This is a genomic window from Paenibacillus sp. BK720, assembly GCF_011761545.1.
Lineage (GTDB): Bacteria > Bacillota > Bacilli > Paenibacillales > Paenibacillaceae > Pristimantibacillus.
In genome coordinates, this window is sequence record NZ_JAASRQ010000001.1 from 1,289,942 (window position 1) to 1,347,612 (window position 57,671).

Consider the following 57,671-nt stretch of genomic DNA (forward strand, 5'->3'; position numbering starts at 1 on the left):
AGTATGGCCGCAAGCCTCCGAGAAAAATCCGGGCCGCCATCATGTGAAGGCCGAGCGTCAGAAATGGTTTGGCTGCTCCTGCTGCCCTCCAAACGTGGCGCGTCTGCTCAGCTCCTTGAATGACTATATTTACACGGTATCTGCCGCAAGCAATACGATCTACACCCATCTGTTTATCGGCAGCGAAGCGCGGTTCGAGCTTGCCGCAGGCTCCGTTTCCTTAAAGCAGCAGTCGCAGCTGCCATGGAAAGGATATGCGCGATTCGAAATGGCCGATGTTCCAGGCACGCCGTTTACGTTGGCTCTTCGCATCCCGTCCTGGAGCAAAGGGAAAGCTGTACTGAATATTAACGGCCGGACAGCGGAATACGCGGTGGAGAATGGATACGCGCTCGTTAGCCGTAATTGGCAGCAAGGAGACGTTGCGGAATGGGAGCCGGCGCTTGAGGCTCAACTGACGGCCGCACATCCGCAAATCCGCGCAAATGCCGGCAAGGTGGCGATTGAGCGCGGACCACTTGTCTACTGCTTGGAGGAAGCGGACAACGGAAGCCCGCTAGCGGCGGTGTCGCTTGTTACCTCCGGAGTGCTTCATTCTTATTATGACGATCAATTGCTGGGCGGAGCGGTTGTCATCGAAGCCGAAGGGCAGCTGGACGAACAGGATTCCTGGCAGGAAGACACGCCGTATCGCCCGTACGCGAAGCTTCGCGCTTCAAAGCGGGTCCGGCTGACGGCCGTCCCGTATTATCTTTGGGGCAATCGGGAGAAAGGCGAGATGACCGTCTGGATACGGGCTTTGGGATAAGAACGGGTACGGAGAGCATGCGAATGCCGCATGCTTTCTTTTTTTTATTGGGAAATAATTGGATGGTAGTGGTATGATAGGAGAGAGCTTTATTATCGTTCAGGAGGGATTAGGTTGAGGAGCAACCACGAAATCGATTATTACATTCATGGCGACGATATGCAATTTGTAGAAATTGAGCTGGATCCTTCCGAGACGGTTATTGCCGAAGCGGGAAGCCTTATGATGATGGATGACGGCATAAACATGGAAGCGATTTTCGGAGACGGCAGCGGTCAATCCTCCGGCGGGTTTATGGGTAAGCTGATGAGCGCGGGCAAACGGATTCTGACGGGCGAGAGCTTGTTTATGACAGCCTTCACGAATGAAGGAATGGGCAAGAAAAAGGCCAGCTTCGCCGCACCGTACCCGGGCAAAATCATCCCGATCGACCTCCATGCCGCAGGCGGTAAAATGATCTGCCAGAAGGATGCGTTCCTTGCGGCCGCAAAGGGCGTGTCGGTGGGGATCGAGTTCCAGCGCAAGATCGGAACGGGCTTCTTCGGCGGAGAGGGCTTTATCATGCAGAAGCTTGAAGGCGACGGTCTTGCCTTTATGCATGCGGGGGGAACGATTATCCGCAAGGACCTGAATCCGGGGGAGAAGCTTCGCGTCGATACGGGCTGCCTCGTGGCTTTTACGCCAAGCGTGAATTACAGCATTGAGATGGTAAAAGGGGTGAAAACCTTCCTGTTTGGCGGTGAAGGTCTATTCTTCGCGACGCTCGAAGGACCGGGCACCGTCTACATTCAATCTCTGCCGTTCAGCAGACTTGCGAGCCGCGTATTCGCCGCAGCGCCCCGCGGATTCGGCACGGGCGGCAAGGACGAAGGAAGCGCGGCAGGCGCTATCTTCAATATGCTGAAGGGTGACTAGCAGTCTATTCTACTATACTCCGTCCCGGTGGGATGGAGTTTTTTTGGCGGAGGTCATGAACAATGAACAAAGAATTTAATCGAATGTGGTTGATCAGGAAGTTCGAAGAGATCATGCAGAGAATCTTGAAAGCGCTTAATCAATTGGATGACGTGCAGGTGAACTGGAGCCCGGGACCTAACAGCCACTCCATTTCGACGTTAATCAGGCATATGGAAGGCAATATTTTGGAGCGGGTTAATAAGGGAATTCTTTTTCAGGATATGGTAAGAGACCGGGATGCGGAGTTAAAGCCGGCTTTCCTAACATGTGAAGTACTGACAAGAACGATACAGGAACGCTTTCAATTTGTGATAGATACCGTTCGCACCTTGTCGGATGAGCAGCTGGAGCAGACGCAGCCTGTCCGCGGCAAGGAACGCAGCAATCTGGATATGCTGCATCAATGCGCGACGCATTACTCGGAGCACATGGGCCAGATTTTTTACGTCGCAAAGCAATTATTGAAGGATGATTATCAATCGACTTCGATTTAAAAAATTCTCTTTAGCCGCATAGACAATTCCTTTAAGATTTGCTAAACTTTCAAACGGCGTATGTTTAGGGGAATTCACTTTTTAGGAAGAAGGGGACTGTAGATGAACAAAACAGAGCTTGCAAGAGAAATTATGCAAACGTCACGACTGACGGGAGAATTCAAGCTTCGCTCAGGTAAAACCTCGAATCATTACTTCGATAAATACTTGTTCGAATCCAATCCCGTGCTATTAGCTGCGATCGCAGAACAGCTTGCACCCCTTGTTCCGGAAGGAACGGAAGTTTTAGCCGGGCTTGAAATGGGCGGTATTCCGATTGCCACTGCGCTTTCCCTCAAAACAGGCATTCCGGTCGTCTTCGTCCGCAAGAGAGCGAAGGAATACGGAACAAGCAAATTGGCGGAAGGAATCGATATTACGGGCAAGAAGGTCTGTATTATCGAGGATGTCATCACGACGGGCGGACAGGTGCTCTTAAGCGCAGCGGATTTGTTGAACCACGATGCGGAGCTGAAAGAGGTGCTCTGCGTCATCGAGAACGAAAAGGCTGGCAGAGCCAATCTGGAAGAGGCGGAATTCGAAGTCCGCTCCTTGTTCAAGATGGAAGAGTTAATGGCTGCAGTCGAAGAGAGCGTATAACAAAACCCGGAATTATTAATTGCATAGCGGTAAATGAAAAAGCTGGCCAATCTCGTATCCAACGAGTTGACCAGCTTTTTCGCTTTAACAGTTTAGAAAATATAGCTTTTCAACCTGAAAACTCACTTTCTGATCATTTGCGGCCGTTCAGCATTTCCCAGCGATAAACGTATTCGAACAGGAACTCAAACGCTTCGATATGGCGCTTCGCTTCGAAGGCGTTCGCCCCCCAGGCGTAAATGCCATGCTTGCGAAGAATAATGCCCGGAATCCTCTTGTCGAGGCGTTCCGTCACTTCCGGCACAATGCGCGGAATCTCGGCGAAGTTGGAGACGATCGGAATATCGATATGCGCTTCCTCTTCCCAGATGTTCAGGCCTTTAATCAGCTCTACCCCGTCTACGGGAACCGCTCTGCGCTCCCAGAACCATTCGGACATAACGGCGCTGTACACGGAGTGAACGTGGAAAATAGCGCCTGCACCCGTTAAACGGTAGATTTCGTTGTGAATAAGCGTTTCGGCGGAAGGCTTCAGGCTTGTAGCTTCGCAAGCTTTGCCATTCTTGTCGACGAACAGGTAATCCTCCGGCGTATGTACCGTTTTATCCTTGCCGCTTGCCGTAATGGCGAAATAGAATTCGTCAGGGTTGAAATCCCCTACGCGAACCGAGAGGTTGCCGCTTGTTCCGGCAAACCAGCCGCGGGAGGCGAACAGTTCCTTAACACTGCGCAGCTCGGCGAGCGCCTGCTGCTTTTGTTCCAGCTTAATATCGGTAAAAGCCATATTAAACGATCCTTTCTTTCTTCAGCTCATGCACAATGTCATGGAAGGTTGTAAATTCGGTATGGGGGAGACCAAGCTCCTTGCATTTATCGGTCAGATGATGGCGGGAGAAGACCGTATCGGCCAGCTTGGCGCCTTCAAAGTCGGTTACGCTGTCGCCGATAATAATCCGCTCGTAAACGCTTGCCGGGAATCGGCGCATAATCGTTGTTTTGCACATGCCGCAGTCATTGCTGCAATGCTCATCGCATGGATGCGGCCATGTAATTTCGATCTGCTCGCCGCTGAAGTCGCTGCCGTTGCAGTAAATATGATCCTCCGGAATACCAAAGCGGGCCAGCACCGGATACACAAAGAAGTCGATGCCGCCGCTTGTCACGTAAAATTCGATCTGCTCTTCCTTGCAATATTGGAGCAGCTCGGCAAAGCCGTCACGGATTTGCACGTTATGAATGCCATACTCCACAACTTCCTTCCGAATGGAAGTCGGGAGGAGGCGGAACATTTGGCCAACGCCGTCGCGGATCGAGATTTTCTGGGATAGAACCGCATTTGCAATGTCTTCCCAGCCCGGCGGGTTGAAATGCTTGATGATAGCTACAATGTTATCGTTGACGGTGATGGTTCCGTCAAAGTCGCAGAAGATGATGCGTTTCTTGGCTGTTGTCATTCCTTAATCCCCCATGCGTCTATAGCCGCCTGAAGCGGCTCGTTACCCGGCTGCGCCGCTGCCTCGCGAAGCGGTACGCCGTTCATTGCTGCCGTAATCGCGCTGCGGAAGGCTTTGCCGCCGGCCGCCGTGCCCATCGGATGGCCGTGGATGCCGCCGCCGGCATTAACGACCACGTCCGTGCCGAAGTCGCGCAGTATAAGAGGAACAAGTCCGGGATGGATGCCGGCCGAAGGTACAGGGAAGCTCGTCCGGAGCGTATCCGAAGGCGCTAGAAGCGCTTCTTTTACCGCCAGGTTCTCAGCCTTCGGCATAACGACTGAACCGTAAGGGGAAGGGAAGAGTACAAGATCCGCGCCTGCCAGGCGCATCAGCTTGCCAAGCAGGACGGAAGCGCTGATCCCGTAATGCGGAGAAGGATAAAAGGCGCCCGCCATTGCCGGGTGCGCCGCAATGGGCACATTAATCTCCGGATCCTTGCTTAGCTCGTGCAGCACATCGTAGCCGTAAGACAATACGTTAAACAGCAGAGCATTCGCGCCCGCTGCGATAGCTTTGCGGGCTTGGCTTGCGAGCTGCGAGGTAGGTCCTGTCAGGTTAACCGCGTACAGCAGCTTTTGACCGGTTTCCTGCTGGGCTTTGCGTGCCGCCTCCATGCATACTTCCACGCGCTTTTCCAGAGGCGTAAGCGGGTTTTCGAACAAAATCTCGTCATCCTTGATAAGGTCGACGCCGCCAAGCGCCTGCTTATAGAATTGCTCCTGCAGGTTCGGAAGATCATGGCCAACAACCGATTTGAAAATACTCATCAGAAGCGGGCGGTCGTGAACGCCAAGAAGCTGGCGTACGCCTTCCAGGCCGTACTTGGGACCAGGGAAGGCGGATTGGAATTGCTCCGAGACATCCAGATCAATCAGCTTGATTTTGCCGTCCATGGACAGCTTGCCGAAAATCGTAACGAGCAGAGCGGGGATATCGCGGCTGAAATTGATGTCCGGATACGCAATCTGGATATCGGCGTAACGCTCGCCGCCTGCTTCTTCATGCACGTTAACCGACAATACCTTGCCTAGATGCTTTTCCATCTCGGCTTTGCGTGCCTCCGGGAGCTCCGTCCAGCTGCCAACCGTCAAGCCAACGGCGATGGACAATGCTTTTTTATCGAAATCCGCTTTCTCGTCAAAGCAGCGGTAAGTTGCAACACACATTTGATTCATTAGGACAACGTGCTCCTTTCAATATCTGCTCCGATTTCGCCGGCGCGCTCTGCCGAACGCAGCATGCCGCGCACGACGGCTTCCGTTAATCCGCTAGCCGCCATCGATTCGATTGCAGCCTGAGTCGTGCCGTTAGGGGAAGTAACCTTGCGGCGGAGCTCAGCCGGCTCCTCGCCGGTTGTTCTGACCATCTCGGCAGCGCCAAGCACGGTCTGAACGATCAGCTCCTTGGCTTGTTCAGCAGGGAGGCCAAGCTTCTCCGCGGCTTCCATCATCGCTTCCATGAAGAAATAGACATAAGCCGGGCCGCTGCCCGACACGCCAACGATCGAATCCTGCAGCGATTCCTCGACAACCGCGTTAATGCCGATTGAAGCGAACATCGTTTCCGCAAGCTTGCGCTGCTCTTCCGTCACGCTGCCCGAATAACTCATTCCCGTTACGCCAAGGCCAATTGTGCTCGAGGTATTGGGCATCGTCCGAACGATAGGGGCGGATCTGCCAAGCACCCGCTCAATGGAAGAGATCGACAGACCGGCAATAACCGAGACGATCAGCTGCTTATCCGAAAGGAGGTGCTTGATGGACGAAATCGCGCTGACCGCGTCCTTAGGCTTCATCGCCAGGAAAACAATATCCGCATCCTGAATAAACTGCTCGTTTGTCGTACCGTTCAATACCGTCTGTACGCCGTATTTCTCGCTTAGTTCATTCAGCCGGTCCGCGTTTTGGCGGTTCAGCATCGAGATTTGCTCCGGTTTTGTCAGGTTTTGATTAATAAGTCCGCGTACGATAGCTTCCGCCATCGAGCCTGCGCCATAGAAGCTGATTTTCAAAGCTTCGATATTAACGCCGGCATTTGTTTGTTCCATCGATAACATTTCGTTCACCCTCCAAACTCTATCTTAACCGCGGATTTGGCCGTTGCCGTAAACCCGGAATTTCGTTGACGTAAGAGCCGGCAGTCCCATAGGGCCACGCGCGTGCAGCTTTTGCGTGCTAATGCCGATTTCCGCTCCGAAGCCGAATTCGAAGCCGTCCGTGAAGCGGGTGGAAGCGTTGTGATAGACTGCCGCAGCGTCTACTTCGTTCAAGAATCGCTCGGCATTCCATGCATTCTCCGTTACGATGCATTCGGAATGCTTCGTGCTGTATTTGCGAATGTGCTCAAGCGCCTCATCTAAGTTTGCTACAATACGAATATTTAGAACATAATCGTTATATTCCGTCGCAAAATCCTGTTCGGTCGCAAGCTTGGCCTGCGGTACGCGCTCAGCCGTATGGCTGTCGCCGCGCAGCTCGACATTAGCCGCAAGAAAGCGATCGGCGATTTGCCGCAGATGGCGCTCCGCAAAGGCTTGGTGCAAAATCAAAGTTTCCATCGAGTTGCAGACGGAAGGGCGCTGAACCTTCGCGTTGAAGGCGATTTGTTCCGCCATGTCGTAATCCGCGCTCTCATCCACGAAGGTATGGCAGATGCCGGCACCTGTCTCGATAACGGGCACTGTCGCGTTTTCGACTACGTTGCGGATCAGCGCCGCGCCGCCGCGCGGGATAACTACATCAAGCAATCCGTTTAATTTAAGCATTTCGTTGACGGAAGCGCGGTCGGAATCTTCTATCAGTTGAATCGCATCCTGCGGCAATGCCGTTGAGGCCAGCGCTTCGCGGAGCACCTCCACGATCCGGCGGTTGGAATCCAGGGCGGCGGAGCCCCCGCGGAGCACCACGCAGTTGCCGGTTTTGAGGCAAAGGCCAACAGCGTCCACGGTAACGTTAGGACGGGCTTCGTAAATCATGCCGATAACGCCGAGCGGCACGCGTTTTTTATCAACCCGAAGGCCGTTTGGACGGTCGAATTGCTCCAGCAGCTCGCCAACCGGATCCGGCAGCTCCACAACCTGGCGCAGTCCTTCCGCGATGTCCGCAACACGGCTTTCATTCAAGGCGAGGCGATCCAGCAGGGAAGGGCTCGTGCCGTTTTTCCGGCCTCGTTCCAGATCCTTTTTATTGGCTTCGATAATAGATGCCTGATTCTCAATTAAGGCATTAGCCATGGCCGTTAGGGCGGCATTTTTCTGCTCGGTCGTCATTTTGTTCATGATGCTGGCAGCGGCTTGGGCAAGCGTTGCTTTTTGTTTAACTTCACTAACCATCTCGATTCCTCCTAAAATGAATTGCGAAGCCATTCATGCTTCGAAAGCATAGACTTAATGAAAGATTACCGCAAGGAAACCCACTCGTCGCGGTGGATGACTTCGATTCTGCCTACATCCACCCGGCGTTTTACTTCTTCCGTGCTGAGACCGGCCACGGCTTGAACCTGCCAAGCTTCGTAGTTTACTACGCCGCGTCCGATCGTGTCTCCCGTCAGATTTGTTACTTCTACAACATCCCCCGAATGAAAATCGCCTTGAATTTCGCGGATGCCGGCCGGCAGCAGGCTTTTGCCGCGTACGAGCAAGGCATGCTCGGCGCCGTCGTCAACGATAATGCGGCCATGGGGGTTGGAGTGGAAGCCGAGCCATTGCTTCTTCATCGGAAGGCTGTGCAACCGGGTATCGAAATAAGTGCCTTTGCCTGTACCGTCAACCGCCAGCTGCAAATCGCCAGGCTGTTGAACCTTTCCGATAAAAGCTCTTACGCCCCCGCGCATGGAGATGCGCGCTGCTTCTATCTTGGAACGCATGCCGCCAGTGCCAACCGCAGAGCCTGCTCCGCCCGCCAGCTGCATAATCTCCTCCGAGATTTGATCCACTCGTTCGATCTTGACGGCTTCCGGATTTTTTCGCGGATCCTCCGTATACAAGCCGTCCATATCGGTAATCATGATCAGGCTGCTTGCTTTCGTCATCGCCGCAACCAGCGCGGACAGCTTATCGTTATCGCCAAACTTCAGCTCAAGCTCGTCGGTAGCTACCGTGTCGTTTTCATTAATGATAGGAAGAATGCGGAGACGAAGCAATTCCTCTATCGTCTTGAGCGCATTTTGGATTCGCTTGCGGTTGGAGAAGTCCGCCCGGGTCAACAGGATCTGGGCAACCCCGATGCCAAACTCTCCGAACGCTTCCTGATAAGCCTGCATGAGCAGCGCCTGGCCAACCGCGGCAGCTGCTTGCTTCTCGTGTACCGCTTTTGGCCGTGCAGCGTAACCGATCTGGCGGAAGCCCGCAGCCACCGCGCCGGAGGTTACCAGAATAAGTGGGCAGCCTTGCTTGTGCAAAGCGGCGAGTTCAGAAGCAAAATAGGCGATACGTTCACGGTTTAAGCCGCCTTCCTCCGAGGTTAAGGAGCTGCTACCGATTTTGACAACAATTCTCTCCGACATCTTCTCATCCCATTTCCTGACAAAATAAAAAGACCTTCGTCCATAAAGGACGAAAGTCTATAGCTTCCGCGGTACCACCTTTGTTGACCGAATGGCAAATACGCGCATACAGGTCCATCTCAAGCCTCATAACAGGAGGCGCTGTCCGGCTCTCGCCGGCCGCTCGGGGGTTGGATTCAGCAAGGAACCGAGGCAAATCTTGCAGCCTGACGAATTTGCTCTCTGGGCACGGCCATCTCACTTACTAGTCCCGTCATCACGTTACATGTTCAGTTAATGCTAGCATATCATGATCATACCTTACTGTAAAGCAAGGCAAGCGCCATAAAAACAGCCGGCAGACCGGGGGATGCCGGTCTGCCGAGCAGGTTAAAAAATGCCTAGCTTGCCAATCCGCTCGATGGCTTCAACGAGCCGTTCCTCGCCGGTCAATAGACCAAGGCGCACATAGCCTTCGCCATGGGTGCCAAAACCGTTGCCCGGCGCAACGACAACGTCGGCTTGCTCGAGAAGAAGATCTGCGAAGGATTCCGACGTATAGCCCTCGGGTACCGGAAGCCAGCAGAAGAAAGAACCGCCGGGACGGTCGGCTTTCCAGCCGATCTTCGCAAGCGCGCCGAATACCGCCTCGCGCCGGCTTTCGTAACGGGCGGTAAGCTCCGTCACGCAATCCTGCGGACCCGTAAGGGCAAGCGCCGCCGCTTCCTGAATGCCGCCAAACAGGCTGCAGTAGTAATGATCCTGAATCAGATTGATCAGGGATACGATTTGGGCGTTGCCAATGGCAAAGCCAACCCGCCAACCGGCCATGTTGTACGTTTTGGAGAGCGTATAAAACTCTACGCCAACATCCTTGGCGCCGGGCGTTTGAAGGAAGCTGACCGGCTTTTTGCCGTCAAAGCCGATGGCTCCGTAAGCAAAGTCGCTTGCAACCACGACACCCGTACGGCGGGCAAAGGCGACGGTCTCTTCATAAAATTCGGGATCCGCTACGGCGCCTGTCGGATTGTTCGGGTAATTGATGAACATCAGCTTGGCGCGCTCCAAAGCTTCCGGATCAATAGCGCTATAGTCAGGCAGGAAGCGGTTATCCGCCGTCAGCGGCATAAAGCTCATCTCCGCGCCGGAAAGCGCGACGCCAGACCAATAGTCCGGATAACCGGGATCCGGAACAAGACATACGTCGCCGGGATTAAGCAGGCACTGGCTGATTTCGACAAGACCCGTTTTGCCTCCAAACAAAATAGCAACCTCGGCAGCCGGATCAACCTCAACGCCGTAATCTTCTTTATAGCGCTTGGCTACCGCTTCCTTCAGGAACGAATAACCGCTGAAAGGCGGGTAACGGTGGTACATCGGATTCGCAGACGCTTCCTGCATCTTTGCTACGATATGGGGAGGGGTAGGCTGGTCGGGATTGCCTTGCCCCAGATTGATCACATCCCGGCCTTTGGCCGCTTGGGCATTTGCTTTGCCGACAAGCTTGGCGAAAAACTGCGTTGGCAGCGCCGTCATGCGGTCTGCCGGTTTTATAACATGCTCACTCACTCGAGTTTCCATTTGCTCACACTCCACCATAAATGCTCTCTAATCGCCTGAACGACATTAGCTTTAATGTAGCATGTCAAAACCGTTTATGTCGAGTCAAGGTGAAACGGCAAATGCCGTAATTATAATGCAGAGAGCGTTTCACTCCAAAGAATTCCAAGCGAGATTAATAAGCAAAAACTTATAAATCCTTAGAATGAAATTAGTCGGCATGGAGCGGGCATTGATGCTGATTTACTCAGCCGGAATCCCGATTTTCTTAATAAACGGTTTAATGTCTTCTTTGAAGAGCAGCAGGTAGGGTCTGCGTTGCTCATCGAATACGAGAAGAAGCGGAGGCTTGCCATCGCAATAAAATAAGAACACGTCGTCAGCCAGCAGCTTGGTGCCGTTCACGGATATCGTTACGGGCTTCTCAAGCGGCACGCGGTAAACGTAATTGCAGCTGTCGTCATTCGTGAGCTGAGGGGCAAGTCCCGTAATGGATGAGATCCATTTGTTCGCAAATTCCTGGTATTCCTTATCGTTTGGCGTTGTAAACACGACTTTTCCGGCTTTCACGTCAAATACCTGAACAGGCTTAAAAGGCTGATCCTCCGGTGCTGAAGCAAAGGCGGAGGCAGAGGCGAACGTCAACATGAAGCATAAGGCGAGCAGCAGGGACGCTAATCGTTTCTGGCGCATTTTTATTTCTCTCCTTTTCCGGGAATGAATAACTCTTCTCCATTAATCTGTCCATCTTGACACAGAACCATGAGAAGGTATCATTAGGGAAAAGTAATTGATGAAGGGAACAAGACCTATGACACAGCCAATGCGCATTGCACTTTTGCAAATGAATATAGAGGTCGGACAGCCGGAAGCGAATTTCGCCAAGCTGTCCGGCATGCTCGAGGAGGCGGCATCCCAGCCTAATAAGCCGGATGTCATCGTATTTCCGGAGATGTGGAATACGGGCTATGCGTTAACGGAAATTACGAAGCTTGCGGACCCGCATGGAGAACGCACGAAAGCTTACCTGTCGGCATTCAGCCGCAAGCATGGCATTCATATCATCGCCGGATCGATCGCGGAAGGCCGGGAAGACGGCGTGTACAATACGATTTTCGCTTTTGACCGGGAAGGAAACCAAATCGCGGATTACTCGAAAATCCACTTGTTCCGCCTGATGGACGAAGAGAAGTACCTCGCAGCGGGAGATAAGCTTGGCAAGCTTGAGATTGAAGGCGCGGGGGCAGGCATGATGATCTGCTATGATATCCGCTTCCCGGAACTGGCCAGAAAGCTTGCGCTGGGTGGAGCGAAGCTGCTCTTTGTGCCGGCCGAATGGCCGCATCCAAGGCTGCATCACTGGCGCACGCTTCTGACCGCCCGCGCAATCGAAAACCAAATGTTCGTGATTGCCTGCAACCGCGTAGGCATTAGCGGAGAGACGCATTTCTTCGGCCATTCGATGGTTCTTGATCCTTGGGGCGAGACAATCGCCGAAGCCGGGGAAGAAGAGACTATTCTTTACGCCGAAATCGATCTATCTCTCGTTGATACCGTACGCGGCAAAATTCCGGTATTCGAGGACCGCAGACCATCCTTATATTAAGGAACTACTTATATTGGCTGATCGTTTTGTTCATCGTTTCAATAAACGCCACGGCCGCCTTGGACAAATACCGTCCTTTGCGGCTGGCGATAATCAAGGTGCGCGAAGGACGGCCCTTGAGCGTTAAGTAAGCGGGGACAAAATCGCCGCCCGCGGCCCGGGTGAGCATTTTCGGAACAAACGTAATGCCCATCCCGCCCGCAATAAGCGACTGAACCGTCTCAATATTACTGCTCTCAAACACGATGTTAGGCGTAAAACCGGCCTGTTGGCATAGATGCACGAGAATCTGGCGGAAGCCCTGTCCTTTCTTCAGGCCGACAAAAGGCTCGTCCCGCAGCTCCTCGATCGAAATCTCGTCGGTGCGTCCGGCCAGGCGATGGCTGGGTGGAACGGCCAGGCAAATTTCTTCCTCCATAAGCGGTTCCCATTCCAGCGTCTGATCGACGAGAGGGAGAGTAAGCAGGCTTAAATCCGTCCCCCCGTTAGCCGTAAGCTGCTCCAGCTTGACGGTTGTGTCTTCCACTAATATAACCTCGATCTGCGGATAGAGCTCTCCGAATACCGGAAGAACAAGCGGCAGGATATGCGATCCTGTAATTGGCAGCGTTCCTACGACAAGACGGCCTCGCTTCATCTGAGCCATATCGTCCATCTCTTGCTTTAACTGCTCGATGGCATCCAGAATCGACTGCGATTTATCCACGAAGACCTGACCGGCTTGCGTCAGCTCAACGGAATTCGTCGTGCGGCGGAACAGCAGGACGCCTAGCTCCTGCTCCAGCTTGGATAGCTGCTGGCTGAGGGAAGGCTGCGCAATATGCAGCTTCTCGGCAGCGCGCGAAAAATTTTTCTCGATTGCGATTTGAATCACGTACTGAAGTTGTCTAAGTTCCATTCCAGCATTCCCCTTATAGTCCAAATGAGAATAGTTATCGATCTTTTATAGCTATTGCCTATAACCATTATAGATATTATATCTTTGTTGAATCAAGAAGGAGGTGCTATGCTAGTAACATCTAATAGAGCAAAGCGATTATTCGCTTGAACGATGGGGTGAACATAATGACGAAAAGAACACTGTTTGAGAAAATCTGGGATAAGCACGTCATTCATCAAGAAGAGGGCAAACCAAGCATCATTTACATCGACCTTCATCTGGTACACGAGGTAACTTCGCCGCAAGCCTTCGAAGGACTCCGCATGTCGAACCGCAAAGTTCGCCGTCCCGACCTGACTTTCGCGACAATGGACCACAACGTTCCTACCAAGGACCGCTTCAATATTAAAGACCCGATCTCCAAACAACAGATCGATACGCTGACGCAAAACTGCGCGGACTTCGGCGTAAAGCTGTTCGACCTGCACAACCTCGACCAAGGCGTCGTGCACGTTATGGGTCCTGAAATCGGCTTGACTTACCCAGGCAAGACAATTGTTTGCGGCGACAGCCACACTTCGACTCACGGCGCGTTTGGCGCTCTGGCGTTCGGTATCGGTACTTCCGAGGTTGAGCACGTTATGGCGACGCAATGCTTGCAGCAAGCAAAGCCAAAAACAATGGAAGTTCGCTTCATCGGTTCCCGCAAACCAGGCGTAACCGCGAAGGACTTGATCCTCGGCGTTATCGCCAAATACGGCACGGACTTCGCTACCGGCTATGTTATCGAGTACACGGGCGAAGCTATCCGCTCCCTGACTATGGAAGAGCGCATGACCGTCTGCAACATGTCGATCGAAGGCGGCGCGCGCGCAGGTCTGATCGCACCTGACGAAACGACGTTCAACTACCTGAGAGGCCGCGAGTACGCTCCTGCCAACTACGACGAAGCCGTAGAAGACTGGAAGCAGCTCACAACGGACGAAGGCGCGGCTTACGATACCGTGGTTGAATTCGACGTTGATTCGCTGATCCCGCAAGTCACTTGGGGCACTTCCCCGGGCATGGGCACGGACATCACTTCTTCCGTACCGTTCCCGAAAGATCTGCCAACGGAAAACGAACGCAAAGCAGCGGAAAAAGCGCTTGAATATATGGACCTGAAGCCGGGTACGCCAATGTCCGAAATCGAAATCGACTACGTCTTTATCGGTTCCTGCACAAACGGCCGTATCGAAGACCTTCGCGCTGCGGCGGAAATCGCACGCGGGTACAAAGTAAGCGAGAAAGTAACGGCTATCGTCGTTCCGGGCTCCGGACGCGTTAAGCTGCAAGCCGAAAAAGAAGGCCTCGACAAAGTATTTACGGAAGCCGGTTTTGAATGGCGCGAAGCAGGCTGCTCGATGTGCCTTGCGATGAACCCTGACGTCCTGCAGCCGGGCCAACGCTGCGCATCGACATCCAACCGTAACTTTGAAGGCCGTCAAGGCCGGGGCGGACGTACGCATCTCGTATCGCCGGCAATGGCTGCGGCTGCCGCAATCAACGGACGCTTTACGGACGTGCGCGACTGGAAAATCAAATCCGAAGTGTTGAACTAATTGAACGTGTGAGAGAGGGGTATTACCGACATGGAAGCTTTTAAACAACTTACGGGCATCGTTGCCCCGGTCGACCGCGTGAATGTCGACACGGACGCTATTATTCCTAAACAATTCCTGAAACGCATCGAGCGCAGCGGCTTTGGCCAATTCCTGTTCTTCGAATGGCGCTTTCACGAAAACGGTGAAATCAACGCCGATTTCGAACCAAACAAACCGCGCTATCAAGGCGCTTCCGTTCTGATCTCCCGCGCGAATTTTGGCTGCGGCTCCTCCCGTGAGCATGCTCCTTGGGCGATTTTGGACTACGGCTTCAAGGTTGTTATCGCGCCTTCGTATGCGGACATTTTCTACAACAACTGCTTCAAGAACGGCATTCTGCCGATCAAGCTGAGCGAAGAGCAAGTCGAAGACCTGTTCCAACGCACCGCGAAGCATGAGGGCTACAAGCTGTCCGTTGATCTTGAGAACAAAAAGCTGACTGACGAATACGGACTTGATCTTTCTTTCGATCTTGACGAGCACCGCCGCCAGTTCCTGCTGCTTGGTCTGGACGATATCGGCCTGACGCTTCAGCACGAAGACAAAATTACGGCTTACGAACAAAAGCGTCCTGCCTACTTGGGTTAATAGATAGCTTTGAAAAGAGGGCAGCTCTTCGGATAAAGAAGAGTTGTCCTCTTTTTTCCTCTATACGCAACTTTTTCTGACAAAATGCGTCTATTTAATCGTCTAGCAAAGTCGAATGATCTCCCATTCGATGCAGGCAATTTCAGTCATCGAGGTGGAAAATGAAGAAGAAGTTTGTACCTATTTTGTTGTTTATGGCGGTTCTGTTTACTTTGTTCACCGGAGTGGGACAAGCTGCAACAACGCCAGTCGTCCCAAAGCTTTATCTGAACGACCAATTGCTTAAGCCTTTTGACGATCCGCAGATCGTCAACAATTTTACGCTCGTCCCAATCAGGGTCGTGTCCGAGAACATGGGCTATGAAGTGAATTGGGCGGCAGCTACAAAGACAGTCACCATACATAACGATCAGAACGAAATTGTACTTACCATTGACAACAACATTGCACTCGTCAACAACAACAAGGTGCAAATGGACATGTCTGCCAAGCTGCAGAAGGGCAGAACAACGATGATTCCAATCCGTTTCGTCAGCGAACAGCTTGGATTAACGGTGAAATGGGATCAACCGTCGCAGTCCGTCTATTTGTACAAAGCAGCGGACCCCGAAGAACCTTCGAATACGCCGGATCCCGGCCAGACAGGTTCAATCACTTCCGTTCAATACGACAGCAGCTTCGGCATTATCATCAACTATGACGGTAAAGTAACGGCGAATAAACCGTTTAAGCTGGACAACCCGGGTCGTATCGTTATCGATTTCCCGAACACGACTTACTCGGATGTCATGTCCTCTCAATTCAACGGTGCGGAAACAAGGATTCCCGTAGCGGATAATCCGTACATCTCCATGTTCCGTTATTCGCTATTCTCTACGAATCCGGCTACCGCTAGACTAGTGCTGGATTTGAATACGGATGCGGACGCATTGGTTCAAGATAACGGAGCCGGGGTATTAACGGTTAGCCTTACGGATCCGGCAACTACGCCGCCGCCCGTGGAAACGACTCCTCCTCCCGTTACAACGGATCCCGGCAATAAAGTCTATAACGTTGTTATCGATGCCGGTCACGGCGGAACCGATCCGGGCGCGCAAAGCATCAACGGGCGTTGGGAGAAGGAAGTGAATCTTGCCATCTCGCTCAAAGTCAAAGCTTTGCTGGACAAAGAAAAAAATATCAAGCCGCTGCTCAGCAGACCGGAGGATAAATTCGTAACGCTTGCAGACCGCGTAACGTTCGCCAAGAACAACAAGGCGGATATTTTCATTTCGATTCATGGGAACAGCAACCCCACTTCGAGCGTAACCGGAACGGAAACCTACTACACGCGCGACAGCAGTAAAGCGCTTGCGAATGTGATTCACAAACATCTCGTGAAGGCTACCGGCCTTAAGGACCGCGGCGTAAAATACGGAAACCTGCATGTAACGAGAGAAACGACGATGCCTGCTATTTTGCTCGAAACCGGATTTTTATCCAATAAAGGCGACTCCGACATCCTCTACAGCGATGCAGCGCAAAATAAAATGGCAGCGGAAATCGTAGCTGGAATTAAGGAGTACCTGAAACTTTCCTAGATTCTAAGAATTTATTCGTCTCTCTTAGATAAGGGCTTAGAACTCACCGGAATGAAACAAGCTTGCCGTCTAAGTGCGGCGAAGGCAGTTTCACCTTGAGAAAGCGAGGAATTCGATCGTGCGCAAACCGGCAATTATTCTATTATTATTTGCGGTCATTCTGACTGCAGCAGCATGCGGAAATACGAACAAACCACTCGGGCAGTCCGGAAATGAAGTAAGCGGCAATGCGCCTTCTCCAAGCCCAACGATAGAAGCGCCCGCAACAACGGAGCCGACGGCGACTCCTGACCCGTCCGTGGAACCGACCGTACAGGCGGAACAAGAAACAACGGTTAAAATCTATTATTCCGATACAGAGCTAGAGAAGATGGTATCAAAGGACGTTCAAGTGAAATCGAGCTCGAATGAAGATCTGATTAAGCAGGCATTAACTGCTTTGCAGCAGGACGGTCCTGAAGGCACGGTGAATTTATGGAAGCCTATCCCGATCAAATCCGTGACGCTTAAGGATAATGCGGTAACAATCGATATTGAGCTGCCGGATACCGCGCGTCTTGGCGCACCGGGAGAGCAAATGCTGCTGGATTCCCTTGGTCAGACATTGTTCCAGTTAGATTTTGTGCAATCTTATGATCTTCTGGTTGACGGCAAAGCGCTGGAGAGCCTAATGGGTCACTTTGACCTCGACCATCCAACGGTTCGTCATTCCTAGTATCAAACAATTGAATTGAGGAGGATTATTCAATCATGCCAATGCATTCGTCCCGTTCCAAACTTATTGCCGGCGCTCTAGCGTTCTCCTTGCTTGCCGGTGGCACCTCCATCTCAGTGCCGGCTCCATCTGCATTTGCAGCAGTATCGACCAGCATTTTTGCTGACACGATCCCTGCATGGGCGCAGAAACATGTTTCGAAGCTGGCGCTTCAAGGCATTATTAACGGATATAAAACGTCGAGCGGTTCCACGGAATTCCGCCCTCTAAAAAGCGTTTCCCAAGAAGAGGCCGTCGTTATGGCGCTGCGCTTCGCCGGACTAGAAGATGAAGTAAATCCGGATGATATTGTGGCCTACCCCGATTCCTTTAAAGTGAGCAACTATGCAAAGCCTTATGTTATTGTAGCTTTCAAACACGGATTGCTGGATCAGAACGAGGAGTATGCCAACGCGGCCGCAAATCCTAAAGCGACATGGGGGACAACTCCGGCAACTCGCGAATGGGTAACCAAGCTCATGGTGAGAGCTATCGATAAAAAAGCTTTGGCGGATGATCTAAGCAAGACTGCTTCTACATTCGCTGACGGCAATCAGATCACGGCAAAATATTTAGGCTACGTCAACGCGGCCGTATCGCTTGATCTGGTAAAGGGAGTATCCGCGACGAAGTTTGATCCGAAAGCTCCGGTTAACCGGGCGAGCCTTGCAACCTTGTTCAGCCGGGCGGAGAAGCAGTACCAAGTGGCGTATGAAGGGCAAGTAAACGGCATTGTTACAGCGCAGACGGCCACATCGATCACGCTGTACAGCGAAGGGAAAGAAACGACTTACGCGCTTGATTCCAATACCTTGTACTATTCGGCAGACAGCGATAACGCCGTTGCGGCGGGGGATATCAAGCTGTATACGGACGTTACGCTGATCGGCGGCTCCGGCAAAGCGCTGTATGTGGAAACGCAAGGCACGGAGCAGCATGTCAAAACGACAATCGCCAAGCTGGACCGCATCAATACGACGGACCGTTATTTCTACGCTTGGGTGAACGACGAGCCTGTGAAGTTCACGTATAGCAGCGCGGTTACCGTAAAAGACAGCAACGGCAAAACGCTCCAAATTTCCGATCTAAAGCGCGATACGAATCTGACCATCGTACAGGATACTTTCCGCACGGCTCCCCAGGTTGTATCCATCACGGCAGAAGTACAGACTGGCGCTAATACCGTAACCGGACAATTTTATTCCGCAGGCAGCGGCCTGATCAATTATTTGGCAGACGGTACTCTGCAATCCAAATTTCTGGCCGATAACGTGACTGTTGTAATAAACGGTATCGATGCGCCTACGGTGAGCGATTTGTTCAAGGAAGTTGATAATATCAAGCTTACTTTGAACGATGAACAGCAGGTGACTCGCATTGAAGTCGTAAACCGGAACGTCTCGACGATGGATTCCGCTACGGTTGTCAATTACAGCGGCGACAATAAGCTGCTTACGTTATACGATCCTGCCACATCGAACGCGAATGCCTTGTTCCTTACGGATTCCACCAAGATTGATTACAATGGATCGTCCATTACAGTGAGCCAGGCGAGATCTTACTTGGTTGCGAACCGCAAAGTGAAAATTACGTATTCCGGCAAAAACATTATCTCGCTTAGCTTTATTTACAAACAGACGGGCAGCCTGGTATCGGTAAATACCACGGATAAATTACTGTCCGTTAAACTCGATTCAGGCGAAAAGGTAACCATTCCTTACGTATCGCCGCTGCTCCAAATTCCCGGCGTAGCCGTGCCGACAATCGGAAGCCTGCAGGCAGGAGATACCGTAACCGTGCTGCTGGATGCCAACCAGGAGAAGGCAGCTACGATTCAGGTCCATAAAACCTTGCAGTACCAGGTTGTGTCCGCAAACGCTTCTACAAAGCTTGTTACGGTGAAAGCGGCGGATAACTCGCAAAAAGACATCTCCCTGGTCAATGTTCCGATCACGGACGAGAATGGGAATGCTTTAACGGTGGGCGCTCTGACTAGCGGCACCATCATTAATGTCCCTTACATCGGCAGCAACATCCAGTCGGTGAAGACGATTACGATGAAATACGGCACCGTTTCCTCCGTCGGGGCAAGCAGCCTGACCGTTACCGAACCTAACGGCACATCGTCAACGGTAACGTTCTCGAAAGGCATAAAAGTCATCAAAGGGACTCAGACCACCTATTCGTCTTCCGCGGTAGCCGCGGGAGATATCATTCAAGTTTACAAGGACGAGAACGAGCAGACGATTGTTACGGTAGCAGTCGGCGACAAACGTACTTACTGGAAGTACGATGCTCCTAACGCAACCCTGTGGACCTACAAAAATACGTCGGAGGATAACGGCAACTTTGCCTATATTAATTCGAACACCAAAATCATGTATAACAATGCGTCCATCCAAGTGAGCGCATTAAAAGACGGAGATACGATTACGGTTTATGCCTTCAATAATACGGCACTCAAAATCGTAAAATCGTAGGCTTCTGTTAAAAATTAACGGGATTTAAAAAAGATCTCGGCCTAAATTCTTATATTTTGTGAAAATACCGTCCAAAAGGGCGGTTTTTTCTTTATTTACGGCCGAATAAGGTTGCTTCTCGTGACAAATTTCGCTACACTTTGAACGATAGTGTTTGGGATTAGGAGAGAGACGATGAATGCGAAGCAGAAGATGCGACATATATTGGATACGTTGGCGGAGATGTTCCCGGATGCGCATTGTGAATTGCATCACAGCAACCCGTTCGAACTGACCATTGCCGTCCTGCTGTCGGCGCAATGTACGGATGAGACGGTGAACAAAGTCACTGTCAATCTGTTTCAGAAATACAAACGGCCGGAGGATTATTTGGCTGTGCCGTTGGAAGAGCTGGAGCAGGATATTCGCCGTATCGGACTATTCCGCAGTAAGGCATCTAATATTCAAAAGCTATGCCGCATCCTAATCGATAAATACGAAGGGGAAGTTCCCGAGAGGCATGAGCAGCTGACGGAACTGCCCGGCGTTGGGCGAAAGACAGCCAATGTTGTTGTCTCGAACGCGTTTGGCGTACCCGCAATCGCCGTAGATACGCATGTGGAGCGGGTATCGAAACGGCTTGGCGTGGCTAAGCTGGATGATACCGTGCTGGAAGTTGAAAAGAAGCTGATGAAGCTTGTGCCCCGCGAGGAATGGACGCTCACCCATCACCGGCTTATTTTTTTCGGCCGCTATCATTGCAAAGCACAAAACCCGCAATGTCCGATATGCCCGCTGCTGGATCTGTGCAAGGAAGGCAAACAGCGCATGAAGCCGGGTGGACAAACGAAAACTAAAATCAAGGCAACTAAACCGAAAAAAGCCAGTGAAGGATGATGACGATGAAATGCATTTCCGTGTATACAAACAATTTTGAACTGTTCTCCGATATTTTTGAACAGGTCCTCGAAGCACCTCCGCAAGAGAACGAGGATATTCTGGTAGAAGGCGTTACCGTAAGCGGCTCAGGCGATGTGCCGGATCAGTACATCGAGCGTATGCGCCAAAAGCCTGAAGTCGTTGTTATGAAGGAAAAAGAGCGCAACATTATGATTTTGCAGCACGGCAACGTATTCGAAATCTGCCTGCCTGCGGAAGAGGAAGCTGTATAGACCATGATGGAAACGACAGTACGAAGCATGACAGAAGCACTGTCCCTTGCCGCTGAGGAAATGCAGTCGGCGGGCGACAGTCTGCACGCAAAGCAAGTACTGGAGTTGAACAGTAAGCTGGCCGAAGGCCGGCTTACTGTTGCATTTTGCGGACATTTTTCGGCCGGCAAATCAACTCTGGTCAACCGATTATGCGGAGCACAGCTGCTTCCGTCCAGCCCGATACCTACGAGCGCGAACGTCGTAGCCATTCGCGGCGGCGAGACGGCAAAGGCAAGCGTCGTAAGCGTGAAGAACGGAGAGCGCGTCAGCGTGGATATTCCGCTCGAGCAGCTGGACGCGTATTGCAAAGACGGCGAGAACATCGAATCCGTATCCATTTATTATCCTACCGGCCGCCTTGGCGACCATACGGTGCTTCTTGATACTCCCGGTATTGATTCCACGGATGACGCTCACAGAATGTCGACCGAATCTGCCCTTCATTTGGCGGATGTCGTTTTTTATGTCATGGATTATAACCATGTCCAATCCGAGATTAACTTTGCGTTTGCGAAGCAATTGAAGGACTGGGGCAAGCCCTTATACTTTATCGTAAATCAAATTGATAAGCACCGTGACCGTGAATTATCATTCGAGCAATACCGGAAGAGCGTGGAAGAAGCGTTTCAAGCTTGGCACCTGGAGCCGGCGGGAATCGTTTATTTGTCGTTGCGGCAGCCGGATCATCCTCATCAGGAATGGGAGCAGCTCGAGCTTTTGCTGTCCCAGTTGGCAGCGGAGAGAGTGCCCCTTGCGGCTTACAGCGTAGATGCGTCCTTGCATCATCTGGTGGCCGAGCACAAAAAATGGTGGGACCTGCGGGATGAACCGGAGCGTGAACGCCTGATTGCCGAAGCTGGAGGCGAGGAAGCGGCAGCCAAGGTAAAGGCGGAGATGGCTCAGCTTGAAGCCGAGAAGAACCGTCTTGCGGAGGAGCCGGAGCGCCTTCGCGTTGAGCTCCGCCGCAGCGTCCAGTCGCTTCTGGATAACGCGATCATTACTCCGGCGCCATTGCGGGATAAAGCGCATGTCTTCCTGGAAAGCCGGAAGCCAGGGTTCAAGACCGGCCTGCTGTTTGCCGGCGCGAAAACGGCTGCCGAGCAGGAACGCAGACTGGAGACATTCCGGACGGAATTTGCCTCCCAGGTGAATGCGGCCATTGACTGGCATGTGAAGGACCTGCTGCGCCGTGCGGCTGAGAAGGCCGGCTATCCGGCTGACCGGATGGAGCAGGAGCTGACCTCCGGTTTGTCCTGGCAGCCTGAGCCGAATTGGCTTATCGAGAAAGTAAATACCGGGGCGACCTTCGGCAATGAATATACGATGGTCTACAGCCGCGAGCTTGCCGCGGAAGTGAAGCTCATCTACCGCAAGCACGCGTTCGATATCATCGACGTGCTTGCGCAGCATGTTGCCGCCGCGAGCACAGCCGCGGCGAATGAAGCAGCCGCGCAGCTAGAGGCGCTTGGCGAGCAAGCCGGCGCGCTCGCGCAGCTAGCGGCGCTGGCGCAGCGCGCGTCCGCGCATGCGGCGCAGCTCGCCGCGGCGCTGCCGCCGCGCGCGCCGCGCCCGGCGCTGCCGGCGCCAAGCGCAGCGCACGCGGCTGCGCCGGCGGCAAGCGCCGCTGCTGCGCCAAGCGCCGGCGCGCCAGCGCAGCAGCGCGCGGCCGCTCGCGCAGCGGCGCCGCAGCCGCACGCCGCGCTCGCCGGCGGCGCGGCGCTCGCGCAGCAGCATAGCGCCGCGGCGCGCCTCGAGCGCGCTGCTGCGCTGCTCGCGCCTTACGCGCCGCTGACCGCCAGCGCGGACGCTATGCGCGATAAAGCCAACCGGCTGCGGGACAGCCGGTTCACCATCGCGCTGTTCGGAGCCTTCAGCGCGGGCAAATCCTCGCTCGCGAACGCTTTGCTTGGCGAGCCGGTGCTGCCGGTGTCGCCAAACCCGACAACCGCGGCGATCAACCGCCTCGTGCCGCCAACGGCGGAGCACGAGCATGGCACTGCCCTTGTCGTCATGAAGTCCCATGACGCCATTATCGAAGATTTGCGCTATTCGCTGGCGCTGCTTGGCGAGGACGCATCCGAATCCGCCTTGCCGAATGCATCGGCTATCATGCTTGCCATTGACATGTTGACGCCGGATGCGATCCATGCCGGAGGACGTCCGCATTACAGCTTCCTTCGCGCAGCCCGCAAAGGCTGGGAGGCGCATGAAGCGCTGCTTGGCACCCAAATCTCGGTTTCGCAGGACGAATACGAGAAGTTTGTAGCCGAGGAGTCCCGTTCCTGCTTCGTCAGCGAGATCGAGCTTCATTACGATTGCCCGCTGACGCGTCAAGGGATCGTTCTTGTGGATACGCCGGGAGCAGATTCCGTGAATGCCCGGCATACGGGCGTAGCCTTCAATTACATCAAGAACGCGGACGCAGTCCTGTTCGTCACTTACTATAACCATGCCTTCTCGCAAGCCGACCGTCAGTTCCTGATGCAGCTTGGACGCGTGAAGGATCAATTCGAGCTTGATAAAATGTTCTTCCTCGTCAACGCGGCCGATCTAGCAGCCGATGCGGAGGAGCTTGAAGGCGTGCTTAGCCACGTCGAGACCAACCTGCTTCAGCATGGCATCCGTAATCCGCGCTTATTCCCGGTGTCCAGTCTGCAAGGGCTGGATGCCAAGATGGACGGCAATACGGAGCTGCTTTCCCAATCGGGTATCGGCGCTTTCGAGCAGTCTTTCCTTGGCTTCGTGCAGAACGACCTTGGCAAGCTGGCCGTTGATGCGGCAGAGCAGGAGATTGCAAGAGCCGCTTCCACGGTGGCAGGCTGGCTGAAGAGCGCAGCGGGCGATGCCGCATCCCGCCAGGCGGAGAGCGAACGCCTTGGCAAGCTGTTGATCGAAGCGAACGCATCGATCCGGACCTTCCAGGAAAACGATCCTCCGGCGCAAATGCTTCAAGAGCTGAACGAGCTGCTGTATTACGTCGTGCAGCGTATCCAGCTCCGCTTCGGGGAGTTTTACAATTACGCGTTTAACCCTTCAACGCTGCAGGATGACGGCCGGGATTTGCGCAAAATGATCTGGACCGCATGGCTCGAGCTCCAGCGTCAGGTGCAGACCGAGCTGTCCCAGGAGCTTCAGGCGACAACGCTTCGCTTGGATCGCAAGGTGAACAGCCTGCTCAAGAAGCTGTACGCGAACTTGACCGAGCAGCTGGAATCGCTGATTGCCGGTTACAGCAGCGCAGCTTATACGGCAAAGGATCTTCCTACTCCGGACGCCGTAGCGGAATGGAGAATGTCCGGCGTGGATGCCAAGTGGCTGTGGAGCCGCTTCAAATCTCCTCGTCAATTCTTTGAAGGCGACGGTAAAGCACAGCTTCGCAAAGAGCTGGAAGAGGCCGCTTCTCCCGCCCTGCATGCATGGATGAACGAGCATATCGACAGCTGGTCCGGCTTGTATACCGGCCTGTGGAGACAATGCGCGGAGGAGACTGGCGCTGCCTTAGCCGACGATTTATCCCGTTACGTGCAAGGCATGCAGACTTCCTTGTCTGACGAAGCGGATACCGAGCAGCTTGGCAGACTTCATCAGCAGATTGCGGACCTTCAATCCTCCGCGGACGCTTAACCTTTTCTTGCAATTATCGCGTTTATGCCCGCAACGGCTTTCTGAGCCGTTGCGGGCTTTTTTTTGCATCCAAGTGGTAGTCCAGTGCGGTGAATCTTACGGACTACATCTTCGGAAAGCAATCCTCCGGATGCAGGATACCAGTATGATCATTGCCGGGCTAGTCAAAGAATGCTGCCCATAAAGTCGGTTTTTTGAAAGAAATACACTGTTTTTTGGATGGGAAATGTTCGACCCTCAACTATAATGAAGGGGTGATTTCCAGTATTTATCTGTAATAGGAAGAAAGGAGGGTTATCGAGGCAGCTTCTTTTGTAAGCGCATCCAAAATCTATTTTTTTCGGGAGGAACTAGTAATGGCAAAGCGTGCAACTAGCAAGAAAGCAATTCGAACAATGATGGCTGGCGTTCTCGCCTTATCCCTTACGATGACGGGTTCCGCATGGGCAGCTTCTGCGGAGCAAGGCACGGTCAGCCAACAAGGGGGCAAAGAACGCGTGCAATTAGAATATTTGGACCGGGGACTTGCGGCGGCCACAACTTCGGAAGGGGTGTTTATCAGCTGGAGGCTATTATCCTACGAGGTAACGGGCAGCACGGATAAAGGTTTAACGGGACCGGCATTTAACGTTTACCGGGACGGAGTTCAGATTGCTACCGTTACGGACAGCACCAATTATCTGGATCCGCGGGGAACATCAGCTTCCAAGTATTACGTTTCGGCGGTAACCGGCGGGAAAGAGACCGATCAAAGCGCCGCCGTTCAGCCTTGGGCACAGGCTTATTATGACCTGAAGCTGAACAAGCCCGCGGACGGGGTTACGCCAAAAGGCGAGGCTTACACGTATTCCGCCAACGATATGAGCGTGGGGGACGTAGACGGCGACGGGCGGTACGAGTTTTTCGTCAAGTGGGAGCCTTCCAATTCCAAGGATGTCTCGCAGCGGGGCTATACGGGCAAAACCTATATCGATTGCTACACGTTCGAAGGCAAGCTGCTGTACCGGGTAGACCTTGGCGTTAACATTCGTTCCGGGGCGCATTACACGCAGTTTCTGGTTTACGATTTTGACGGGGACGGCAAGTCGGAAATGATGTTCAAGACCGCCCCGGGAACGAAAGTGCTGAAATACGGAGCAGACGGCAAGGTCGAATCCGAGAAATATATTACCATGCCGAAAGCGGATCTGGATGCCGGCTACAGCAATGAAGACGATTACCGACTCAGCGCGCAAGGCTATTACGATCATGTGGTGAACCTGTTTATGGGCTGGAGCGACCGGGAAGAGGTGAAGAACGGCAGCTGGCCCAAAACGCTGGAGGAAGCTTTCGGCATTGCGCCGAAATACAGCTATCCGCTGTCCCTCGAGGATGCGCGCAGCCTGACGGATTATTTCATGGATGTCTACGCGCCAAGCCGGAGCGTAAACAACAAGCTGCGCGAATTCGAGGGCTTTATCGTGGACGGGCCGGAATACTTGACGGTATTCGAAGGGGAGACCGGCAAAGAGCTGGAGACCATTCCGTTCAAGACGCTTCGTGAGGATGACGGGCTGTTATGGGGCGACTATGCGATGAGCCGGATCGAGCCGGCTAACCGGGTAGACCGGTTCCTCGCTGGCGTTGCTTACCTGGACGGTCAAAATCCGTATGCCGTTTTTGCCAGAGGTTATTACACACGATCGACTCTCGTCTCGTATGGTTGGGACGGCCATCATCTGAAGGAGAACTGGTATGTGGACAGCGGCTGGACACCGATGACGAACCCGTTCAATGACGGGCCGCATGGCCGCGACGGTACGGATCCAGAGTTTGGCACGCTTACTACCCAAGGCGCGCACTCGTTAAGCGCGGCTGACGTAGACGGCGACGGCAAGCAGGAGATCGTATACGGCTCCGCAACGATTGACCACGACGGCAGTCTGCTCTACAGCTCGATGGATGTTATGCCTCCTCAAAGCGCAACGCCCGGCGCGGTGGCAAGACTGGGTCACGGTGATGCCTTGCATGTGACGGACATCGATCCGAACCGTCCGGGTCTTGAAATCTTTATGGTTCACGAAGGCGGAGCTTATGCCCCTTACGGCTATTCGCTGCGTGATGCGAAGACCGGGAAAGTGTTGTATGGCGGATATACCGGCAAGGATACGGGACGAGGCATGATTGGGGATGTGGATGCAGCAAGGCCTGGACTGGAAACATGGGCGGTTGGGCTCTGGAGCGCGGACGGTCAGAAGCTGGGGAATTCAGCGCCGGGAACGAATATGAGCATCAAATGGGCGGGGGACATGACGACGCAAATCGTTAATGGCGCTATCGACGTAACGCCAACCATCGATGACTGGAAGCGGGGAAAACTGCTGACGGCAACCGGTACCTTGACCAACAACTATACGAAGGGCAATCCTTCGCTTGTGGCTGATATTTTCGGAGACTGGCGAGAGGAGCTGCTTGTACGTACAACGGACAGCAGTGCCATCCGAATTTATATGAGTACCGAGCTGACCGACCGGAAGCTGTATACCTTGATGCATGATCCGCAGTACAGAGCCGAGGTTGCCCGTCAAAATACGGCGTATAACCAGCCATCGTATACAAGCTTCTATTTTGCATCGGATACGAACTTTAACAATGTTTCGGTTCCGAATGCATCGCTTCCAGGTCTGTTAAGCAGCCTGCAAACCAAGCTGGAAGGCTATATCGCCGACGGCAGCGTAAAAGGGGCCATTGCCAGCCAGCTGGCCAATTCCCTGGAGCAGGCACAGCAGCAATACGGGAAGGGAGCCCGGGACAAAGCCGCTGATTTTGTAGGCAAATTCCTGTCTCAGCTGGACAAGCGTTCCGGCAAGGATCAAGTATCCGATGCCGCTGTCAAAAATCTGACCTCGCAAGCCAAGCTGCTGCTCTCGCAGTGGTCTAAATAATCGGAATAGAAAAACGGCATCCCGCAAGGGATGCCGTTTAATCATATCCGCCTTCAGCAGCGGGCAAGGCTTTATAGGCGTCTTTTCCCTCCACAAGCTTCTGGATGTAACTCCTCAGCTCAAGCAGATCCTGCGCATCCTTCGTCATGTCGCAATACTCGTTTGTCCATGACAAGGTCTTCGTCTCGCCGTTAACGGTCATTTTCCAGCTGTCGGTGCTGCTTGGCGTCTGCGAGCAGTTACCCTTTTGCGGGAACTGTTTCTCGTCTAGGACGGCAATGTCTTTCATTTTGGCATAAATGGATTGAAGCTCATCGTCGCTGAAAGACAAAGCTGCCGTGGCCGTCCCTTTCGTGACGAGATCCTTTGTGACGGTTCCCGCGTACGTGTTGATTTCGTTTTTATTTACCTCGCCGTATCCGTAGCTGACGGAGAATCGGAAATCCTCCGGCATTTTCTCGGGCATTTGAGTCTTCAGCGTCTCTTTGCCGCATCCCGCGAGAAACGCAAAGGCAACGCTTAAGATGACAAGAATTCGGATCATGCTCTCCCCCCTTAGCAAGGTTAACGCTTGAAGGCGGGAAATTGTTGCTATTGTTTCTCTTCAAAATATCATGACCGTTTTTCTTGTTGCTTTTTCTGTTATAAGTCAAGAAAAAAACGTTTAATATGCTCTGCGACTTTTACCGGTTCGTAACGGTTCCCGGGCGACAGGTGTTCCGATTCGGGAATTTCAAGCTTACTGGAATTCGGAATCGCATCGCTTCAGTTCCTTGCTGCTTATGTTCGGCGATGCCTGTTACTGCGGGTACCTGTATAACCGCCAACTGGCTGACTTCCTTTGTTTTTTTCATAATGGAAGAGAACTCAAGCACAAGGAGGCGCTAATATGCGTGCATTAATGATTCCGCGGTTTGGCGATGCTGAAGTATTGACCATGACCCATTTGAAGGCTCCCGTGCCGGGACCTGAAGAAGTGACGATAGATGTAGCTTATGCAGGGGTTAACTATGCGGAGGTGCTGTTCCGAAAAGGCGGCGTGCCGAATTTGCCTCTTCCATTCGTACCGGGAATCGAAGTCTCGGGCACGATTCGGGAGATAGGGGAGAAGGTAACGGGCTTCCGTCCCGGTCAGCAGGTTGCAGCCTTAACGATTGTTGGCGGCGGCGGTTACGCGGAGGTTGTCAAAGTGCCGGCAGAGCTGGTATTCCCGCTTGGTGAAGCGGGTGGCCAAGTCAGCATGGAGAGCGCGGCTGCTTTCCCGTCGAATGTAACGACGGCATACATGATCCTTACCCAGGTGGCCCGCGTGCGGCATGGCGAGACGGTGCTTGTCCACGCGGCTGCGGGAGGCGTTGGCAGCGCAATCGGGCAGGTCGCAAAGGCGCTTGGGGCCGGATTTGTTATCGGAACGGTGGGAAGCGCCGATAAGTTGGATTATGCGAAAGGCCTAGGTTATGACGAGGTTTATCTGAGGGAGAATTTCGAGGCGTTGGTGTCGGAGAGGACGGGCGGACAGGGTGTAGACGTTGTGGTTGATCCGGTTGGCGGGCTGATGAGGGAAGCTTCGATGCGACTGCTTAAGCCGCTCGGAAAATTAATCGCAATGGGGAATGCCAGCGACGCGGAAGATGTAAGGCAATCCCTGAACGAATTATGGTTTGCAAGCAAAACCGTATCCGGCTTTAACCTGCAGCTGTTGAGTATGACGGCGCCGCAGCTGGTTGCCGAATCCGCGCGGAAGGCCCTGGCTTTGGTGGCGGGCGGGAAGGTGAAAGTAGATGTAACAGGCGTTCTGCCGCTGCACGAAGCCGGAGAAGCCCATAGACTAATCGAAGATAGAAAATCTACGGGCAAATTGGTTTTGGAAGTGGGATCCCGGCAATCGAATCGCTAGCCGTCTAGCAGCAGCTGCATTTTTTCTTGCGTACCGGTTCCTTCCGTTGGCATGTATACGCAGCAATGCGTGCTGCTGTCCCCGTTGATTTGGGAGAAGGTATTGATATTGAAGGTGAGCAGCCCGGCTTCCGGATGAAGCAGACGAATGGTCTTAATGGTCTTATCCATAATGTCGTGCGTTGACCATAGCTCGAGAAATTCCGGGCTTGCCGCCGTCAGCCGGTCAATCAGCTTGCGGAAGGTCAGGTCGTTTAAGTTTTTTTCGTAGCGTCCGCGAAGCACGCCGGCCGTATATTGGGCGTATTCCTCCCAATCCGGCATGGAACGGCGCAAGTTCTGATCCGTGAACGTCAGCCAGGCCATGCAGCGTTCGTCGGCGGGAACCGAAGGGAAGTCGAAAATGATCCGGCAGGCGGCATTGTTCCAGCTTAGAACCTCCGTGCGTTCAGTCGCGACGAAAGCAGGGTAGGGCAGCTGAGCGATGAGCTTTTCGATATCCGGAGACAGCTGTTTCATGGCTGTAATAGCATTCGGAAGCTCCAGGTTTGCCAGGTGAAGCATATGCAGATGCTCATTCTTGCTTAGCTTCAGTGCCTGGGCGACGTTGTCCAGCACTTGTCTCGACGGGGTGGAAGCCCGCCCTTGCTCGAGCCAGGTATACCAGGTTGTGCTGACATGGGCAAGCTGAGCGACCTCTTCGCGGCGGAGACCGGGCGTTCTTCGTTTGCCGTAACCCGAAGGGAGACCGGCTTCGGAAGGCTTCATTTTCTCCCTGCGCGATTTCAGAAATTGTCCGAGCAGAACGGCTTTTTGTTTATCCATTTGGCATGCTCCTCGTTCCTTTATATCCCTCATTATACTCGGGGATGCAGCTGGAACAAGAGTTAACTATCGGTCTGTTGCACCCTTAACGATGCCGCGTCCTTTCCTTGGGAAGGGCGCTTCTTCCGTTTTAAAAAAATCTTTTCTTTGGCCCTTTTACATATCTCTGTGTGCTTCTGTGCAAAAATGGAGGAATTGCCACACATCCGGGATGATTATGGATTATTTAGGAGGATACCCCGTTAATCTTTCCCGATTCGCCATAATCGGCTGTTTCAGCTAAATATACGTGATTATCTACTGTTTGCGCGGGTCTCGCCGTTACTGCTAATATTCATTGCATAATTATACAAATAAAGAACGGGGAGATGGATTTACTTGGACGTCTTTAGGCAATTGAAACGGTTTTATTGGGTTGAGCGAAGGTACCTGCTGTCATCCATTATTTGTTTGATGTTTGCGACCGCCCTTGGCCTGGTGTACCCGAATTTGCTGCGCTACTTGATTGACGATGTGATCAAGCCGAAAGACTTCGACAAAGTGCCGATGCTAGCTCTTTCCGTCGTAGGGGTCGTTACCTTGAAGGGCTTCATGCAGTTCCTGCACGGATTTTTTGGCGGGAGGCTTGGCAACCGGGTGGTCTTCCGCATGCGCAACGCCTGTTACGACAAACTTCAAACGCTTTCATTCCAATATTACGATAAAGCGAAAACAGGCGATTTGATGTCCAGATTAACGGCCGACCTTGAAGCAATCCGCCAGTTTATCGGCTTTGGCTTCGCGCAGATTCTGAACGTGGCGCTGATGATTTTGTTCGGCGGGGCGATGATGATGTCGATTGACTGGAAGCTGACGCTGATCACGCTTGTCACGATTCCGTTTCTTGCCTTCACGGCGATCCGCTTCGAGAGCCGGATTCATCCGGCCTTCCGCGAGATGCGTAAAGCGATGAGCAATCTGACTACGGCGGTGCAGGAGAACATTACGGGCGTGCGGACGGTCAAATCCTTTGCCCGCGAGCCTCATGAGGTAGATAAATTTTCGAAGCGCAACGAGCAATACCAGGCAAACCAGATTGGAGCCTCTTCGATTTGGGCGAAGTTTTTCCCGTCGATGGAGCTTCTCGCCAACTTGAGCGTCGTCATCCTGCTCTTGGCGGGCGGCACGATGGTGATCCGCGGTACCTTAACGCTCGGCGAGCTTGTTGCCTTTTTCAGCTTGATTTGGTACATCATCGGTCCAATGTGGGGGATCGGCTTCCATATCAATAACTATACCCAGTCCAAAGCTTCCGGCGAGCGGATTATGGAGCTGCTTAATACGCATGTCCATGTCCAAAGCATCGAAAACGCCGTTGAAGTGGATAAAGAGGTGGTAAGAGGCCATGTCCGCTTTGAGAACGTGACCTTCAATTATCCGGACAAAACGCCTGCGGTCACGAACATTAACATTGACGCGCCGGCGGGCAAGGTGGTTGGTCTGCTTGGGGCGACGGGCTCGGGCAAATCCACCATTATTCAGCTCATGATGAGAGCATATAACGTGAAAACGGGCCGGGTTACCCTTGATGGTATCGATATTCAGAATCTCGATGTCCAAAGCCTGCGCAGCCAGATAGCGCCGGTATTCCAGGAGACCTTCCTGTTCTCGGCATCGATCCGCACCAACATTGCCTACGGGGAAAAAAATGTAACCGACGAACAAATTATCCGCGCAGCCAAGCTTGCGAAAGCCCATGATTTCATTATGGAGCTCCCGCTTGGTTATGAAACAATCGTAGGGGAGAGAGGGATGGGCTTATCCGGCGGCCAGAAGCAGCGTATCGCCATAGCCCGCGCACTGATCCGCAATCCCCGCATTCTTATTCTCGACGATGCGACCAGCGCCGTCGATATGGAGACGGAACACGAGATCCAGGCCGGCTTCAAAGAGCTGATGGCCGGTCGGACTACGTTTATTATTGCGCACCGGATCTCGTCGCTCCGACATGCCGACGAAATTATCGTATTGGACAAAGGACATATCGTGCAGCGCGGTACGCATGACGAGCTGGTTGCCCAGCATGGCCCGTACCGCGAGACTTATAATATTCAATATGCCGATCGGCCGCTTGCGAACCTCGATTCTTCGGTACCGGAGCGGAAAAGGAGCGTTGTTCAATGAGCAGTTCGAATAAGGAACTGAAGGATAGGATCAAGAATGCAAGCGAGAAGAAGGAACGGTTTATTTACCAGGATGACGATGCGATCGAAAAACCGTTCAACTGGGCGCAGATGCGGCGCTTGTTCATCTATATGAAGCCGTATACGCGCCAGCTGATTCCGGTTATCGTCGCCATGATTATCGGCACGGCCACCAGGCTCACCGTTCCGGCCTTAACCATTGTGGCGATTGACCAGGCTATTCAGCCGGAAAACGGCCATACGAGCTACGGCAAGCTTTATCTGGTTGCAGGCATTATGGTGGCTCTGTTTATTATCCAGTGGGCCTCGAACCAGTATCGGATCAAGTATACGAACATTATCGGGCAGAAGGTTATTTACGACCTCCGCCATCACCTATTCCAGCATATTCAGAAGCTGTCGTTCCGTTTCTACGACAAGCGTCCCGCGGGCTCCGTGCTTGTGCGGGTAACCAACGACGTTAACGCCCTGCAGGATTTGTTCACGAACGGCGTCGTCAACTCGCTCATGGACTGCGTGCAGCTCCTGGGTATCGTAATCATTCTGCTGATCTGGAACTTTAAGCTTGGTCTTGCCGTGATGATTACGGTTCCGATCATGTTCCTTGTTTCGTCCACGCTCCGCAAGCGGATCCGTTTCGCTTGGCAGGACGTGCGCAAGAAGCAGTCGCGGATCAACTCCCACTTGAACGAAAGCATTCAAGGGATGAAGATTACGCAGGCTTACGTGCAGGAAAAAGAAAACATGCGCTTCTTCGATAATATGAATGCCGTTAACGTAAGGGCTTGGAATAAGGCATCCGCGCTTAACCAGACGTTCGGCCCGGTTATTGAAGTAACTTCGGCGATCGGCACGTTTATTTTGTTCTGGTACGGCGCTTATCTGATTGAGCATCAGGAAATTACCGTTGGTCTGCTCGTTGGCTTTGCCAACTATGTCGGCAACTTCTGGGATCCGATTAACCGTCTCGGCCAGGTGTATAACCAGCTGCTTGTCGCGATGGCTTCGTCCGAGCGCATCTTCGAGTTTATCGACGAAGAGCCTACGGTTGGCGAGCTGGAATACGCAAAGCCGCTTGCCAGCATCCGGGGCGACGTGCATTTCGACAATATCGTGTTCGAATACGAGAAAGGGCGGCCCGCGCTGCATGGGATCAGCATTAACGTTAAAGCCGGGCAGTCCATAGCGCTTGTTGGCCATACCGGCTCCGGCAAAAGCACGATCATTAACCTGCTCTGCCGCTTCTACGATCCGGTTTCCGGCGTTGTGCGGATTGACGGACAAGACATTCGCGACATTACGCTTGACAGCCTTCGTTCCCAAGTAGGCCTCGTCATGCAGGATACCTTTATCTTCTCGGGCACGATCCGCGACAATATCCGTTACGGACGCCTGGACGCTACGGACAACGAGATTGTAGAGGCAGCCAAAGCCGTTAACGCGCATGATTTCATCATGTCTCTGCCCGACGGCTACGATACGGAGGTCGAGGAGCGGGGGAACGTACTGTCGATGGGGCAGCGCCAGCTGCTTTCCTTCGCGCGCGCTTTGCTGGCCGATCCGCGCGTGCTTATTCTGGACGAAGCGACGGCAAGCATCGATACCGAGACGGAGCTGAAGATTCAGGAGGCGCTGAAGACGCTGCTGAAGGGACGTACGTCGTTTATGATTGCCCACCGTCTGTCTACGATCCGCAATGCGGACGAAATTATCGTTCTGGACCATGGCAGGATCGTGGAGCAGGGCAACCATGATGCCCTAATCGGGAAAAACGGCGTTTATAACGGACTTATCGAGGCCCAATATCGATTCTTGTCGGCCTAGTATTGATTTTTAGTTAAAGAACCTCCACAATGGAAGAAAATAAACCAGACTTCGGGGAATACAAGGATATTCCGTTCGCTCGTCGCTGGGTTCTTCCGGGAGGTTCTTTTTTATTATGTATGGATCACCATTGACAACGAATGCACGCAAGCTTCTTCTGCTCGGCTCGGGCGAGCTTGGCAAGGAAGTTGCGCTTGAGGCACAGCGCCTTGGCGTAGAGACGATTGCGGTTGACCGCTATGTGAACGCGCCGGCGATGCAGGTTGCCCATCGTTGCCATGTAACGGATATGCTTGACGGTGCCGCAATCAGACGGATTATCGAAGACGAGAAGCCGGACTTTATCGTTCCGGAGATTGAAGCGATTGCTACCGAAACGCTGCTGGAGCTTGAGCAGGAAGGCTTTAATGTTATCCCTACCGCGCGCGCTGCCCGTCTGACGATGGACCGCGAGGGCATTCGCCGTCTGGCGGCCGAGACGCTTGGTCTGCCAACGGCTCCTTATTTGTTCGCGGATTCGCTTGACGAGCTGAAGGCCGCTGTCAAAGAGATTGGTCTGCCATGCGTAATCAAGCCGATTATGAGCTCTTCTGGCAAAGGGCAAAGCGTCTGCAAGACGGAAGCCGACATCGAAGGCTGCTGGAATTATGCCATGGAAGGCGGCCGCGCGAAAAAAGCGCGGATTATCGTGGAAGGCTTTATTACGTTCGAATCCGAAATTACGCTTCTTACGATCCGTTCGGTATCCGGGACAAGCTTCTGCGCGCCAATCGGCCATGTTCAGAAGGATGGGGACTATATCGAGTCCTGGCAGCCCCATCATATGACTCCGGAGCAAGTCAAGCAAGCGGAAGATATTGCACTGCGCATTACGGACGAGCTTGGAGGCTACGGTCTGTACGGGGTAGAGCTGTTTATTACCCAAGGCGGCGTTCTGTTCAGCGAAGTATCTCCTCGTCCGCACGACACGGGCATGGTCACAATGGCGACGCAGGATCTGTCGGAGTTCGCCCTGCATGTTCGAGCCATTCTCGGCTTCCCGATTCCAACGATCCGACTGCTTACGCCGGGGGCAACCCATACGCTGAAGGCGGACAGGGAATCCGCTTCCTTCCGCATCGGCGGCGTTGAACAAGCGCTGGCTCTGCCGAATACGCAGGTGCGCGTCTTTGGCAAGCCGGAGACTAAAGTCGGCCGCCGGATGGCGGTTGCCTTGACCTCGGCTGGCAGCGTTGACGAGGCCCGGGATCTGGCCCGCCAAGCGGCGGAATCACTCCATATTCAGTACGATTGAGCAGACATCTATGCGGCGGCTTCCCTTGTGCGACAACAAGGAGGAGCCGCTCCTTTTTTGACGAGTCATGAATGGAACTTGGCGATAACGAGCATGAATAATTTAGCGTGGGACGCGAATTTATGTTATTCTGTTAATCCATCGAGCGCTTTGGACCGATATTGATAAGGGCACAAACTTCATAACAGTCGTAATACTCGTATCTTTACTAATCGGGATAAGTTGAATTAAAATAGCTTGAAGATATGGAAACGTGAAGCTTCGCAAAATTTAGGAGGCATACCCATGGCAGAGCAAGTAGATCTTTTCGCAAAAACAGCGGCCCCGGAACGGAATTACGAGGCCGATGATATACAAGTGCTCGAAGGCTTGACCGCTGTCAGAAAACGGCCGGGCATGTACATTGGCAGCACGAGCAGCTCCGGCCTTCATCATCTGGTCTGGGAAATCGTCGATAACGCCGTGGACGAGCATTTGGCGAAATTTTGTACGGCGATCGACGTCACGCTGCACAAGAATGGCGCGGTTACCGTGCAGGATAACGGGCGCGGCATTCCGACAGGGATGCACAAGACAGGAATCCCGACGCCGCAGGTTGTTTACACCATTCTGCACGCGGGCGGCAAATTCGGCGGCGGAGGATACAAGAAATCAGGCGGTCTGCACGGCGTAGGCGCGTCGGTAACAAACGCATTGTCCGAGTGGCTTGAGGTGGAAATTTTCCGTGACGGGAAAATACATAAGATGCGCTTCGAATACTGGGTAGACGACAAAGGCAAGGAGCATGTCGGCGAGCCGGTGACAGGGCTTGAGATTACCGGGAACACGAACCGGACGGGCACCAAGGTAACGTTCAAGCCCGACGGCCGCGTCTTCCAGGGCGGCACCTCGCTTAATTACGATACGCTGGCCGAGCGTCTGCAGGAAATTGCGTTCCTGAACTCGGGCCTTAAGGTTACGATCAAGGACGACCGCAGCGGCAAAGAGGATATTTTCCACTACGAAGGCGGCGCCCGCCAGTTCGTGCAATATTTGAACGACGACAAGACCGTTCTCCATGATGTCGTTCATTTCACGGGGGAGAAGGACGAGATTGAAGTGGAGGTTGCCCTTCAGTACAACGACGGTTATACCGAGACGATCGCATCCTTCGTAAACTCCATCCCGACACGCGGCGGAGGTACGCATGAGACCGGTTTCAAAACCGCGTACACGCGGGTGATGAACGAATATGCCCGCAAGGCAGGTCTCCTGAAAGAAAAGGAAAAAAATCTCGAAGGCAATGACCTGCGCGAAGGCATGATGTCGGTCATTAACATCAAGATGTCCGAGGTCGAATTCGTCGGCCAGACGAAGGATCAGCTGGGCAGCGCTTCGGCGCGCAGCGCGGTGGACGCCGTCGTCTCCGATAAAATGCAAGTATTCCTGGAAGAGAATCCGCAGGTCGCGCAAATGCTGCTGAAGAAGGCGGTACAAGCCTCCAAGGCGAGGGAAGCGGCGCGCAAAGCGCGCGAAGAAATCCGCAGCGGCAAGAAAAAGAGCGAAAGCTCCAATCTGAACGGCAAGCTGACGCCTGCGCAATCGAAGGATTTTTCGCGCAACGAGCTGTTTATCGTCGAAGGGGATTCCGCCGGCGGTTCGGCGAAGCAAGGCCGGGACTCGAAGCATCAGGCTATTCTGCCGCTGAAGGGCAAGCCGATGAACCCGGAAAAAGCGAAATTGCTGGATATTCTGAAGAACGAGGAATACAAAGCGATTATAAGCGCGATTGGAGCGGGCGTTGGCCCGGAGTTTGACGCGGATGAATGCAATTACAGCAAAATCATTATTATGACCGACGCGGATACGGACGGCGCGCATATCCAAGTGCTGCTGCTGACGTTCTTCTATCGGTACATGAAACCGCTGATCGACACCGGGCGCGTCTATATCGCTCAGCCGCCTTTATACAAGATCACTCGCAAATCGGGCAAGCTGGAGACGGTCCGGTATGCATGGACGGATGACCAGCTGCAAAATTATTTGAAGGAATTCGGCAAGAACTTTGAGCTTCAGCGCTATAAAGGGCTTGGCGAGATGAATCCCGATCAGCTGTGGGAGACCACGATGGATCCGGAGACGCGGACGCTGCTGCAGGTGCAGATCGAGGATGCGGCAAAAGCGGAACGCCGCGTGTCCGCCCTGATGGGCGACAAGGTTGACCCGCGCAAGCGTTGGATTATTGAGAACGTAGACTTCACAGAATACGTAGAATAGGAGGTAACGGCATGGGCATGCTTGAACAGTTTTTACCGGCCTATTTGGAAGAGGTCGTCGGAGACCGATTCGGCCGTTATTCGAAATACATTATTCAGGACCGCGCGATTCCTGACGTAAGGGACGGGCTTAAGCCCGTTCAGCGCCGCATTCTTTATGCGATGTACGATTCGAACAATACCCCGGACAAGCCATACCGCAAATCGGCGAAAACGGTCGGGGACGTTATGGGTAACTACCATCCTCACGGCGATTCTTCCATCTATGAGGGCATGGTGCGGATGGCGCAGCCTTGGAAGATGGGGCATGTTCTGATCGACGGACACGGCAACTGGGGCTCGATGGATGATGACCCGGCAGCGGCAATGCGTTATACCGAAGCGCGCTTGTCGCCAATCGCCATGGAAATTTTGCGCGATATCGATAAACGAACCGTCCAATTCAAGGACAATTTCGATAATACGACAAAAGAGCCGGTTGTTTTGCCTTCACGTTACCCGAACCTGTTGGTGAACGGTACAAGCGGGATTTCGGCAGGCTTCGCAACGGAAATCCCGCCCCATAGCCTGCGCGAGACGATCGACGCTTGCATTGCCGTCATGGCTCGTCCGGAAATGACCGTCGAAGAGCTGATGGGCATCGTGAAGGGCCCGGATTTCCCGACCGGCGGCATTATCATGGGCGAGGAAGGAATCCGCGAGGCTTATACGACGGGCAAAGGCCGCATCTATATACGCTCGAAGGTCGAGATCGAGGATGTCCGCGGCGGACGCCAGCAAATTACCATTACGGAAATTCCTTATCAGGTCGTAAAATCCCGTCTTGTCAGCGCGATGGAAAATATCCGTCTCGAGAAGAAGGTAGAGGGGATCTCTGAGGTTAGGGACGAGAGCGGACGCAACGGGCTTCGTATCGTTGTCGAGCTGAAGAAGGATGCGGATGCGAACGGTATATTGGCATATTTGCTGAAGAAAACCGATCTGCAGGTCACTTACAACTTCAACATGGTTGCGATTGTGAACAAAGCGCCGCAGCAGCTTGGCATCAAGCAGATTCTAAGCGCGTATATCGACCATCAGAAGGAAGTCGTGACTCACCGGACCAAATATGAGCTTGAGAAAGCCGAAGAGCGTGCGCATGTCGTGGAAGGCCTCGTAAAGGCGTTGAATATTCTCGACGAAGTGATAGCGACCATCAAGGCTTCCAAGAACCGCGCCGACGCGCAAAACAATCTCGTAGCGAAGTATGACTTCAGCGAGCGTCAAGCGGATGCCATACTCACACTCCAACTGTACCGTTTGACGAACCTTGAGATCACGGCGCTGGAGAAGGAATTAAGAGAAACGCAGAAAAAGATCGCCTACCTGCGTTCGATTCTCGAGAGCGAGAAAAAGCTTCTGGGCGTGATCAAGGATGAGCTGATTGAAATCCGCGACAAATTCGGCATCGACCGCCGTTCGTCGATCCGCGGCGAAGTAGAAGAGCTGAAGGTGAACCTGGAGGTTATGGTTCAATCCGAAGACGTAATTGTTACGCTTAGCGAAGAGGGCTACATGAAGCGGACCAGCCTGCTGTCCTTCACCCGTTCGGGCGGCGACCTGCAGACGGCGGGAGTGAAGGAAGGCGACGCCATCAGCAGCGTTTACGAAGTAAACACGATTGACAACCTGCTCCTGTTCACCCGCAAAGGCCAGTACTACATGCTGCCCGTGCATCAAATTCCGGAGTTTAAATGGAAGGATACGGGAACGGCGGTCGTCAATATCGTGCCGATTCCGAAAGACGACTCCATCGTAGCCGTTATTCCGGTGAAAGATTTCAATATGCCGGGAGCTTCTCTTGTATTTGTAACGAAACGCGCGCAGGTGAAACGGACGGAGCTTAAAGAATACATGACAACCCGTTCCACCGCTATCGCAGCCGCCAAGGTTGCGGACGGAGACGAGGTTATCCGCGTTATGTTAAGCGACGGAACGAAGCAGCTGCTGCTGGTGAGCAAGCTTGGCATGAGCATTCGATTCAGCGAACAGGAAGTAAATGCAATGGGACGCGTCGCGGCTGGCGTACGCGGCATGCAGCTAAGGGAAGACGATGAGCTGATTGCGGCGGAATGGGTTGCGGATGACGAAGGCGAAGTGCTGGTCGTGACGGATTTGGGTTATGCCAAACGCACGCTGCTGCTTGACTATCCGCTTCAAGGAAGGGGCGGCAAAGGCGTTCAAACCTTCGAATTTAAAGAAGGCAAGCGCGTGAAGCCAAACGGCTCTGCTCTCGTCGCAGCTTTGTATTGCAAGGAAGAGTTGGGCATTATAGCGCTTACATCCCAAGGCGCCCAACTTGCGGCGTCGTCGGAAAAAGCGCCGATTGAAGACCGGAAGTCCATTGGACGCATCCTGCTGCCGATTGAGAAAAACGATGTTATCACGACGATCTTCATTAGACCTGATTTATCTCCTCAGTCATAAGGCCGGTTAGGCGGATCAAACCGTTCAATCAACCGAATGATCGCATCAAACATGACCCACATTGGCACCAGCTCATCCGGGCGGTCAAGCCATTGTGGGTCTTTTATGATGCCGTAGGCTTTTATCTTGCGAATGATTTCTGCTTTTTGGTCATCCATAGGGGATCACTCCTTCATGCATCGATTCGACGAATTGGTCAGATGCCTATGCCCATTGTATGTCTACTGTTGTCAGAATGTTCGACTTTATCGCGATTAATGACTCAAATTATTAATCGGGTTAACCTTTTATTCGACATTAGCGAATGTTATAATTGGTATAAATGAGAAAATTGGACAGGAAGCGGGTGCTGATATGGTTTCTGAAGAATTTACTCGTCTGTGGATGAAGATGACAAGAGATTGGAAGGATAGTTTGGAAGAGGGGCTTGCGCCTCTGACGGAAGGCCAACTGAATGTGCTTGATATTTTGCTGCGGCATGAGCCGATGAAGCCTTCTGAGCTTCTGCAGTATCTTGCTACGACTCCTGCTGCCATTACAACCTTGCTCGACCGAATGGAGCGTAACGAGTTAATTGTACGTACAAGAGACAATCAAGACCGCAGGATTGTGTGGGTATCCGTATCGGAGAAAGGAAGAAGCGAGGCCCAGCGCGGAACGGAGGTCCGCTCCAAGCTTATTGGCGATTCGCTGGACCGTATTTCTTCCCATAACCAGCAGCTTCTTGTGTATCTGCTGGGCAAAGTCGCAAACGCTTAACTAGCTTTATCGTGAATCCGTGTTTAACATAGCCCGCAGACGATTGCGAAGAACCTTTAGCGTTTGTTTCATGGAGTTGTAGTCGTCCGACGTAAGCAAGCTGTCGCTAGCGGCTGCAATCGTCTGCTCTACCGGCAGGATGCGGTATTTGTAATAGCTGCCCGACAAGTAACGGTGTACCCATGTAGGAGTTGCTTCGATATCCGATAGCTCGATAGAGCCGTCGGATTTATTTTTTCGTACGGTAACTTTATAGATCACGCCGTAATCCTTTGTATCGCCGCGCTGCGCGGAAATGAAATTGCCCATAGAATAAATAATGAGTCCTTGTCTTTTATGTCCGTTCGCGTCGGTCGTATCAAGTACCTCGTACGGTTGAATCACATGGGGATGGGAGCCGGCAATAATATCCGCTCCTTCGGCTACCAGCTTGCGGGCCAGCTTTTTCTGTTCATCGTTAGGCGTTGTCTGGTATTCGATGCCGAAGTGCAGGGCTATCGTTACGAAATCCGCGCCAAGCTTCTTCAGGCGGTGGATATCGTTTATCATCTTCTGCTCATCGATTAAGGAAACGGCGTACGGTTTGCCCTTCGGAAGCGGGATTCCGTTCGTTCCGTAGGTGTAAGCAAGCAGTCCCATCTTAATGCCGTTATGTTCGACGATGACGGGAGTATCCGCTTCTTCCTGGGATTCCGCCGTGCCTTTGATAACAAAAGGATATTCCTTGAGATGCTGCAAAGTGAGCATCAGCGCTTTATCGCCTTTATCGAGCGAATGATTGTTGGCGTTGGTCAAGATGTTGAACCCGGCATATTGCAGCGCGTCCAGCAGCTCTACCGGAGCGTTAAAGCTTGGATAACCCGTGTAGCCATAAGCAGGACCGGCAACCGGCGTTTCCAGATTCGCCATAACCCAATCGCCTTGCTGCAGGATTGGTTTGACTTCGTCGAAGAAATAATTGAAGTTGTATGTCTTCGTCTTGCTGTCATACGCGCCGGGCAGCTCCGGTTTGTGCATCATAATGTCGCCAACGGCCATCCATACGGCCTCATCGTATCGCGGGGTTGGCACCGGCGTTGGCGTCGGCTCCGGGGCTGCGGTTGGAACAAACGTAGGGTCCGGAGTGGCTGCAGGCTCTGCGGAAGGTTCAGGACTATTCGAGACGATAGTCGGTTTGACCGAATCCTGCTTTAGAGTTGTCGAAACGATAATCAAGATTCCTGCTGCCGACAGCAGCAGGAGAAAGAAATGAATGGTCAAGCGCTTCTTGCTTCGCATTCTGCGCATGAAGGGCGGATCCCTCCTTAAAGGTAGATGCCGGATGCTTCCTCGAGCTGATCGCGTGACCACCAGGACCATGCGGGAGAACCGTACGGTATGCTGCGGAAGCATTGGAGCTCTTTCGTAACCGGATGAGGCGCTTCCACCGAAGTAGACCAAAGGGCGATATCGGTTACGGAAGCCGTGCCCGGAGCTCCGTATTTGCGGTCTGCGACAAGCGGACAGCCGATGTAAGCCATTTGGGCCCTGATTTGATGCGGTCTGCCCGTATGCAGCTTAACGGCGATCAGGGAGTAACCTCCGGCCTGTGCGCATACCTTGTACTCCAGTATGGCTTCCTTTGCGTCGGCTACCGGTTCCTTGAATACGGTTACTTGATTGCGTTTCGCGTCTTTGCGGATGTAATGGCGAAGACGGTCCTGCTGCTTTGCCGGTTTGCCGTGAACAACGCACACATAAGTCTTGCCGAAGGTCCGGCTTCTAACGGCTTCGGACAAGCGGGATGCCGCTTTGGAGGTTTTTGCGAACAGCATCGCGCCGCCAACCGGCCGGTCTAATCTGTGAACAAGGCCGAGGAAGACATTCCCCGGCTTGTTATGGCGGATTTTCAGATCCTGTTTGATTAGCGTAAGCATGTCGGGATCCCCGGTCTCGTCCTCTTGGGAAGGAATACCGGGGAGCTTGACTACGGCAATGATATGATTGTCTTCATACAATACCGGTATTTGAATTGCATCGTTTCCGGCAGCCATTATTCCGACTCCCAGCGTCCGAGAATGCCGCAAGGCAAATGCAGGCCGGATTGCGTGATCGGCAGGCCAATCTCGCCGCAGTTGATCATGCCGCCGAATTTGCCCTTCATCGTCGTATGCAGCAAATTGTGAAGCACGGTCGGAGACAGGCCCGTCGTATAGGAGTTGATCAGCAGGAACAGCGGGTTGTCCGAAAGAATAGTCGTGCAGAACTCCAGGAACGGATACAGGTTCTCTTCCAGCTTCCAGGTTTCTCCGTTAGGTCCGCGTCCGTAAGAAGGCGGATCCATGATGATCGCATCGTATTGGCGGCCGCGGCGCTGTTCGCGCTGCACGAATTTGAAAACGTCATCCGTAATATACCGGATTGGGGCGCTTTCAAGGCCGGACAGCTGCGCATTTTCTTTTGCCCACTGCACCATGCCTTTGGAAGCGTCCACGTGCACGACTTCCGCGCCGGCTGCCGCCGCGGCAACCGTAGCTCCGCCGGAATAGGCGAACAGGTTCAGCACGCGGATTGAACGGCCTGCGGAACGGATTTTGTCCATCATCCAGCTCCAGTTCACCGCCTGTTCGGGGAACAAGCCGGTATGCTTGAAGTTGGTCGGCTTAATGTGGAATTTGAGCTCGCCGTAAGCGATGGTCCAGCGCTCCGGCAGGCTGGATTTGAATTGCCATTGCCCGCCTCCGGAGGAGCTGCGGTGGTAATGTCCGTCTGCTTTTTTCCAGGCACCGGATTCATCGGCGATCGGCCAAATGATCTGAGGATCCGGACGGCGGAGAATATATTGGCCCCAGCGTTCAAGCTTGTCTCCTGCCCCAGTATCGATTACCTCGTAATCAACCCATTTATCTGCTACGTACATGTTATAGTGATCCTTCCTTGGTGTATAATTTTCGTTGTATTATAATGAAGTCTTCGACTATTATAACGAAGCGTACCAGATGAAGCAATTAGAGGAATGCTTGCGAAGCAAGAATCGCCGCAAAAAGCGCGTGACAATTCTTTAGGTTGTTGCTTACGAAGCAAGAATTGCCGCAAAAAGCGCGTGACAATTCTTTTTAGGAGGGACTTATTATTCGAAAACAAGGGTGGTTAATCGGTTTAACGGCAAGTTTGATTATCTTTATCGCAGCTGCGATGCTGGCTTCGCGGCATGAGACCTCGCAGCTGGATGAATCGGTTGCGGATTGGTTTGCAAGCATACATAGCGGCACCTTAACCGATTTGTTCAAGGCGATGACAGCATTGGGTTCAACGGTCGGCATTATTGCCATTACGCTTTTGCTTGCGGTATGGTTTGCCTGGAAGCAGGGGTGGAAGAGCGCGGTTCTGCTAATTGCGGGGGTAGCCGGGGCCTATGCGGTGAATACGCTCGTGAAATCAGGCTTCGACCGGGCAAGACCGGCAATGGCCTGGGGAATTGAAGCAGACGGGCCCAGCTTTCCCAGCGGCAATGCCATGCTGGCGATTGTGATGTACAGTCTGGCGGCGGCCTGGGTTTTAGCGGATCGAGGTATCAACCTTACGGTTAAGTGGATTACGGCTATAATCGCCATTGTATTGATCATACTAATGGGTGCGTCGCGTTTATATTTCAGCGTGCATTACGCCACGGACATTATTGGCGGTTACGCAGCCGGATTCGTAATCGTATGCCTGGTGATGGCGCTTGCAAGGGGAAAGAGGCTTAGTAGCCGCTAGTCAAAGTGAACAGCGGCTAATTAAGACTCCCGGATAGCGTCCAACATTTTGTCAATGGATTCCCTGCGTTTGTCTTCGTCCATGGTATTGAGCAGACGGATAATTTCAACCGTATCTGCCGCAACCTGAGGCTCTGTGCCGCGCGTATCGCCATCGATGATAAAATCGGTGGTGACCTCGAAAAAAGCGGCAAGCTTAATCAAGGTTTCGTACACGGGCTGCCGGTTGTTGATCTCGTAGTGGCTGTAAGCGGATCGCGTTATTCCGATGGATTGTGCAACTATTTCTTGCGATAAGCTTCGCTCGCGGCGCAGCTCCTTCAGGCGATCTCCCATCGTCAAGGTCATTCGCTCCTCACATTGGTTATCATTCAAGCGATATGTTACACTCACTAATAGTAATTTATGATACAAATCGTATCATTGTCAAGCTTAATATGAGAATGTTACTAATATTATAGAAATATTTAGGAAAGGTGATAAGAACGAATGGTTTTGACTTTTGAATGCGAATGCGGCAATAAAACAGGACTTTTTGCAACCGGAGACCGCGACGAAGCGGGAAGAGAATTCATCGAGCTGGAAGATGATGACCGCTTGACTTATACCGTAGGGGAAGACGGAGTATTGTTTAAATGTAAGTTTTGCGGATACACCTATCGTATGGATAAGTTATAAAAGCAAAAAAATATCAAAATGCATATTGAAATCCGGGCATGTTCGGAGTAGTATAGAGGATAAGTTGTACGTACAACTTATCCTCTATTTTGGTTTGGTTTTTCGACCATGTACGTACAAATTCATTCCAGCTAGGAGGAATTATGGTGTTATCCATTAAACCCTATCAATTTTGGTTTGTGACAGGCAGTCAGCATTTGTACGGTCCAGAGACGCTCGAAGAGGTTGCCGTGCATTCGCAAAGCATTACCGCAGGATTAAACGAAGCTTCTAACCTTCCTTTCGAGATTGTATACAAACCGGTAGTGACAACGCCGGAGGAAATTTACAAAGTTTGCATCGAAGCGAAAGCGGATTCAAATTGCGCGGGCGTTATTGCGTGGATGCATACCTTCTCGCCGGCGAAAATGTGGATCAGAGGGCTTTCCGAGCTCCGCAAGCCGCTTCTGCATTTGCATACCCAATATAACCGCGATATTCCTTGGGATTCCATTGACATGGACTTTATGAACACGAACCAGTCGGCTCACGGCGACCGCGAGTTCGGCCATATTTTTGCCCGTCTCGGAGTGGACCGCAAGGTGGTTACCGGACATTGGCAGGATGGCGAGGTTCAATCCCGCATCGGCGCTTGGATGAATTCCGCTGCAGCGTCCATGGAGAGCAAGAATCTGAAGATCGCGAGATTCGGCGATAACATGCGTCAAGTAGCGGTAACGGAAGGCGATAAAGTCGAAGCGCAAATCCAGCTTGGCTGGCAGATTGACGGCTACGGCATCGGCGACCTGGTTGCCAGCATGAACGAAGTCAGCGATGCGGAAGTACAAGAGCTGCTGAACGAATACAGCGAACGTTACGAGATTGCAAGCAGCGTCCGCGACAATGCCGCGTCCTGGGCAGCTATTGAAGAGCAGGCAAAAATCGAGCTCGGCATGAAGCGTTTCCTGCAAGCGGGAGGTTACACGGCATTCACAACAACCTTCGAGGATCTGCATGGCATGAAGCAGCTTCCGGGTCTGGCCGTTCAACGTCTGATGGAGCAAGGTTACGGCTTCGGCGGCGAAGGCGACTGGAAGACTGCGGCGCTTACCCGCATTATGAAGCTGATGGCCGGCAATGTTGGCACGTCCTTCATGGAGGACTATACGTACCATCTGGAAAACGGCAACGAGATGATTCTTGGCGCTCATATGCTTGAGGTATGTCCAACCATTGCGGAGAGCAAGCCTCGCATTGAAGTTCATCCGCTCGGAATCGGCGGCAAGGCCGATCCTGCGCGTATTATCTTCGACGGTAAAGCAGGCGAAGCCGTTAACGCTTCCCTGGTTGACCTTGGCAACCGTTTCCGTCTAATCATCAACGAAGTAGACGCGGTTAAGGTAGAGAAGGATATGCCTAAGCTTCCGGTTGCCCGCGTATTGTGGAAACCGCGTCCATCCCTTCGCGATTCGGCGGAAGCATGGATCTATGCAGGCGGCGCGCATCATACGGTGCTGTCGTACGTAGTAACGACGGATCAGCTTGTTGATTGGGCAGATATGCTCGGCATCGAGGTTGTCGTGATCGACAACAACACAACAATCCGCCAGTTCCGCCAAGAGCTGCGCTGGAACGAACAGAGCTACGGCCGCCGTTAATTCGTAAGGCGGGCAAAAGGGGCCATTCCATTGTCATAGACAAGGGATGGCCCCTTTTATCCGGGTTAATTCAAAATCATTGAGAAACGGATTTCATGAGAAACACCGGGAGCGGCGAATTTCAGCAGTTTTTCGCCCTCTTGCATCAGATCGAGTTGTTCCTCTTGCGTGAGGGGGCGGAACGGATCGATAAGAAGTGCTGCCTGCCCGGAGTTACGCTCGATGGACCACAACCCTTCAATATAACCATTCAATAGAATCGTTGAGCGGAGGATACCGTTAGCCGTAAAAATTCGTTTGACGTATATAGGAGCCATGACGCGCGAGCGGTCGGCAATACCAAGCAGCATGGGGTCAAATTCTCCAAGGAAGCGTACCGGCGGAATGACGCCGGGGTCGGGACGAGGAGCATCGGGCAGATCAAATAACTCATTTCCTTGTTCGTCTCGGAAAATAACAAGACCCGGTCGAAGCTTCTCGAAATAATCCTTAAGGCGGGTGAGACCGGACCAAGCTTGCATATCCTTAACGGATGCGGGGCCATAGGCACCCAGATACCTCAGGACAAGCTGTTCGACGTCCGGCTGCTCAAGCAAAGACTGCCTCAGCCACATCTCCGCAGAAGTATGAATGGCCTGACCGCTTTCTCCCCACAATCCGCGTGGCGGAACTTGAACGAGGGGGACAAATGTACGTATAGCTGCCGCAAGTGCCTCCGGATCGGCATCCGGCCAATGTGGGGCAAGCAGCTTGCCAAGCTCGTTTAAGGTGAGAGGGTTATCCTCCACGAGTCTTCTTCCTTCCGAAGCAAGAGCGTTCATATCAACGGAGGCAAGGCATTTGCCATAGCTGCCCTTGAGCGCACGCTCTTGTACAGCCTGGACCCAAGGTCTTAGAAGCAGACAGTCGTTAGCCGATACCAGATGAAGAGTGGAGCGCATCAAAGCGATCCTTACCGCCTGTCGATTCGAGATGAGCGAGGCTAAATCGTTTGGAGTAAATCCCTCAAGCCTTGTCCAAAGCGAGTAGTAAGGTGCTTGGGGAGCTTGGGCCTGCAAACCGATAAACCACTCCAATGCATGGAGAATCGGCGAATTCGAACGTGCGAGCAGCATTTGTCTTGCTAGCATAGCCCGGTTTAGCTCCAATGCATTTATGGGCATGCCTTCACGAGTCATAGTAACCAGCGCCTTTTTATATAGAATCTATTTCCAATTAGATTAGCTTCAATCGGTGCAAGTTACAAGTCTTGGAAGGGAAATTACAACTAAAAGGGATTCAACCATGCATATAGAATTATTCATATTTGGAAAATAAAGCATGATTGGAGGTGCGTTGTGGCATCGATTCTAGAGTTAAAGAGAACGAATCAATATTCCAATTGGCTGAGGAATTTCAAAGTGTTCCTGAACGGCATCGAGTACGAAAAATCGCTAACGATGAAACCATCCGCTATGAGCTGGAGCCGGGGGAGTACGAATAATATCTTAAGATCGATTGGTGCGGGAGCAATCGTTATTCGTTTACCGTACAGGAGAATGAGATTATTCAATTAGAATGCGGATGCCCGATCAGAGGTTGGAAGTTTTTGTTGCAACCGTTTATAATGCCTTACTATATCTTTTTTAATCTAGACAAATATCTATATATCAAATCGAAATAAAGCCGGCAACGGAAGCGGGACATCAGCCAATCATTGGCGTTCCCGGACTTCCGTGCCGGCTTTTTCTTTATACCGCAGTATTCTCGCGAGCGGCTGCAGGCGCGGCAGCCCGGCTTTTTCTTTCGGTAAACAGACTGACCAGGTAAACCAGCATAAAGATGACCATGGCTACGGCTGCCCAGCGGTACATAACGGAATAGCTGGAAGCAGAAGCGACGATACCCAGCAGCATGGAGCCTACGGCTACGCCGAAATCAATCGTGTTGTAATACAAGCTGTTCGCGAAGCTGACTTGATGCGGCGCGGCCTCGCGCAGCATCCATGCTTGCGTTGTCGGCTGGATCGCGCCAAAACCAAAGCCGTACAGCAATGCGGACACGATGATCAACGGAAGCGACTCCGCATAGGACAAAATGATCAAGCTGGCAATGACAACAAGGGCGCCGGGGATCACGATGGGCATCGGTCCACGGCGATCGAATAGCTTGCCGGAGATCGGACGGATAATAAAGACGGTAAATACAATAAACAAGAAGAACAAGCCAATCTGTTCAATATGCTTTTGCGCGCCATATAGCGCAATGAATCCAAGGATACCGCCGTAAGTAACGGACATCAATACATTAAGAATAGCGGGCACCATCATGCGTCCGGTTGAGGATGCCGGTTCGCCGGCTTCCGGTTTGTTTGCAGGTTGTGCAGCCTTAGCCGGCTGCTTCGGAATACTGCGCATAACCATGAGGAGCGGAATGATCAGTACAAGGGCTAGCGTACCGATCATCGCAAGCGTCGTAAATCCGAATTGCTTGATAACGGATAGACCAATCATCGGTCCAAGGGACATAGCGATACTGGTCGATAAACCGAAGTATCCAATGCCTTCTCCGGTTCTTTGCTTCGGAATGATCTGCGACACCAGGGTAGGGATAATGGTACTCGTCATCCCGAAGCCGATGCCAAACAATGCGCGAAGCACAAGAAGAGATGTCATCGAGTTGGCGAACGGATAAAGGACGGTTGCCAATGCGGCTAACACGAGTCCCGCAAACAAAATAACGTTGCGATGAACCTTGCGAAGCAAGGCCGCGGTGGCGAAACGCGTAACGATCGCGGCTAGGGCGAACAGGCTTGTAACGAGACTTAGGGCAAAGTTATTCGGATGAAACTGCTCTTTCGCGTAAGTAGGGAATGGAGACAGCAGCATTTGCAGGCTCAAGAACAGCAGCAAGTAGCTTACCGTCAAGGTTACAAAAGACCGGCTCCATAATTTGTCTGGTTGTATGTTCATGTTGCTCATTACTCCTTTTCTTGATCGATTAAGCCTTTTGCATGTTCATTTAATTTCTTCAGCAGGCTTGTCATTTGCTCATATTCCTCCGTAGACAAGACCTGCGCGATTTCGACCATCGTACTGTATTCAATCGGCTCGATGGCATCCGCCGTCGCGCGCCCTTGCTCGGTGATATAAACCTGGAAGGAACGTCGGTCATGCTCGCTGGCACGCTTTGTGACAAATCCTTTTGCTTCCAACGAATCGAGGATTCGGGTTGTTGTTGGCTTGTCTTTGCCCGCACGATCGGCAATTTCTTTCTGGATCAAGCCATCCTTCTCGCGGACACGGTAGAGTACCGCCCATTGTTCGGGTGTCAGCCCAAATTCCTTAATGCGGGCACTAAAGAAATTCGTCAGCTTCCGGTAAGTCGCTCCGAGCAGGAAGCCTATCGAATGATCCAATCCTTTCTGATGCATTTTCGATCACGCTCCAAATTAGTTGTCTTAACAACTATATGCCTGACAACTAATTTTGTCAATTCGAAAATAGTGGATTGGATACAGAGAATGAGGGGAAAATAAACGGACTACACATGGAGGAGCAGAAAGAAAAATGAAAAAACCATCAGCATGGATCCATACGTTATGGATTGCAGCCGTTTTATTCTTGCTGGTTGCGCAGCATCCGGCTGAAGCACAGCAGGGTCCGTTTCATTTTGGATTCAAGAAAAGCGTAGGCGGGCAGCTGCCGTCCATTAATGAAGAAGGCTTCAAGGATATTGTCATGAAGCACGGGGCGATTTTTCTCGGGGATACGACCAAGAAGGAACTATACATGACCTTCGATAACGGGTATGAGAACGGATATACCTCGAAGGTGCTTGACGTACTTAAGGAGAAACAGGTGCCCGCTATCTTTTTCGTGACGGGGCATTACGTGAAGGACCAGCCGGAGCTGATAAAACGAATGGTCAACGAGGGCCATCTGGTTGGCAACCATTCCTGGACCCACCCGGATATGACGCAAATCTCGTCGAGTCAGATCCGTACGGAGCTTGAGAAGGTAAGAGAGCAGGTTCAAGCTTTGACCGGTCAGCAGGCCATGACTTATTTGCGGCCGCCAAGAGGAATATTTAGCGATAACGTTCTTGCGGTAAGCAAGGATTCCGGATATACGAACGTGTTCTGGTCGGTCGCTTATAAGGATTGGGACGTCAATCAGCAAAAAGGAGCGGGCTTCGCCTTTAATCAAGTCGTCGCTCAGCTTCATCCCGGAGCGGTAATCCTGCTTCATACCGTATCCAAAGACAATGCCGCCGCGCTCGGCTCGATTATTGACGAAGCCCGCAAGCAAGGCTATGAATTTAAAAGTCTTGATCAAATGGCCGTTAAGACGTATGGCGATTAATTCGAAATAAGATGCTCGGAAGGTTCGAGAACAATGGACCAGCCGAACGGATCTTCTACAATACCCTTTTGAATACCGGTCAGCGTGTCGTACAGCTTTTGCGACAGCTCACCGGTATTTCCTTCGTTAATGACATAACGCGTACCTTTCCAAGACAGTTCCCCGATTGGAGAAATAACGGCGGCAGTACCCGTACCGAACGCTTCAAGAAGACGGCCTTCCTGATGGGCCGTAATAACCTCTTCAATGGACAGCTGTCTTTCTTCAACCGGCACGTTCATATGTTTGAGGAGGCGGATGATCGAATCGCGTGTAATACCGTCGAGAATACTTCCGTTCAGTGCAGGGGTTACAACCGTGCCGTCAATATTGAAGAACACGTTCATGCTGCCGACTTCCTCGATGTATTTGCGATGAACGCCGTCCAGCCACAAAACCTGGGATGCGCCTTGCGCGTAAGCCTCTTCTTGAGCTTTCAAGCTTGCCGCGTAGTTGCCGGCCGTCTTCGCGTTGCCCACGCCGCCGCGTACCGCGCGAACGTACTCCGATTCCACGTGAATTTTTACCGGATGAATGCCTTCCGCGTAGTAAGAACCAACTGGAGACATGATGATCATGAACATATATTGCGTCGACGCGTTAACGCCAAGCTGTGCTTCCGTCGCGATAACGAATGGGCGTACGTACAGGGAAGTTTCCGCGTCGGCAGGGATCCAGTCGCGGTCTGTCAGAATAAGCTGCTTCAAAGCTTCGAGTGCCAGTTCCTCGTCAACAGCAGGGATGCTGAGACGCGCGTTCGAACGGTTCAGACGCGCCATGTTCTGCTCCGGACGGAACAGACGGATTTTGCCGTCGCCGGTCAGGTAAGCTTTAAGGCCTTCAAAGATCGTTTGGCCATAATGGAATACTTTCGCCGCCGGATCAAGAGTAATCGGCTGATAAGGAACGATACGCGGGTTGTACCAGCCGCCCTTAGCTGCGTCATAGTCCAGAATGAACATATGATCCGTGTAATACTTGCCGAATCCAAGCTCGGATGCTTTGGGTTTTTGCTTTTTGTTAGTAGAAAGTTCTATGGTTATGGCCTTGTTCATCGTCTTTGATCTCTCCTTGTTGCTCATTTATAGTTGAATCGTACCATGCCAGCCGATATATTTAAAGTATCTGTTTTATCGCGAACACATACCGAAAAGGTATATTGGGGGCTGGCTATGGACATCCGACAGTTAAGGTACTTTTTGGCGATCGCCAAAGAAGGACAAATTACCAGGGCAGCAAAAGCGCTTAATATGGAGCAGCCGCCTCTAAGCCGTCAGCTGAAGCTGATGGAGGATGAATTAGGCGTAACGTTGTTCGACCGGAGCGGGAAGGGACTTAATCTCACGCATGCCGGCGAGCTTCTGCGGGACAAGGCGGAGAAGCTGCTGCAGGAGTTCAACGAGACCATTCATGAAGTGAAAGAGCTCGACGCGGGCTTGCACGGCATGCTGGCTATCGGTTCCGTTGTGTCCTGCATTTCGCTGCTGCCGCCGCCCATCGAGCAATTCCGCAGATTGTATCCGAATGTCACCTTCAAAATCTGGGAAGGCGATCACTTCATTCTAGGCAATCTGCTGGAGAAGCGGGATATCGAGCTCATTGTGGCGAGGCTGCCCTTTGAATCGACGCTGCATACGCAGCCTTATTCGGTCCTGCCGCTTCCTTCGGATCCGTACGTTGCCGTTCTTCCGGCTAGTTGGGTAGGCGACCCGGATAAAGATACGATGCTAATGAGCGAGCTTGCCGACATGCCCTTCCTGACCCTTAAGACAGACAAAACGATCGGGATGCATCATCGCGTGATGATTGAAGCGAGGGCGCATGGCTTTGAACCTAAGGTCATCTGCGAATGCTCCAGCGTCGCCATCATTGTTGCCCTGGTGGCAGCCGGTATCGGGGCGACGGTATTTCCGAAATCGGTCATGGCTTCTTTTCCGCTTCCTACAATAAAGATGCTCGCCATCTCGGATGCGGATTTTCAATCCGAGGTCGGCATTATCTGGCTGAAGGACCGGTACCTGTCGAAGAGTGCCCGGAACTTCATCCGTTTGTTCGAAGAATGAAAAAAAGGATGCAGCTCGTATGCTGCATCCTATTCTTTATCCGTTCGCTTTGATCTCGAGAAGCTCATATTTGATGACGCCGATTGGCGCATCCACGCTAATGACATCTCCAACGGATTTGCCCATAAGCGCCTGGCCCATCGGGCTCTCGTAAGAGATCTTGTTCTCGAATACGTCCGCTTCCGCAGGACCGACAAGGCGGTATTCGATTTTCTCCGCGACTTCAATGTCGTTCAGAACCACAATGGAGCCTACGCCAACTTTCGATGTGTCTTTCGAATTGGATACCCGGGCCGTCTTGAGCATTTTTTCCAGCTGCGCAATGCGGGTCTCCATGAAGGCTTGGTCGTCTTTCGCCGAATGGTATTCGCTGTTTTCCTTCAGGTCTCCATAGCTGATGGCTACCTTAAGACGATGCGCCAGCTCGGAGCGTTTGACCGTCTTCAGTTCCTCCAGCTCATCCTCCAATTTTTTAAGTCCTTCAGGGGTTAAAATGATTTCGTTTTGTGCCAAGCTCGACAACTCCTGCCATTGATTTTCATTGATTCGCTTCCTACATCTTACACTATCCATTAGGGAAAAGAAACTTGGGCGAAGCTCCCAGCAGGAATATAAAACTAACATATTTCTAACTAAAACGAAATCGAAAACTCAAATTTATAGTGTAGGATATGTCGTGCTGGCATCCCGTGAATATTTTTCAGAACGGACCTCGATCAACTTGAACAACTACCTTGGACAGAGGTCTTTTTGGCATGCCGCCGCCGACATTAATGAGAGGGAGTAAATGAGAGAAATGCTGAAGAAGAGGTTTAAACTACCCAGGTTATTTCAAACGCGGAAAATTGCTCACCGAATGTTGATCACGACGCTGATTATTGCGATTGCGATTGTAGCGTCCATGTCGACAGCATTATTTCTTGCGAACTCCTCTTTGTTCAAAAGCCAGATCAAGAAGGAGCTTGGGCAGCAGGCCGATGTCATTACCGCAAGGCTTGACGAGGAGCTGCAGTCGAAGGTTTCCAAGATCAATGCCCTGGCAGGGGTTGGACAATACTTTGGACAGGACGCCGTGAAGCACCAGGAATTGATTGAGCATTTTATGAAAGAAAATCCGGAGCTGATGTCCCCCGGCTATTCGCTGGACATGACGGGCAAGAACTTCGTCGTTGCGCAAACCGGAGACAAGATTGACGTCTCGGAACGGCCGTATTTCAAATCCTTGTCGGAAGGCCATTTAACGGTCAGCGACCCGCTGGTTAATAAAGTCGATCCATCCAAGGTATCCATTGTGATCGCTGCGCCGCTAAAACAGGATGGAAAGGCTTATGGCTTCTACATATTCGGTTATGAAATTAACAAAGCCGCTGCAATTGTAAGCGAGACAAAGGTCGGAAAAACCGGCTACGCCATTCTGTTGGACAGCAACGGGCTTGTTGTCAGTCATCCGAAGGCAGATTTGGTCATGAAGAAAACCGTCTACGATATGAACATGCCCGAAACGGTGAAGGCATTCGAAATGGCCAAGCAGGGCAAGGACACGAACTATTCCTATATTTTTAACGGGGAGAAAAAAATCGGCTATGCCGAAGCGACCCGCAACGGCTATGTCGTTCAATTATCCATTTCGGAGCGGGAAGCGATGCAGCCCGTTACGAACATGCTCTGGAAAACAATCGGAGTTGCTCTCGCGGTAACCCTTCTGGCTCTAATCGCAACCTATATATCGGCCAATCGGATGGCGAAGCCGATTGTCTACATATCGAATGTCATTAAAGTCCTCGCAAGCGGGGATTTAAGGCCGAGACTGGAAGTCAAAGCGAGAAATGAGCTTGGCCAGCTTGCGGACAATATGAACGAGATGCTCGATTCGTTCTCCGGCACGATCGGCAAAGTAAGCTTTGCGGCGGAGCAGCTGGCCGCTTCCTCCGAAGAGCTGACTGCCTCATCCATGGATTCCGTAGATATTTCAAGCCGTATCGGAGAAGCGATTCACAATGTGGCATCAGCCGGCGAGAGCCAAATGATCTCAGCCGAGCAAACCTCTACCGCCATGGAAGAGATGGCTTCCGGCGTGCAGCGGATTGCCGAATCCTCCTCGGTCGTTGCCGAAGCTTCGCAGTCCTCGCTTGAAGAGGTGCAGCTTGGCCAGGTTGCCGTTACCCACGCCGTCGAGCAGATGAAGCTCATTCACGCATCCGCAATCAAGTCTGCGGGCGAAGTAAGGGAATTGGAGCTGAAATCGAACCAGATCGGCAGCATTGTGTCGGTTATCCAAGAAATCACGAATCAAACGCAGCTGTTGTCGCTTAATGCATCTATCGAAGCTGCGCGGGCTGGGGAGCATGGCAGAGGTTTTGCCGTAGTTGCCAATGAAGTGAAAAAGCTGGCGGAGCAGTCGGCGCAATCCGCGTCCGAAATTACGGCGTTGATCCAGGAAGTACAGGGGACAACGATACGTGCCGCGCAAGCGATGAATCAAGGCGTTAACGATGCAGAGATTGGTTCGGAGTTAATTCATGAAGCTGGCGAAGTATTTGGACGCATGTCCGCAACATTCCAGGAAATCTCCAGCCAAATTCAAGAAGTGTCGGCAGCATCGGAGCAAATGTCCGCGGGTACGGAAGAGGTTACGGCGTCCATGACGGAGATCGTAACGATGACGCAAAACACGAATAACCACTCTCAAAATATTTCGCAAGGCGCCCAGAAGCAGCTCGCCTCCATGAAAGATATTTCGGCATCTGCCGAGGATCTGAGCCATATGGCGCAGCATTTGCAGGAAGTGCTGTCGAAATTCAAAACGAATCAATAGCTTTTGATTATTTATATCGAAAATGGTACAGTATGGAAGGATAGCCATCCAGCGATTTTATAATCGTCATACAAGGAGAGATCGAGATGTCAGTTGATGCTTATTTGAACTTTGACGGAAATTGCCGTGAAGCGGCGGAGTTTTATGCCGAAGTATTTGGATTGGACAAGCCGAAGCTGATGACATTTGGCGAAGTTCCTCCTAACCCGGAATATCCTTTGCCGGAAGAAGCGAAAAACCTGATCATGCACACGCGCCTGAACATCGGCGGAAGCAACGTGATGTTCTCCGATGTATTCCCGGGCATGCCGTTTACGGTTGGCAACAACATTACATTGGCATACGTCGAGGAAGATGAAGCCAAAATCCGTTCGGCCTTCGATCGTCTGAAAGTTGGCGGCAACATTGTGATGGAGCTGCAGGAGACGTTCTGGAGCAAGCTGTACGGTCAGGTGACCGACAAATTCGGTATTCAATGGCAATTCAATCTCGGAATTGGCGAATACTAATAGTCATCTAACAAAAATAGAAGGAACCGGTAGTCTGTTAGCGCAGGTGCTGGTTCCTTTTTTGCGCCGGGAAGGAGAATTTCACTGAGTCATGATTAAGAAGATGACGCATTCAAATAGAGCTGACTATTACAAATCGAACGAAAGCTTCCTTGTTTCCGGACGGATTATTCCGAGGTATGAAAAGGATGTTTGGACCTACACGGAAGAGGCTTTTACCGAACCTTACATGAAGCAATATGAACAGGAAGACATTGACGACTCGTACATGGAGGATGCTGAGAAGGCTGTTTTTCTCTTTTACGCGGATGATAGATGCATTGGACGGATTAAACTCCGTTCCAACTGGAACGGCTTTGCTCTTATCGAAGATATCGGGGTATCCGGCAGCTGGCGTCAGCAAGGCATCGGAACTCAATTGCTTGAAAAAGCCGTCGAGTGGGCGAAACAACATCATCAGATTGGGCTTATGCTCGAGACGCAGGACGTCAATTTGTCAGCTTGCCGTTTCTATGCCAGGAATAACTTTATCATCGGCGGAGTGGATACGATGCTATACTCCAAATTTTCGACAGCTCATGAGAAGGCTGTTTTTTGGTATCGCAAATTTTAAAGATGGTTTAACAAGGAGTAAATGTAA

Annotated in this window: 52 protein-coding genes (2 of these 52 running past the window's edge); 30 read left to right on the top strand and 22 right to left on the bottom strand. The window is 52.3% G+C overall.

All coding sequences use genetic code 11. The features are described 5' to 3' along the window. The 4 genes from FHT67_RS05825 to pyrE form a co-directional block, all read left to right on the top strand. A protein-coding gene (locus FHT67_RS05825) for a glycoside hydrolase family 127 protein (RefSeq protein ID WP_167196342.1) crosses the window boundary here: on the top strand, positions 1-808 show its end. The gene continues 1,172 nt to the left of window position 1, outside the view; 808 of the gene's 1,980 nt are visible here — the last part of the coding sequence; the start codon falls outside the window, past its left edge; it ends in the stop codon at positions 806-808. A gap of 114 nt (positions 809-922) precedes the next feature. Continuing rightward, on the top strand, positions 923-1,723 hold the full coding sequence (locus tag FHT67_RS05830; protein ID WP_132304789.1) for a TIGR00266 family protein: 801 nt from the start codon (positions 923-925) through the stop codon (positions 1,721-1,723). A 62-nt stretch (positions 1,724-1,785) separates the two neighbouring features. Further along, positions 1,786-2,259, top strand: coding sequence for a DinB family protein (locus tag FHT67_RS05835; protein WP_167196343.1), 474 nt, complete (start codon positions 1,786-1,788; stop codon positions 2,257-2,259). A gap of 102 nt (positions 2,260-2,361) precedes the next feature. Next, positions 2,362-2,898 carry an orotate phosphoribosyltransferase gene (pyrE, locus tag FHT67_RS05840; RefSeq protein ID WP_132304793.1) on the top strand — a complete coding sequence of 179 codons (537 nt, stop codon included), beginning with the start codon at positions 2,362-2,364 and terminating at the stop codon, positions 2,896-2,898. A 133-nt stretch (positions 2,899-3,031) separates the two neighbouring features. On the opposite strand, the gene mtnB is transcribed toward pyrE, so the two are convergent. The 8 genes from mtnB to FHT67_RS05880 form a co-directional block, all read right to left on the bottom strand. After that, a complete protein-coding gene (gene mtnB, locus FHT67_RS05845; RefSeq protein ID WP_132304795.1) occupies positions 3,032-3,682 on the bottom strand; it encodes a methylthioribulose 1-phosphate dehydratase in 651 nt (216 codons plus the stop codon). 1 nt (position 3,683) lies between these two features. Then, positions 3,684-4,352 (bottom strand): 2-hydroxy-3-keto-5-methylthiopentenyl-1-phosphate phosphatase, encoded by a 669-nt coding sequence (locus tag FHT67_RS05850; protein ID WP_132304797.1) that lies wholly within the window; start codon positions 4,350-4,352, stop codon positions 3,684-3,686. Beyond that, positions 4,349-5,569, bottom strand: a complete 1,221-nt coding sequence (locus tag FHT67_RS05855) for a 2,3-diketo-5-methylthiopentyl-1-phosphate enolase (protein WP_167196344.1) — start codon at positions 5,567-5,569, stop codon at positions 4,349-4,351. Before FHT67_RS05855 ends, FHT67_RS05850 begins: the two co-directional genes overlap by 4 nt. Further along, a complete protein-coding gene (gene proC / locus FHT67_RS05860; protein WP_167196345.1) occupies positions 5,569-6,450 on the bottom strand; it encodes a pyrroline-5-carboxylate reductase in 882 nt (293 codons plus the stop codon). Before proC ends, FHT67_RS05855 begins: the two co-directional genes overlap by 1 nt. Positions 6,451-6,474: 24 nt before the next feature. Next, positions 6,475-7,725, bottom strand: coding sequence for a glutamate-5-semialdehyde dehydrogenase (locus FHT67_RS05865; protein WP_132304803.1), 1,251 nt, complete (start codon positions 7,723-7,725; stop codon positions 6,475-6,477). A 65-nt stretch (positions 7,726-7,790) separates the two neighbouring features. Further along, complete coding sequence (proB, locus tag FHT67_RS05870) at positions 7,791-8,897, bottom strand: glutamate 5-kinase (RefSeq protein WP_132304805.1); 1,107 nt, start codon at positions 8,895-8,897, stop codon at positions 7,791-7,793. A 369-nt stretch (positions 8,898-9,266) separates the two neighbouring features. Next, entirely contained in the window at positions 9,267-10,457 is a 1,191-nt protein-coding gene (locus tag FHT67_RS05875) for a pyridoxal phosphate-dependent aminotransferase (protein ID WP_132304807.1), read from the bottom strand. 222 nt (positions 10,458-10,679) lie between these two features. Then, a complete protein-coding gene (locus tag FHT67_RS05880) occupies positions 10,680-11,129 on the bottom strand; it encodes a hypothetical protein (RefSeq protein WP_167196346.1) in 450 nt (149 codons plus the stop codon). A gap of 130 nt (positions 11,130-11,259) precedes the next feature. Here FHT67_RS05880 and FHT67_RS05885 point away from each other — a divergent pair, with 130 nt between their 5' ends. Next, entirely contained in the window at positions 11,260-12,042 is a 783-nt protein-coding gene (locus FHT67_RS05885; protein ID WP_481856676.1) for a carbon-nitrogen family hydrolase, read from the top strand. Between the two features lie 4 nt (positions 12,043-12,046). Here the strand turns inward: FHT67_RS05885 and FHT67_RS05890 are convergent, their stop codons facing one another. Continuing rightward, positions 12,047-12,940 (bottom strand): LysR family transcriptional regulator, encoded by an 894-nt coding sequence (locus FHT67_RS05890; protein ID WP_132304813.1) that lies wholly within the window; start codon positions 12,938-12,940, stop codon positions 12,047-12,049. A gap of 167 nt (positions 12,941-13,107) precedes the next feature. On the opposite strand from FHT67_RS05890, the gene leuC reads away from it, so the two are divergent. From leuC to FHT67_RS05935, 9 genes are all read left to right on the top strand, one after another. Continuing rightward, positions 13,108-14,523, top strand: a complete 1,416-nt coding sequence (leuC, locus tag FHT67_RS05895) for a 3-isopropylmalate dehydratase large subunit (protein WP_132304815.1) — start codon at positions 13,108-13,110, stop codon at positions 14,521-14,523. Between the two features lie 30 nt (positions 14,524-14,553). Next, positions 14,554-15,153, top strand: coding sequence for a 3-isopropylmalate dehydratase small subunit (gene leuD / locus FHT67_RS05900; RefSeq protein WP_132304817.1), 600 nt, complete (start codon positions 14,554-14,556; stop codon positions 15,151-15,153). A 161-nt stretch (positions 15,154-15,314) separates the two neighbouring features. Beyond that, positions 15,315-16,733: an N-acetylmuramoyl-L-alanine amidase family protein gene (locus FHT67_RS05905; protein ID WP_132304819.1), complete on the top strand. Its 1,419-nt coding sequence runs from the start codon at positions 15,315-15,317 to the stop codon at positions 16,731-16,733. A 118-nt stretch (positions 16,734-16,851) separates the two neighbouring features. Continuing rightward, the gene (locus tag FHT67_RS30310) at positions 16,852-17,448 is read left to right on the top strand and encodes a GerMN domain-containing protein (RefSeq protein WP_167196348.1); all 597 of its coding nucleotides are present in this window, start codon (positions 16,852-16,854) and stop codon (positions 17,446-17,448) included. A 35-nt stretch (positions 17,449-17,483) separates the two neighbouring features. Further along, positions 17,484-19,967, top strand: a complete 2,484-nt coding sequence (locus tag FHT67_RS05915) for an S-layer homology domain-containing protein (RefSeq protein WP_167196350.1) — start codon at positions 17,484-17,486, stop codon at positions 19,965-19,967. Positions 19,968-20,141: 174 nt separating this feature from the next. Further along, positions 20,142-20,843 (top strand): endonuclease III, encoded by a 702-nt coding sequence (nth, locus tag FHT67_RS05920; protein ID WP_132304825.1) that lies wholly within the window; start codon positions 20,142-20,144, stop codon positions 20,841-20,843. Positions 20,844-20,848: 5 nt separating this feature from the next. Then, positions 20,849-21,118 (top strand): NAD/NADP transhydrogenase alpha subunit, encoded by a 270-nt coding sequence (locus tag FHT67_RS05925; RefSeq protein ID WP_127494012.1) that lies wholly within the window; start codon positions 20,849-20,851, stop codon positions 21,116-21,118. Positions 21,119-21,124: 6 nt separating this feature from the next. Further along, the gene (locus tag FHT67_RS05930; RefSeq protein ID WP_243866907.1) at positions 21,125-24,784 is read left to right on the top strand and encodes a dynamin family protein; all 3,660 of its coding nucleotides are present in this window, start codon (positions 21,125-21,127) and stop codon (positions 24,782-24,784) included. Between the two features lie 356 nt (positions 24,785-25,140). Continuing rightward, on the top strand, positions 25,141-27,708 hold the full coding sequence (locus FHT67_RS05935; RefSeq protein ID WP_167196354.1) for a rhamnogalacturonan lyase: 2,568 nt from the start codon (positions 25,141-25,143) through the stop codon (positions 27,706-27,708). 37 nt (positions 27,709-27,745) lie between these two features. On the opposite strand, the gene FHT67_RS05940 is transcribed toward FHT67_RS05935, so the two are convergent. Continuing rightward, complete coding sequence (locus FHT67_RS05940) at positions 27,746-28,252, bottom strand: hypothetical protein (protein WP_167196356.1); 507 nt, start codon at positions 28,250-28,252, stop codon at positions 27,746-27,748. A 345-nt stretch (positions 28,253-28,597) separates the two neighbouring features. Here FHT67_RS05940 and FHT67_RS05945 point away from each other — a divergent pair, with 345 nt between their 5' ends. Next, entirely contained in the window at positions 28,598-29,605 is a 1,008-nt protein-coding gene (locus FHT67_RS05945; RefSeq protein WP_132304833.1) for a quinone oxidoreductase family protein, read from the top strand. Here FHT67_RS05945 and FHT67_RS05950 read toward each other — a convergent pair. Then, positions 29,602-30,429: a helix-turn-helix transcriptional regulator gene (locus FHT67_RS05950; RefSeq protein WP_165930586.1), complete on the bottom strand. Its 828-nt coding sequence runs from the start codon at positions 30,427-30,429 to the stop codon at positions 29,602-29,604. The genes FHT67_RS05945 and FHT67_RS05950 overlap by 4 nt on opposite strands. A 378-nt stretch (positions 30,430-30,807) precedes the next feature. On the opposite strand from FHT67_RS05950, the gene FHT67_RS05955 reads away from it, so the two are divergent. The 5 genes from FHT67_RS05955 to parC all read left to right on the top strand — a co-directional run bounded on the left by FHT67_RS05955 (position 30,808) and on the right by parC (position 40,451). Beyond that, entirely contained in the window at positions 30,808-32,592 is a 1,785-nt protein-coding gene (locus tag FHT67_RS05955) for an ABC transporter ATP-binding protein (RefSeq protein WP_132304837.1), read from the top strand. Further along, complete coding sequence (locus tag FHT67_RS05960; RefSeq protein ID WP_132304839.1) at positions 32,589-34,436, top strand: ABC transporter ATP-binding protein; 1,848 nt, start codon at positions 32,589-32,591, stop codon at positions 34,434-34,436. Before FHT67_RS05955 ends, FHT67_RS05960 begins: the two co-directional genes overlap by 4 nt. 115 nt (positions 34,437-34,551) lie before the next feature. Further along, positions 34,552-35,730, top strand: a complete 1,179-nt coding sequence (purT, locus tag FHT67_RS05965) for a formate-dependent phosphoribosylglycinamide formyltransferase (RefSeq protein WP_132304841.1) — start codon at positions 34,552-34,554, stop codon at positions 35,728-35,730. A gap of 285 nt (positions 35,731-36,015) precedes the next feature. Continuing rightward, positions 36,016-37,986 (top strand): DNA topoisomerase IV subunit B, encoded by a 1,971-nt coding sequence (parE, locus tag FHT67_RS05970; protein ID WP_132304843.1) that lies wholly within the window; start codon positions 36,016-36,018, stop codon positions 37,984-37,986. Positions 37,987-37,997: 11 nt separating this feature from the next. Beyond that, positions 37,998-40,451 carry a DNA topoisomerase IV subunit A gene (parC, locus tag FHT67_RS05975; protein WP_132304845.1) on the top strand — a complete coding sequence of 818 codons (2,454 nt, stop codon included), beginning with the start codon at positions 37,998-38,000 and terminating at the stop codon, positions 40,449-40,451. Here parC and FHT67_RS05980 read toward each other — a convergent pair. Then, positions 40,442-40,609 (bottom strand): hypothetical protein, encoded by a 168-nt coding sequence (locus FHT67_RS05980; protein WP_164775626.1) that lies wholly within the window; start codon positions 40,607-40,609, stop codon positions 40,442-40,444. The genes parC and FHT67_RS05980 overlap by 10 nt on opposite strands. Before the next feature lie 196 nt (positions 40,610-40,805). Between FHT67_RS05980 and FHT67_RS05985 the strand changes: the two genes are divergently transcribed. Beyond that, complete coding sequence (locus FHT67_RS05985) at positions 40,806-41,210, top strand: MarR family transcriptional regulator (protein WP_132304847.1); 405 nt, start codon at positions 40,806-40,808, stop codon at positions 41,208-41,210. A 6-nt stretch (positions 41,211-41,216) separates the two neighbouring features. Here FHT67_RS05985 and FHT67_RS05990 read toward each other — a convergent pair whose 3' ends face one another. From FHT67_RS05990 to FHT67_RS06000, 3 genes are read right to left on the bottom strand one after another with little or no spacing between them, the layout of a single operon-like run. Continuing rightward, a complete protein-coding gene (locus tag FHT67_RS05990; RefSeq protein WP_208403117.1) occupies positions 41,217-42,497 on the bottom strand; it encodes a CapA family protein in 1,281 nt (426 codons plus the stop codon). Positions 42,498-42,514: 17 nt separating this feature from the next. Beyond that, positions 42,515-43,243 carry an RluA family pseudouridine synthase gene (locus FHT67_RS05995; RefSeq protein ID WP_167196358.1) on the bottom strand — a complete coding sequence of 243 codons (729 nt, stop codon included), beginning with the start codon at positions 43,241-43,243 and terminating at the stop codon, positions 42,515-42,517. Next, the gene (locus FHT67_RS06000) at positions 43,243-44,109 is read right to left on the bottom strand and encodes a class I SAM-dependent methyltransferase (RefSeq protein WP_167196360.1); all 867 of its coding nucleotides are present in this window, start codon (positions 44,107-44,109) and stop codon (positions 43,243-43,245) included. The genes FHT67_RS05995 and FHT67_RS06000 overlap by 1 nt, the downstream gene beginning before the upstream one ends. A gap of 251 nt (positions 44,110-44,360) precedes the next feature. On the opposite strand from FHT67_RS06000, the gene FHT67_RS06005 reads away from it, so the two are divergent. Further along, a complete protein-coding gene (locus FHT67_RS06005) occupies positions 44,361-44,948 on the top strand; it encodes a phosphatase PAP2 family protein (protein WP_132304853.1) in 588 nt (195 codons plus the stop codon). A gap of 20 nt (positions 44,949-44,968) precedes the next feature. On the opposite strand, the gene FHT67_RS06010 is transcribed toward FHT67_RS06005, so the two are convergent. Next, positions 44,969-45,295 carry a helix-turn-helix transcriptional regulator gene (locus FHT67_RS06010; RefSeq protein ID WP_132304855.1) on the bottom strand — a complete coding sequence of 109 codons (327 nt, stop codon included), beginning with the start codon at positions 45,293-45,295 and terminating at the stop codon, positions 44,969-44,971. Positions 45,296-45,436: 141 nt separating this feature from the next. Here FHT67_RS06010 and FHT67_RS06015 point away from each other — a divergent pair, with 141 nt between their 5' ends. Together FHT67_RS06015 and araA are read left to right on the top strand one after the other, a co-directional pair. Continuing rightward, positions 45,437-45,625, top strand: a complete 189-nt coding sequence (locus FHT67_RS06015) for a hypothetical protein (RefSeq protein WP_132304857.1) — start codon at positions 45,437-45,439, stop codon at positions 45,623-45,625. Positions 45,626-45,771: 146 nt separating this feature from the next. Further along, positions 45,772-47,262 carry an L-arabinose isomerase gene (gene araA, locus FHT67_RS06020; RefSeq protein ID WP_132304859.1) on the top strand — a complete coding sequence of 497 codons (1,491 nt, stop codon included), beginning with the start codon at positions 45,772-45,774 and terminating at the stop codon, positions 47,260-47,262. 65 nt (positions 47,263-47,327) lie between these two features. Here araA and FHT67_RS06025 read toward each other — a convergent pair whose 3' ends face one another. After that, positions 47,328-48,392, bottom strand: coding sequence for a winged helix DNA-binding domain-containing protein (locus tag FHT67_RS06025; RefSeq protein ID WP_243711569.1), 1,065 nt, complete (start codon positions 48,390-48,392; stop codon positions 47,328-47,330). Between the two features lie 207 nt (positions 48,393-48,599). Between FHT67_RS06025 and FHT67_RS29660 the strand changes: the two genes are divergently transcribed. After that, positions 48,600-48,818, top strand: coding sequence for a hypothetical protein (locus tag FHT67_RS29660; protein WP_208403118.1), 219 nt, complete (start codon positions 48,600-48,602; stop codon positions 48,816-48,818). 174 nt (positions 48,819-48,992) lie between these two features. Here the strand turns inward: FHT67_RS29660 and FHT67_RS06030 are convergent, their stop codons facing one another. Together FHT67_RS06030 and FHT67_RS06035 are read right to left on the bottom strand one after the other, a co-directional pair. Then, entirely contained in the window at positions 48,993-50,213 is a 1,221-nt protein-coding gene (locus tag FHT67_RS06030; RefSeq protein WP_167196362.1) for an MFS transporter, read from the bottom strand. An 8-nt stretch (positions 50,214-50,221) separates the two neighbouring features. Beyond that, positions 50,222-50,674 (bottom strand): MarR family winged helix-turn-helix transcriptional regulator, encoded by a 453-nt coding sequence (locus tag FHT67_RS06035; protein ID WP_132304863.1) that lies wholly within the window; start codon positions 50,672-50,674, stop codon positions 50,222-50,224. Positions 50,675-50,810: 136 nt separating this feature from the next. On the opposite strand from FHT67_RS06035, the gene pdaA reads away from it, so the two are divergent. Further along, a complete protein-coding gene (pdaA, locus tag FHT67_RS06040; RefSeq protein ID WP_167196364.1) occupies positions 50,811-51,605 on the top strand; it encodes a delta-lactam-biosynthetic de-N-acetylase in 795 nt (264 codons plus the stop codon). Here pdaA and FHT67_RS06045 read toward each other — a convergent pair. Next, on the bottom strand, positions 51,602-52,699 hold the full coding sequence (locus FHT67_RS06045) for a branched-chain amino acid aminotransferase (protein ID WP_132304867.1): 1,098 nt from the start codon (positions 52,697-52,699) through the stop codon (positions 51,602-51,604). The two genes, pdaA and FHT67_RS06045, sit on opposite strands and share 4 nt — an antisense overlap. A gap of 117 nt (positions 52,700-52,816) precedes the next feature. On the opposite strand from FHT67_RS06045, the gene FHT67_RS06050 reads away from it, so the two are divergent. Beyond that, entirely contained in the window at positions 52,817-53,707 is an 891-nt protein-coding gene (locus FHT67_RS06050) for a LysR family transcriptional regulator (protein ID WP_167196366.1), read from the top strand. Between the two features lie 36 nt (positions 53,708-53,743). Here the strand turns inward: FHT67_RS06050 and greA are convergent, their stop codons facing one another. After that, positions 53,744-54,220, bottom strand: coding sequence for a transcription elongation factor GreA (gene greA, locus FHT67_RS06055; RefSeq protein WP_132304871.1), 477 nt, complete (start codon positions 54,218-54,220; stop codon positions 53,744-53,746). Between the two features lie 343 nt (positions 54,221-54,563). Here greA and FHT67_RS06060 point away from each other — a divergent pair, with 343 nt between their 5' ends. From FHT67_RS06060 to FHT67_RS06070, 3 genes are all read left to right on the top strand, one after another. Continuing rightward, positions 54,564-56,522, top strand: a complete 1,959-nt coding sequence (locus FHT67_RS06060) for a methyl-accepting chemotaxis protein (protein WP_165930588.1) — start codon at positions 54,564-54,566, stop codon at positions 56,520-56,522. An 86-nt stretch (positions 56,523-56,608) separates the two neighbouring features. Further along, positions 56,609-57,031, top strand: a complete 423-nt coding sequence (locus tag FHT67_RS06065; RefSeq protein WP_132304875.1) for a VOC family protein — start codon at positions 56,609-56,611, stop codon at positions 57,029-57,031. 91 nt (positions 57,032-57,122) lie between these two features. After that, positions 57,123-57,644, top strand: coding sequence for a GNAT family N-acetyltransferase (locus FHT67_RS06070; protein ID WP_167196369.1), 522 nt, complete (start codon positions 57,123-57,125; stop codon positions 57,642-57,644). Here FHT67_RS06070 and FHT67_RS06075 read toward each other — a convergent pair. Beyond that, positions 57,641-57,671: the end of a GNAT family N-acetyltransferase gene (locus tag FHT67_RS06075; protein WP_167196371.1), read on the bottom strand. Its footprint extends 500 nt past the window's final position; the window shows 31 of its 531 coding nt (coding positions 501-531); its start codon lies beyond the right edge, outside the window — the gene reads right to left on this strand; the stop codon is at positions 57,641-57,643. The genes FHT67_RS06070 and FHT67_RS06075 overlap by 4 nt on opposite strands.

Bases quoted from the DNA above. Each gene is read 5' to 3' on its own strand.
- FHT67_RS05835 (WP_167196343.1), top strand. From the start codon at position 1,786: ATGAACAAAGAATTTAATCGAATGTGGTTGATCAGGAAGTTCGAAGAG.
- pyrE (WP_132304793.1), top strand. From the start codon at position 2,362: ATGAACAAAACAGAGCTTGCAAGAGAAATTATGCAAACGTCACGACTG.
- mtnB (WP_132304795.1), bottom strand. From the start codon at position 3,682: ATGGCTTTTACCGATATTAAGCTGGAACAAAAGCAGCAGGCGCTCGCC.
- FHT67_RS05850 (WP_132304797.1), bottom strand. From the start codon at position 4,352: ATGACAACAGCCAAGAAACGCATCATCTTCTGCGACTTTGACGGAACC.
- FHT67_RS05855 (WP_167196344.1), bottom strand. From the start codon at position 5,569: ATGAATCAAATGTGTGTTGCAACTTACCGCTGCTTTGACGAGAAAGCG.
- proC (WP_167196345.1), bottom strand. From the start codon at position 6,450: ATGTTATCGATGGAACAAACAAATGCCGGCGTTAATATCGAAGCTTTG.
- FHT67_RS05865 (WP_132304803.1), bottom strand. From the start codon at position 7,725: ATGGTTAGTGAAGTTAAACAAAAAGCAACGCTTGCCCAAGCCGCTGCC.
- proB (WP_132304805.1), bottom strand. From the start codon at position 8,897: ATGTCGGAGAGAATTGTTGTCAAAATCGGTAGCAGCTCCTTAACCTCG.
- FHT67_RS05875 (WP_132304807.1), bottom strand. From the start codon at position 10,457: ATGGAAACTCGAGTGAGTGAGCATGTTATAAAACCGGCAGACCGCATG.
- FHT67_RS05880 (WP_167196346.1), bottom strand. From the start codon at position 11,129: ATGCGCCAGAAACGATTAGCGTCCCTGCTGCTCGCCTTATGCTTCATG.
- FHT67_RS05885 (WP_481856676.1), top strand. From the start codon at position 11,260: ATGCGCATTGCACTTTTGCAAATGAATATAGAGGTCGGACAGCCGGAA.
- FHT67_RS05890 (WP_132304813.1), bottom strand. From the start codon at position 12,940: ATGGAACTTAGACAACTTCAGTACGTGATTCAAATCGCAATCGAGAAA.
- leuC (WP_132304815.1), top strand. From the start codon at position 13,108: ATGACGAAAAGAACACTGTTTGAGAAAATCTGGGATAAGCACGTCATT.
- leuD (WP_132304817.1), top strand. From the start codon at position 14,554: ATGGAAGCTTTTAAACAACTTACGGGCATCGTTGCCCCGGTCGACCGC.
- FHT67_RS05905 (WP_132304819.1), top strand. From the start codon at position 15,315: ATGAAGAAGAAGTTTGTACCTATTTTGTTGTTTATGGCGGTTCTGTTT.
- FHT67_RS05915 (WP_167196350.1), top strand. From the start codon at position 17,484: ATGCCAATGCATTCGTCCCGTTCCAAACTTATTGCCGGCGCTCTAGCG.
- nth (WP_132304825.1), top strand. From the start codon at position 20,142: ATGAATGCGAAGCAGAAGATGCGACATATATTGGATACGTTGGCGGAG.
- FHT67_RS05925 (WP_127494012.1), top strand. From the start codon at position 20,849: ATGAAATGCATTTCCGTGTATACAAACAATTTTGAACTGTTCTCCGAT.
- FHT67_RS05930 (WP_243866907.1), top strand. From the start codon at position 21,125: ATGGAAACGACAGTACGAAGCATGACAGAAGCACTGTCCCTTGCCGCT.
- FHT67_RS05935 (WP_167196354.1), top strand. From the start codon at position 25,141: ATGGCAAAGCGTGCAACTAGCAAGAAAGCAATTCGAACAATGATGGCT.
- FHT67_RS05940 (WP_167196356.1), bottom strand. From the start codon at position 28,252: ATGATCCGAATTCTTGTCATCTTAAGCGTTGCCTTTGCGTTTCTCGCG.
- FHT67_RS05945 (WP_132304833.1), top strand. From the start codon at position 28,598: ATGCGTGCATTAATGATTCCGCGGTTTGGCGATGCTGAAGTATTGACC.
- FHT67_RS05950 (WP_165930586.1), bottom strand. From the start codon at position 30,429: ATGGATAAACAAAAAGCCGTTCTGCTCGGACAATTTCTGAAATCGCGC.
- FHT67_RS05960 (WP_132304839.1), top strand. From the start codon at position 32,589: ATGAGCAGTTCGAATAAGGAACTGAAGGATAGGATCAAGAATGCAAGC.
- purT (WP_132304841.1), top strand. From the start codon at position 34,552: ATGTATGGATCACCATTGACAACGAATGCACGCAAGCTTCTTCTGCTC.
- parE (WP_132304843.1), top strand. From the start codon at position 36,016: ATGGCAGAGCAAGTAGATCTTTTCGCAAAAACAGCGGCCCCGGAACGG.
- parC (WP_132304845.1), top strand. From the start codon at position 37,998: ATGGGCATGCTTGAACAGTTTTTACCGGCCTATTTGGAAGAGGTCGTC.
- FHT67_RS05980 (WP_164775626.1), bottom strand. From the start codon at position 40,609: ATGGATGACCAAAAAGCAGAAATCATTCGCAAGATAAAAGCCTACGGC.
- FHT67_RS05985 (WP_132304847.1), top strand. From the start codon at position 40,806: ATGGTTTCTGAAGAATTTACTCGTCTGTGGATGAAGATGACAAGAGAT.
- FHT67_RS05990 (WP_208403117.1), bottom strand. From the start codon at position 42,497: ATGCGCAGAATGCGAAGCAAGAAGCGCTTGACCATTCATTTCTTTCTC.
- FHT67_RS05995 (WP_167196358.1), bottom strand. From the start codon at position 43,243: ATGGCTGCCGGAAACGATGCAATTCAAATACCGGTATTGTATGAAGAC.
- FHT67_RS06000 (WP_167196360.1), bottom strand. From the start codon at position 44,109: ATGTACGTAGCAGATAAATGGGTTGATTACGAGGTAATCGATACTGGG.
- FHT67_RS06010 (WP_132304855.1), bottom strand. From the start codon at position 45,295: ATGACCTTGACGATGGGAGATCGCCTGAAGGAGCTGCGCCGCGAGCGA.
- FHT67_RS06015 (WP_132304857.1), top strand. From the start codon at position 45,437: ATGGTTTTGACTTTTGAATGCGAATGCGGCAATAAAACAGGACTTTTT.
- FHT67_RS06025 (WP_243711569.1), bottom strand. From the start codon at position 48,392: ATGCTAGCAAGACAAATGCTGCTCGCACGTTCGAATTCGCCGATTCTC.
- FHT67_RS06030 (WP_167196362.1), bottom strand. From the start codon at position 50,213: ATGAACATACAACCAGACAAATTATGGAGCCGGTCTTTTGTAACCTTG.
- FHT67_RS06035 (WP_132304863.1), bottom strand. From the start codon at position 50,674: ATGCATCAGAAAGGATTGGATCATTCGATAGGCTTCCTGCTCGGAGCG.
- pdaA (WP_167196364.1), top strand. From the start codon at position 50,811: ATGAAAAAACCATCAGCATGGATCCATACGTTATGGATTGCAGCCGTT.
- FHT67_RS06045 (WP_132304867.1), bottom strand. From the start codon at position 52,699: ATGAACAAGGCCATAACCATAGAACTTTCTACTAACAAAAAGCAAAAA.
- FHT67_RS06050 (WP_167196366.1), top strand. From the start codon at position 52,817: ATGGACATCCGACAGTTAAGGTACTTTTTGGCGATCGCCAAAGAAGGA.
- FHT67_RS06060 (WP_165930588.1), top strand. From the start codon at position 54,564: ATGTTGATCACGACGCTGATTATTGCGATTGCGATTGTAGCGTCCATG.
- FHT67_RS06065 (WP_132304875.1), top strand. From the start codon at position 56,609: ATGTCAGTTGATGCTTATTTGAACTTTGACGGAAATTGCCGTGAAGCG.
- FHT67_RS06070 (WP_167196369.1), top strand. From the start codon at position 57,123: ATGATTAAGAAGATGACGCATTCAAATAGAGCTGACTATTACAAATCG.